Below are 56814 nucleotides of genomic sequence, written 5' to 3' on the forward strand. Positions count from 1 at the left end.
GCGCTGGCCGGCTTCGTCTCGGGCGTGCTGATCGCCAAGCTCAAGATCCCGCCCTTCATCGCGACGCTGGGCATGATGATGCTGCTCAAGGGCCTGTCGCTCGTGATCTCGGGCACCAAGCCGATCTACTTCAACGACACGCCGGACTTCCCGGCGATCTCGCAGGATTCGCTCATCGGCTACTTCATTCCGTCGCTGCCCATTCCGAATGCGGTGCTGATCCTGTTCGTGGTGGCGATCGCCGCGAGCATCCTGCTCAACAAGACCATCTTCGGGCGCTACACCTTCGCGCTCGGCAGCAACGAGGAGGCGGTGCGCCTGTCGGGCGTGAATACCGACTTCTGGAAGATCGTGGTCTACACGGTGAGTGGCGGCATCTGCGGCATCGCGGGGCTGCTGATCGCCTCGCGGCTGAACTCCGCACAGCCCGCGCTCGGGCAGGGCTACGAGCTCGATGCGATTGCGGCCGTGGTCATCGGCGGCACCTCGCTCAGCGGCGGCACCGGCACCATCGTCGGCACGATCATCGGCGCCTTCATCATGAGCGTGCTGACCAACGGCCTGCGCATTCTCTCGGTCGCGCAGGAATGGCAGACGGTGGTCACGGGCGTGATCATCATCCTGGCCGTGTACGCCGACATCCTGCGCCGCCGCAGCAGCAGCAAGCAGTGACCCACCCGGATTTCCACAACCACAGGAGACTTCGCATGATCCAGAGAAGAGCAGTCGCAACCACGCTCGGTGCAGCCCTCATCGGCCTGTCGGGATTCGCACAGGCACAGCAGGCGCAGGAGATCTACATCCCGCTCGTGTCCAAGGGCTTCCAGCACCAGTTCTGGCAGGCCGTGAAGTCGGGCGCGGAGCAGGCTGCCAAAGACCTGAAGGTGAAGGTCAGCTTCGAAGGCCCCGAGACCGAGGCCATGGTCGACAAGCAGATCGACATGCTCTCGGCCGCGCTCGCCAAGAAGCCGCAGGCCATCGGCTTCGCCGCGCTCGACAGCCAGGCCGCCATTCCGCTGCTGAAGAAGGCGCAGGCCGCGAAGATCCCGGTGGTGGCGTTCGACTCGGGCGTGGACAGCGACATTCCCGTGACCACCACCACCACCGACAACAAGGCGGCCGCCGCGCTCGCCGCCGACAAGATGGCCGAGCTGATCGGCAAGAGCGGCGAAGTCGCGCTGGTGGTGCACGACCAGACCAGCCGCACCGGCGTCGACCGGCGCGACGGCTTCGTGAACCGCATCAAGTCGACCTATCCGAACATCAAGATCGTGAGCGTGCAGTACGGTGGTGGCGACCAGCTGAAGTCGACCGAAATCACCAAGTCGATCCTGCAGGCTTCGCCCAACATCAAGGGCATCTTCGGCGCCAACGAAGGCTCCGCCATCGGCGTGGTCAATGGCGTGAAGGAAATGAAGCGTAACGGCAAGGTCGTGATCATCGGCTACGACTCGGGCAAGCAGCAGAAGAACGCGATTCTTGACGGCAGCATGGCCGGTGCCATCACGCAGAACCCCGTGGGCATGGGCTACAAGACGGTCGAGATGGCGGTGAAGGCCATCAAGGGCGAGAAGCTCCCGAAGGTGGTCGACACGGGCTTCTACTGGTACGACAAGACCAACATCGCCGACCCGAAGATCGCTTCGGTGCTGTACGACTGATCGCCTGCCCGCGAAGACCCCATGACCATCGTTCGCTCCATGCGCGTGCTCGACGTGCGCTTCCCGACCTCGCAGCATCTGGACGGCTCCGATGCGATGAACCCCGACCCGGACTACTCCGCGGCGTACGTCGTGCTCGAGACCGACCAGCCGGGGCTCGAAGGCCACGGCCTCACATTCACCATCGGCCGCGGCAACGAGATCTGCTGCGCGGCCATCGAGGCGATGCGCCATCTGGTCGTGGGGCTCGACCTGGCGTGGGTGGCCGAGGACATGGGGCGCTTCTGGCGCCACGTCACTTCCGACAGCCAGCTGCGATGGATCGGTCCCGACAAGGGCGCGATCCATCTGGCCACCGGCGCCGTGGTCAATGCGATATGGGACCTGTGGGCCAAGTCCGAAGGCAAGCCCGTGTGGCAGCTCGTGGCCGACATGAGCCCCGAGGAACTTGTGCGCTGCATCGACTTCCGCTACATCACCGACTGCATCGGGCCCGATGAAGCACTGGCGCTGCTGCGCGAGGCCGCCGTCGGCAAGGCCGAACGCATCGCCACGCTGAAGGCCGAGGGCTACCCCTGCTACACCACCTCGGCCGGCTGGCTCGGCTACTCCGACGAGAAGCTGCGGCAACTCGCGCAGGAGGCGGTCGATGCGGGCTTCAACCACATCAAGCTCAAGGTGGGGCGCGACCTGCAGGACGACATCCGCCGCCTGCGCGTGGCGCGCGAGGTGCTCGGGCCCGAGCGGCACCTGATGATCGACGCCAACCAGGTCTGGGAGGTCGGCCAGGCCATCGACTGGGTGCGGCAGCTGGCGTTTGCCAGGCCGTGGTTCATCGAGGAGCCCACCAGCCCCGACGACGTGGAAGGCCATCGCAAGATCCGCGAAGGCATCGCGCCGGTGAAGGTGGCCACGGGCGAGATGTGCCAGAACCGCATCATGTTCAAGCAGTTCATCATGCGCGGCGGCATCGACGTGGTGCAGATCGACGCGTGCCGGCTCGGTGGTGTGAACGAGATCCTCGCGGTGATGCTGATGGCCGCGAAGTACAAGCTGCCGGTGTGCCCGCATGCCGGCGGCGTGGGGCTGTGCGAATACGTGCAGCACCTGTCGATGATCGACTACCTCTGCATCTCGGGCACGCGCGAAGGCCGCGTGGTCGAGTACGTGGACCATTTGCACGAGCACTTCGTCGAGCCCTGCGAGATCCGCAACGCGGCATACATGCCGCCAAAGGGCGCGGGCTTCTCGATCACGATGAAGCCGCAGTCGCTCGAGCAATACCGTTTCCGCGGGTAAGCGGAAAAAAAGAAAGGCACCGCGCAATATGGACCTGAATCTGAAAGACAAGGTGGTGATCGTCACAGGTGGTGGCAGCGGCATCGGCGCGGCCATTTCGATGACGCTGGCGCAGGAGGGCGCGGTGCCGGTGATCTGCGGGAAGAATCCGCTCGACGCACCGTTCGAGGAGGCATTGCGCGCCTTGCAGCCACGCGCGCGCTTCTTCCAGTTCGAGCTGATGGAAGAGGCCGCCTGTGCCAAGGCCATTGCCGACACCGCCGCGGAGTTCGGCCGCATCGACGGCCTGGTCAACAACGCGGGCGTGAACGACAGCGTGGGGCTGGAGGCGGGGCGCGAAGCCTTCGTCGGTTCACTCGAACGCAACCTCGTCCACTGCTACGTGATGGCGCACTATTGCCTGCCGCACCTGAAGGCGAGCCGCGGCGCGATCGTCAACGTCTCATCGAAGACGGCGGTGACCGGGCAGGGCAACACGAGCGGCTACACGGCGGCCAAGGGCGCGCAGCTGTCGCTCACGCGCGAGTGGGCCGCTTCGCTGTTGGAAAACGGGGTTCGCGTGAACGCGGTGATTCCGGCCGAGGTGATGACGCCGCTGTATCAACGGTGGATTTCGGCATTCGACGAACCCGATCGAAAGCTCGCCGAGATCACCGACAAGATTCCGCTCGGCCGCCGCATGACGACGCCGCAGGAGATTGCAGACAACGTCGTGTTCCTGCTGTCGGAGCGGGCCTCGCATACCACCGGGCAGTGGGTGTTCGTGGATGGCGGGTATACGCACCTGGACCGGGCACTGACCTGATCTATTTCCTGATTTGACTGGAGCGACCGATGCGCCATTTCCTGGCTCTCGATTTGAAAGACGATCCTGCATTGATCGCCGAATACGAGGCTTATCACCGCGACATCTGGCCAGAGGTGCGAGCGCATCTGCATGCGCACGGCGTAACGGGAATGGAGATCTACCGGCTCGGCACGCGGATGGTGATGTCGATGGAAACGGACGATGCGCGCTACGACGCCCGGACCATGGCGCTTGCCACGCAGAACAATCCAAAGATCAGGGAATGGGAAGAATTGATGTGGAAATTCCAGGCGCCCACGCCCTGGACTCCCGAAGGAGAAAAGTGGACGGAGATGGCCAGGATCTTCTCGCTGTAATCAAAAGATTCAAGTTTGGATTCCTCCGAAATTAATAATCTTTCCCGTTGTTTACATTTGGTCGGCACAATGCCGCCATGCCAAATATTGCATCCATCCTTAAATCCGAAATCTCCCGCGTCGCCCGCAAGGAAGTCCGCGCGGAAATCGAAACCCTCAAGAAGGCATCCGTCCAACACCGGTCCGCCATTGCCGCGCTGCGCCGGCAGGTGATTGCGCTGGAAAAGGAATTGCGCAACGTTGCCAAGGGCACCGCCCGCAGTGCACGTGCAAGCGAGCCCGAAGAAGCGGGCGAAGGCGAGCCTAAGCGCAGGTTCAGCGCTGGCCGGTTGGCTGCGCATCGCACGAAGCTGGGTATTTCCGCCGCGTCTTATGGACAGCTGGTGGGTGTGTCCGGCCAGACCATCTACCACTGGGAACAGGGCAAGGCCCGCCCGAGGGCTGCGCAGCTGGAGAGCCTGGCTGCCGTGCGCGGGATGGGACGGCAGGAAGTGGCGCAGCGGCTGGAATCCAAATAGCTGCCGGGCCCCTTCTTCGGAGCTCGGCAGTTCGCGGTCACCGGCTAAGCTTCAGGGGCAGCAGGTGTAATCATTGCCGGGGGCTCAGAAAGTGCCCGGCAGCAGGATGCTCGAATCGACCTCGTCGATGTTCGTGCGGCCACAGAAGGCCATCGTGATGTCGAGCTCCTTGTGGATGATCTGCAGCGCGCGCATCACGCCTTCCTGCCCGTAGGCGCCAAGGCCGTACAGGAAGCTGCGGCCGACCATGGTGCCGCGGGCGCCCAGCGCGCGGGCCTTGAGCACGTCCTGTCCGCTGCGGATGCCGCCGTCCATCCACACCTCGATCTCGCTGCCCACGGCCTCGACGATGGCCGGCAGCGCGGCGATGGACGAAGGCGCGCCGTCGAGCTGGCGGCCGCCGTGGTTCGACACGATGAGGGCATCGGCGCCACTGCTCGCCGCGAGGCGCGCGTCTTCCACGTCCATGATGCCCTTGAGGACCAGCTTGCCGCCCCAGAGCTTCTTGATCCACTCGACGTCCGCCCAGCTCAGCGCCGGGTCGAACTGCTCGGCGGTCCACGACGACAGCGACGACAGGTCTTTCACGCCCTTGGCATGGCCCGCGATGTTGCCGAAGGTGCGGCGCTTGGTGCCCAGCATGCCCATGCACCAGCGCGGCTTGGTTGCGAGGTCGATCAGGTTCTTGATGGTGGGCTTGGGCGGCGCGGTCAGGCCGTTCTTGATGTCCTTGTGGCGCTGGCCGAGGATCTGCAGGTCGAGCGTGAGCTGCAGCGCCGACACGTTGGCGGCGCGGGCGCGTTCGATCAGGCGCTCGATGAAGTCGCGGTCCTTCATCACGTAGAGCTGGAACCAGAACGGATGCCGGCCGGTGTTCTCTGCGATGTCCTCGAGCGAGCAGATGCTCATCGTCGACAGCGTGAACGGAATGCCGAAGGCCTTGGCCGCGCGCGCGCCGAGGATCTCGCCGTCGGCGTGCTGCATGCCGGTGAGGCCGGTGGGCGCGATGGCCACGGGCATGGCCACCTCTTCGCCGATCATGGTGCTGCGGGTGGAGCGACCCTCCATGTTCACGGCCACGCGCTGGCGCAGCTTGATCCTCTGGAAGTCGCTCTCGTTGGCGCGGTAGGTGCCCTCGGTCCAGGCGCCGGAGTCGGCGTAGTCGTAGAACATCTTCGGCACGCGCCGCTTGGCGATCACCCGCAGGTCTTCGATGCTGGTGATCTTGGAAAGGTCGGACACGGGCTGTCTCCTGAACGGTTCTTGTGGGCGGGTGGACGGGGGCGAACCGGCCATTATCTTCAGTCGCCTCGACACGCCATCTGAAAAAAGCCGGCTCCGCAACTGAAAATAATTCAGTTCATTCGCGCAGCGCCTCGCGCAGCCATTCGACGAAGGTCGCGCATTCCCGGCGCTCCATCGCGCCGGGCCGCCAGCACAGGAAGTAGGCGTTGGGCGAGGGCACGCTGCGCGGCGACAGCCGCACGAGCCGCCCGCTGTCCAGCCATGCGCTGCCCAGCCGCAGGTGCATCAGCACCACGCCGAAGTCTTCGGCCGCTGCGTCGAGCGCCAGCCCCAGGTCGTTGAACTGGTGGCCCGTGGCCGGCTCGGGCAGGCCCACGCCGCAGGCCTTGAACCACGTGCGCCACGACTCCAGCGGCGTGCGCAGCAGTTGTGCGCGCGACACCTCGGCGTCGGTGGCAAAGCCGTCGAAGGGGCCGTGGCGCTTCAGGTAGGCGGGGCTGCACACCGGCGAGACCTCGTCGGCCAGCAGCTGGAAAAATTCGCGGTCGTGAAAGGGCCCGGTGCCGAAGCGCAGCTCGATGTCGGCCTCCTCGACCGTGGTGTTGCGCACCGGCGTGGTCACCTGCAGCATCAGTTCGATGTTCGGATACGCATCGCGAAACCGTGCGAGCCGCGGCAGCAGCATCTGGCGCGAGAAGGTCGGCGTGACCGCCACGCGCAGCCGCCGCACCTGCGACTCGGGCTCGCGGCCGGGCACCTGCTGCAGCGCTGCAATGGCCTCGCGCACGCGCGCCAGGTAGGCCATGCCGTCGGCGCTGAGGCCGAAGTCGCTGCCCACGAAGAACTTGAGGCCCAGCAGCAGTTCGAGCTGGCGGATGCGGTGGCTCACCGCGCTGGGCGTCACGCTGAGTTCTTCGGCGGCGAGGTTCACGCTGCGCAGGCGAGCGACGGCCTCGAAGGCCTGCAGGCCCTGGGTCGAGGGGAGACGCGGAGAAACCATCTTTTGTGGGCGAAGGGAGCGGGTTGGATGGTAGCGAACGCTTCCGGCTTCACGGCGATGGTCGCGAAGTGATCGAATCGCCCAGCGCCTGAAGCAGCCGGCGCAGGTCGCCGACTGCTTCGCGCGCCACCGCCGCATCGCCCATCTGCGCCTTGACGATGGCGCCATCGACACCCAGCGCCGCTGCCTGGGCGATGGCCATGCGCCGCGGCCCTCCAAGCGCTTCCGGCAGCAGGCCGGCGATCACCTCGACCATCTCGCGCTTGTGCCCGCGCGCGATGTCGCTGGCGCCCGCCACGCTCGTGCCCACCTCCACCACCGAGTTGATGAACGCGCAGCCGCGGAACACCGGGTCGGCGAACCACTCGGCCATGACGTCGGCCAGCATCTCCAGTGCCTGACCGTCGCCGATGCGCCGCTGCGCCCCGCGGCGGCCTAGCGCATCGACGAACCACGCCATCCACAGGCCGTGCCGGTGGTCGAGAAAGGCGCGCACCAGGTCGTCCTTCGACGGGAAGTGCCGGTAGAAGGTAACCTTGGTGACGCCCGAGGCGGCAATGACGCGGTCGATGCCGGTGGCGCGGATGCCGTCTGCGTAGAAGAGGTCGTGCGCGGTGAGCAGGATGCGCTCGCGCGCGGGCGGTGCGGAGATGTCCATGGCGCGATTGTAGGCATGTAGACAGGTCTGTCTACATGTGGCACATTGCGGCGCATTTCCTTCATCACAGTACTGAGAGACCTCCATGGAATCCCGCCCACCGCTGCCGCCCTTCACCCTCGAAACCGCGACGAAGAAAGTCCAGGCCGCCGAAGACGCCTGGAACTCGCGCGACCCCGTGCGCGTGAGTCTGGCCTACACGCCCGACACCGAGTGGCGCAACCGCGCTGAATTCGTCAACGGCCGCGAGCAGGTGGTGGAGTTCCTGTCGCGCAAGTGGGCGCGCGAACTGGACTATCGGCTGAAGAAGCAGCTGTGGGCCTTCACGGACAACCGTATCGCGGTGCGCTTCGAGTACGAATGGCACGACGCCGCGGGCCAGTGGTATCGCAGCCATGGCAACGAGAACTGGGAGTTCGCGGAGAACGGGCTGATGCAGCGGCGCTTTGCGAGCATCAACGATCAGACCATTGCGGAGTCGGAGCGCAAGTTCCACTGGGCACGTTGACCGTGCCTTGCTCCTTCCCCCTCCGGGGGAAGGTTGGGATGGGGGCAGGCCTTCGAACAGGCGCCATGCTTTCTCTGAGGCCGCTGCCCCCACCCCAACCCTCCCCCGGAAGGGGAGGGAGCAAGATCCCGGCACGCCTGTTGCTTGCCCGAGCCCTTTCAACAGGAGACCGCATGAACCGCAACGACGTCACAGAAAAAATCATCACCGTCAAGGTAAGCAAGGGCATCCAGTGGGCCGACGTGGCCAGGAAGGTCGGCCTCTCGAAAGAGTGGACAACCGCCGCCTGCCTCGGCCAGATGACACTCGACGAGAAGCAGGCCAAGGTCGTCGGCAAGATCTTCGGCCTCACGCCGGAAGAGCAGAAGTGGCTGCAGGTGGTGCCCTACAAGGGCTCGCTGCCCACGCCCGTGCCGACCGACCCGCTCATCTACCGCTGGTACGAGGTGGTGAGCGTGTACGGCACCACCATCAAGGAACTGATCCACGAGGAATTCGGCGACGGCATCATGAGCGCCATCGACTTCAGCATGGACATCCAGCGCCAGGCCGATCCCAAGGGCGACCGCGTCAACGTGGTGCTGTCGGGCAAGTTCCTGCCTTACAAGACCTACTGAACGTACACCGCAGGGTGCGGCCTCTGCGCGCCTGCCGGCCGCATCGTGCGGGCCGCGATGCCGTAGCCCTCGATGGCCCCGGCGATCGAGCGGGCCACCGCATCCACGGGCACCGCGATGCGCCGGTTGGTGCGCATGCGCTCCCGGGTGTACGTGGCGGCGATGCGCTCGGCCAGCGGGTCGCCAGGGCCGTTCACATCGGGGCTCACCACCGTCACATGCAGGCGGCCGGCATGCTCCTGCCGCAGACCCTCGGAGACCGCGTTCACCGCGTACTGCGTGCCGTGGTACACGGCCGAACTCGGCGACAGGCCCTGCATCGCCACGGGCGCGACGTTCACGATGTGGCCCCAGCCTTGCTCCTGCATCGTCGGCAGCACGGCCGCGATGCCGAGCAGCACGCCGCGCAGGTTCACGTCGATCATGAGCTCCCACTCCTCGATCTTGCGGTTCCACAGCGGCGACATCGGCATCACGCCCGCGGCGTTGACGAGCACGTCGATCTGCTCGTGCGTCTCGAGGGCGAACTCGGCGAAGGCTTCCATGTCGGGCCGGTGCGTCACGTCGAGCCGCTGGAAGCTCGCCGTGCCGCCCGTGGCCTCGATCTCGGCCACCAGCGCCGCAAGCCGGTCGGTACGGCGCGCGCCCAGCACCACCTTGGCGCCGCGCCGCGCGAGCAGCCGCGCGGTTGCTTCGCCGATGCCGCTGCTCGCGCCGGTGATGAGAACGACTTTTTCCTGGATTGCGCTCATGATGAAACTCCTCGTGCTGGTCGGTTGCCGTGGGGCGCACACAGAAGAGGGTGCACCGGGCATGAAGAGAAGTTTCGCGTCCGAGGGCCCCGAGGCGGTATCCGAATCGAACTCGGTTTTTGCCTGATCCTGCAAAACGTGGGGGCGCTCGGTCAGGCCGCGAGGATCTCGACCTTGGGCCAGCGTCGCGCGAACTGCTTCTGCTCCACGCGCTGCCGGTACGTCGCGGCATCCGCGCGCGCGGGGTTGTGCCGAACGCGCAGCCCGAACAGATCTTCCAGGCCGTGCGGCGCCAGCACGCGGATCGAGTCGTCGGCAGCCAGGGACACACCGACGCAGGTCGCGAACTCCGGCCATGTCGAAATGCCTTCCTCCAGCGAGGACAGCGGCGCCACGGCCTGTCCAAGGCTTTCCCGGAACCAGTGATGCACATGCGCCTGGTTGGTCACTTCCCAGCGATGCGCCGGCATCCGCATCGACAGCTGTTTCTGCAGGGCGGCCTCGCCGAGCCGCGGCGGCTCGTTGGCATCGAAGTACACGACGTCAATGTCTTCCAGGGCCGTGGGCTCGCTGAATCCGTGAAGCGAATCCCAGACCAGGCTGCGCACTGCCCCCGCACCGATGCACCACGCGCCGAGGTCCAGCTCGCGCACCGCCGCCAAGGCGGCCATGAGATAGGGGGCGCCGCGCACCAGTTCGATGAGGCGCTGCGCGTGGCCAGGTGAAGAGGTGCGATGCATGGGCCGGCGACTGTAGCTCACCGCGGCGTGCGCGCCAGTTGTTGGTGCATCTTGAGCCGAACCCAAAAAGCGAGGATGCTCGGCCGATGGACAACAACCCCGATCCCTCGAGGCGCCCGCAGATCTACCTCGCGGGACCGGACGTCTTTCGTCCGGACGCGAGAGGCCATTTCGTTCGGCTCGCCGCGGCCTGCGAAGCACTCGGCCTCTGCGCACTGCTGCCGGCCGACGGCAACGAGGAGCCTGCACCCGAAGCTCCGGAAATGCAGATCTACAAGGCCAACATGCAGCGCCTTCGCAGCGCCGATGGTGTCGTCGCCAACCTCGCCTGCTTCAGGGGGCTGGAGCCCGACTCCGGCACGGTGTTCGAGGTGGGCGCGGCGGTCGCGCTCGGGATTCCGGTGGTGGCCTACGGGGTGCCCGAGGGGAGCTATGCGGACCGCGCGCGGGCGGCATTGTCGTGCGAGAAGGATTCGGGCGGCGTGCTGCGCGAGCATGGCACCGGCATCGCCGTCGAAGACTTCGGCCAGCAATTGAACCTGATGCTGGCCTGCTCGATCCACATCGAGCCGACGCCGGAAGCGGCACTGCAAAGAATGGCTGCGTTGCTTGCCACCGCAGACCCGCAATAGGGGCACCGCGGGGACTTCTGGCTCATCTGTGAGGCGTCTGTCCGGCGGACGGCTACTTCCTGCAGTCGCCGCCGACGGACACGGTGCCGTCTTTGCACTCGGTGAGCATCGGCTCGCCCGGCGTGGGTGCCGGGGCCGAGCCTGAGCCGGACGCGGGACCGGGCCCGACGTCCTTCAGGTAAACGATCTTCTTGCTGCCGAGTTCGCAGCTGCCCACCACCTGCCCGTTTGCCGACGCATTGGCATCGACGACGGTGACGGTGAAGCGCGCCACGCCGGCCGCGGCGATCTTCGATTCGATGCGGGTGCGCAGGGCCTCGCAGTCCTCGGCCCCCTGAGCCGCAGCCGCGCCAGCCAGCAGGGCCAGCGCGGCGGGGAGCATCGTGAGCCAAGGCTTCATGGCTGCCACCCGCTCGATGCCCGTCAGCCCTGGGCCGACGCCAGCGCCGCGTTGAGCGTGGCGCTCGGGCGCATCACGGCTTCGAACTTGGCGGGGTCCGCCAGGTAGTAGCCGCCGATGTCCGCGGGCTTGCCCTGCACGGCGGCGAGTTCGTCGACGATCTTCTGCTCGTTGCTGGCGAGCGTGCCGGCCAGCTTCACGAACTGGGCCTGCAGTTCCTTGTCTTCCGTCTGTGCGGCCAGTTCCTGCGCCCAGTACATGGCCAGGTAGAACTGGCTGCCGCGGTTGTCGAGCTGGCCTGTCTTGGGCGACGGGTTCTTGTTGTTGTCCAGCAGCTTGCCGGTGGCGGTGTCCAGCGTCTTGGCCAGGATGGCGGCTTTCTTGTTGCCGGTCTTCAGGCCCAGGTCTTCCAGGCTCACGGCCAGCGCGAGGAATTCGCCCAGCGAGTCCCAGCGCAGGTGGTTTTCTTCCACCAGCTGCTGCACGTGCTTGGGGGCCGAGCCGCCCGCGCCGGTCTCGTACAGGCCGCCGCCCGCCATCAACGGCACGATCGACAGCATCTTGGCCGAGGTGCCCAGCTCCATGATAGGGAACAGGTCGGTCAGGTAGTCGCGCAGGATGTTGCCGGTGGCACTGATGGTGTCCAGGCCGCGCACGACGCGCTCCAGCGTGTAGCGCATGGCGCGCACCTGGCTCATGATCTGGATGTCCAGGCCCGAGGTGTTGTGCTCGTGCAGGTACATCTTGACCTTGGTGATCAGCTGCGCCTCGTGCGGGCGGTAGGCGTCCAGCCAGAACACCACCGGCATGCCCGAGTTGCGCGCACGGGTGACGGCCAGCTTCACCCAGTCGCGGATCGCGGCGTCCTTGACCTGGCACATGCGCCAGATGTCGCCTTGTTCCACGTCCTCGCTCATCAGCACTTCGCCCGTGTCCAGGTCGGTGATGTTGGCGACGCCGTCCTCCGGAATCTCGAAGGTCTTGTCGTGCGAGCCGTATTCCTCGGCCTTCTGGGCCATGAGGCCCACGTTGGGCACCGTGCCCATGGTCTTGGGATCGAAGGCGCCGTGCCACTTGCAGAAGTTGATGATCTCCTGGTAGATGCGGGCGAAGGTCGATTCGGGCATCACGGCCTTGACGTCCTTCAGGCGGCCGTCGGCACCCCACATCTTGCCGCCGTTGCGGATCATCGCGGGCATGGAGGCGTCCACGATGACGTCGTTGGGCGAGTGGAAGTTGGTGATGCCCTTGGCCGAGTCGACCATGGCCAGCTCGGGACGGTTCTCGTGGCAGGCGTGCAGGTCGCGCTTGATCTCGTCCTGCGTGCTCTGGGGCAGCGTGGCGATCTTGGTGTAGAGATCGACCATGCCGTTGTTGACGTTGATGCCGAGCTCGTCGAACAGCTTGCCGTGTTTCTCGAAGGCTTCCTTGTAGAAGATCTTCACGCAGTGGCCGAACACGATGGGGTGCGAGACCTTCATCATGGTGGCCTTGACGTGCAGCGAGAACATCACGCCGGTCTTGCGCGCGTCCTCGATTTCCTTTTCATAGAAGGCCAGCAGCGCCTTCTTGCTCATGAACATGGAGTCGATGACCTCGCGGTCCAGCAGCGCGATCTTGGGCTTGAGCACGATGGTCTTGCCGCTCTTGGCGATAAGTTCCATCTTCACGTTGCGCGCGCGGTCCAGGGTCATGGACTTCTCGCCGTGATAGAAGTCGCCGCCGTGCATGTGCGAGACGTGCGAGCGCGAGGCCTGGCTCCAGTCGGCCATGCTGTGCGGGTTCTTGCGCGCGTATTCCTTCACGGCATTGGGCGCGCGGCGGTCGGAATTGCCCTCGCGCAGCACCGGGTTCACGGCGCTGCCGGTGCACTTGTTGTAGCGCGCGCGGATGTCCTTGTCCTCGTCCGTGGTCGGGTTCTCGGGGTAGTCGGGGATCTTGTAGCCCTTGCCCTGCAGTTCCTTGATGGCCGCCTTGAGCTGCGACACCGAGGCGCTGATGTTGGGCAGCTTGATGATGTTGGCGTCGGCCCGGAGCGTGAGCTTGCCCAGTTCGGCGAGGTTGTCCGGCACTTTCTGGTCGTCGCTCAGCAGCTCGGGGAACTCACCCAGGATGCGGGCCGCCACGGAGATGTCGCTGGTGGCGACGTTGATGCCGGCCGGGTTGGTGAAGGCGCGGATGATGGGCAGAAACGCGTAGGTCGCCAGCAGGGGCGCCTCGTCGGTGAGGGTGTAGACGATGGTGGGTTGCTTCGAGCTCATGCGCTTGCTTCCGTAGATCCTGGGTTGTCGGGTTGGCTGGAACTTCCGGCGAAAGGCTTTTTCGACGGAATCCCCGATTGTCGCCGGACAGGGAAGGGTTCGGCCGGCGGGGGGGCGATGCCCCTTTTTGCGGGCGTTTTCAGTTGCCGGGGCAGAGTCTCAGCCGAGCGGCAGTTCGATGGTGGCCGCCAGCGGCACCGTGTCGATGCGCGCCGCGCTGGCCACGACGATCGCCTGCTCCTGCTGTGCCGCGAAGGCAGAAAGCGTGCTCCAAAGGCATCGCGTCGAGGGCATGTCGAGCCCGGCCGTCGGTTCGTCGAGCAGGACGAGTGCCCGGCCCGATGCGAGGCCGGCAGCCATCCACACCTTGCGCTTCGAGCCGGTCGAGAGCATGAACATCTTCTTGTCGAGGTGCGGGGCCAGCGCGAAGCCGTCGGCGATGGCCTGCCACTTCGCTTCGCTGAAGCCCGTGTCGCCCTCGGCGAGCGAGGCGGTGCATTCGCGCGCGGTGAGCTGGTCGAACCGGTCGGTCACGGGGTCGACGAAGAACACATGGCGGCGGTAGGCCTCGGGTGCGGCGTCGAGGCTTACCCCCGCCACCGCCAGCCGGCCGGCGGCGGGCAGCGCGCCCGCCATCACCTGCAGCAGTGCCGACTTGCCGGTGCCGGTGTCGCCATACAGCAGCGTGACGCCCGGGCCGATGGTCGCGTGCCAGTTCGACACCAATGCAGGCTGGTCGGGATAGGCAAAGCGCAGCGCATCGATCTGGAGGAGGGGAAGGGAAGGGTTCATGGTCGTGCCCGACTTTATCAAGCGACTCGTACGAAACCCGCCCAGCCCCCCGGGCCATGGCTACCATTCGGCTCCATGAAAAAGCTGCTGCTGCTCGCCCTGTCGTTCGCCGCCCCCGTGTTCGCCGCGCCCTCAGCGCAGGTGTTCGATGCCGTGAAGAAACCCGAATCGCTCGATGCGCAATGGCGTGCCCGCCTGTGCGCCCTGCTGCCGCAACCCTGCGACGTGCAGCAGCTCGGCCTGTACCGTCCGCGCGGCGCCGCGCCCGGCGACTACGTGGTGCTGTCGGCCGAGCCGATGGCCATGGCGCGCATCAAACGCAGCACGAACGCGACGGGCTGGCAGCTCGACCGTCTCCATGATTTCTCGGACTACGCGCAGTCCCTGAAAAAGGACAACAACGGCGCCGAGCGGCCCGACACGCGGCTGTCGCTGGCGCCCGCGCTCTATCCACTGGCCGATGGCAAGTGGGCCGTGGCCGTGCTGCAGACCGTGTCGGAGATGTATTCCGGCGGCGGCGCCTCCTTCGACACCGCCGACTTCGTGCCGCTCGAAGGCGGCAAGGCCGTGCACGACGGCATTCCGTTCTCGTGCTTCAAGATGATCCGCGCCTGCTTCAGCGAGAAGGAATACAAGACCTCGAAGCACTGCCACGACGAGAGCAATGGCAGCCTGCGCATCGCCTATGGCGAGCCTGCGAAGCCGGGCGCGCCCTACGAGTGGCAATACACATGGCTGCAGAGCGAATGGCCGCAGAACGAGCCGCAGAGCGCCGCGACCACCACGCGCATCCGCTTCACCGCGAAGACCACCGAGCGCGCGGATTTCTGCGGCGGCCCGCAATAAGGCCGTTCAGCGACTGGGCACGGTCGTCGCGCCCACATGCATCGTGCGGCCCGCGCCCAGCCCCGCGGCCACGAGCGCGATGCCCAGCCCGATGAACAGCCACGAAGAGGCGCGAAAGCTCCCCGTCCAGCCGTGCAGCAGCCCGGCCACCAGCGGACCGAAGGCGGCCACCATGTAGCCCACGCCCTGCGCCATGCCCGAGAGGTGCGCGGCCACGTGCGAGTCGGGCGAGCGCAGCACGATCATCGTGAGCGCCAGCGCGAAGGTGCCGCCTTGTGAAATGCCCAGCAGCACGGCCCAGGCCCATACCCCGCCCACGCCGCCGAGCGGCGCGAACAGCATCGCCAGCATCGCGCCCACCGTGAGCATCGACAGCGCCACGGCCAGGCCGCGCTGGTTGCGCAGCTTCACCGCCAGCGCGGGCACCACGAGGCAGGTCACCACCTGCGTCATGACCGACAGCGACACCACGTAGCCGGCTGTTTCGCTGCCGAGCCCGCGCTCGCGCAATATCGGCGCGAGCCAGCCCATCACGATGTAGGCGAGGGCGGACTGCAGGCCCATGAAGAAGGTGACCTGCCACGCCAGCCTGTCGCGCCACAGCCCGCGCACCGTGAAGCCCGATTCGCTCGCCACCGGCTTCAGCGGCAGCGCCTGCGGCGCCCAGATCAGCGTGACCAGCGCGGCCGGCAGCGCCCACATCGCGAGCGCCATGGTCCAGCCGCCGCCCAGCGCGTGCTCGATGGGCACCGTCAGGCCCGCGGCGCTGGCCGCGCCGCCGCACACGGCCATGGTGTAGAGGCCCATCATCAGCGCGGCCTGGTTCGCGAAGTCGCGCTTCACGAGGCCCGACAGCAGCACGTTCGACACCGCGATGCCGCTGCCCGCGATGGCCGAGGCCAGGAACAGCAGCGGGATGCTGCCGGTGCCGCGCAGCACCGTGCCGGCCAGGATCAGCACCATGCACGCGAGCAGCGTGCGCTCGGTGCCGAAGCGACGGCCGAGGCCGGGCGCGAGCGGCGCGAACACGCCGAGGCAAACGATCGGCAGTGTGGTCAGCAGGCTCGCGGCGGTGGCCGAGAGCCCGGTGGCCTTGATGATCTCCGGCAGCACCACCGAGAGGCTGGCGAACACCGGGCGCAGGTTGAAGGCGATCAGCACCACGCTGGCGGCGAGCAGGATGCGGCGCGCGAGGGTGGGTGCGGGCGTGGGGCGCGGGGCGGGCTGGCTGTCGACTTCGGCGTCGATCAGCAGGTCGTCGGCGGTGCTGCTGCGGGAAGCCAGCGTGAGCGAGCTCATCGCGTGCCCAGCGCCAGCGCGTTGATCATCGGCGCCATGAAGGCGCGCACCGCCGCGGCGGCCACGTCGGGGTCGCGGCTGGCAATGCCTTCGACGATCGTGCGGTGTGCGGCATCGTCGGGCTCGGGCAGGCTGGTGCCGCCCATCGAACTCGCGATCGTTTCCTTGATGTAGCCAGTGATGAAGCGGCAGGTTTCGGCCAGTGCGAGGTTGCCCGACACGTCAACGATGGCGAGGTGGAAGGCGAGGTCGCGCTCGATGAAGCCCGCGCCGTTGTCGCTGGTGTCGGGCACGCCGCGCCTGTCGAGCAGGGTGTGCAGGCGGCGCAGGTCGCGCGAGGTGTGGCGCACCGCGGCGAGCCGGGCGGCTTCCACCTCGAGCGCGCGGCGCACTTCGAACTGGTCACGCAGGCTGGCCAGGCGCAGCTTCTGCAGGCTGGACGAGGGGTCGAAGCCCGAACGAACATAGGTGCCGGAGCCTTGCCGCACTTCGAGCAGCCCGCGCGACACCAGCGTCTTGACCGCCTCGCGCACCGTGCCGCGGCTCACGCCCAGCAATTGCGCAAGCTGAGGCTCGATGGGGATGCGGGAGCCCACGGCCCAGCGGCCGGCGGAGATTTCGGCGCGGATGCTGTCGGCGGCGGTGTCCGCCAGAGAGGTTCGGGGGGCTTGGGCAAGCATCGGGAGGACCTGGGTCATTCAATGATTGGACGAATTTTGCCGCCAAACAAAGCCCGGACTGTACATGTGGTGGTTGGCCCGGCAGCATCTTTACCAAGCGCCGGCCCTCTCTTCGTGCCACGAAGCGCGCCGTCCATGGTTTTACCGGCGCGCGCTTTTCGTCACCACGCCGGCGCCGCGCACTTCGAGCCGGCGCTGGTCGACCACCTTGCCGCCAGCGTCCACCAGCTCGATCAGGTGACGCCCCGGCCAGGGAAACCACTGCACGCTGTTGCCGCGCGCGAAGGGCTTGCCGTCGATGCGCCACTGCACGCCGCGGCCTTCGGAGTCGAAGCGCACCCGCTGGCGCTGCGGCGGAATGTCGGGGTCGAGCGCGATGATGGTGCCGTCGGCCGGCGCGGTGATGCGCGCCGAGGCGGCGTCGGCCGCCATGCCGGTATCGAGCGCGAACAGCGGCTGCTCGGTGCCCTGCAGGAACCATTCGCTGCGTGCCGCTTCGAGCGGGTTGCCGTCGGCGCCGTTGCCGAAGCTCACGCGCGCCTCGACGAGCCCGGGTGGCGGCGCGGGCGCACGGCTCGGCTCGCGCGTGTGCAGGAAGCGCATCACCTCGGCCCACACCGGCGCGGCGCCGCTGGTGCCGCTCACGTCCCACATCGATTCGCCGCTGGCGTTGCCCACCCACACGCCCACCGTGTAGCGCTGCGACCAGCCCACGGCCCAGTTGTCGCGCATGTCCTTGCTGGTGCCGGTCTTCACGGCGGTCCAGAAGCGGGTGGAAAGAATGCTGTCGAGGCCGAAGGTGCGCGTGCGCGCGTTGGGGTCGGAGAGGATGTCGCCGACGATGAAGGCGGCGCGCGGGTCGAGCAGCGGCGGCTTCGATCTTTCGGCCGGGACGGGGGGCCGCACGGTCAGCGTCGTCGGGCCGTAGCGCCCGCCGTTGGCCAGCATGCGGTAGGCGTTGGTGAGCGACAGCAGCGACACCTCGGCGCTGCCGAGCGCGAGGCTGTAGCCGTAGTAGTCGCCGCTCTCTCGCAGCGGCAGCCCGGCGGCGCGCAGCTCGCGCGCGAAGGCTTCGGGCGACACCATCACCAGCGTGCGCACGGCCGGCACGTTGAGCGAGGCGGCCAGCGCGGTGCGCGCCGACACCGGGCCCTTGAAGCGGCGGTCGTAGTTCTGCGGAATGTAGAGGCCGCTGGCCGTGCTGATCTGCGCCGACGAGTCCTCGATCAGCGAGGCCGCGGTGATGCGCCGCTCGGCTATCGCCTGGCCGTAGAGCAGCGGTTTGAGCGTGGAGCCGGGCTGCCGCAGGGCGGTGACGCCATCGACCTCGGCTGCCTGGCTCAGCGGGCCGGAGGAGCCGACCCAGGCAAGCACCTCGCCGGTCGCGTTGTCGAGCACCACGAGCGCGCCGTCTTCCACGTGGCGCTCGCGCAGTTCGCGCAGGTGGCGCTGCAGCGTGTCCAGGGCAAAGCGCTGCAGCGGCGCGCGCAGGGTGGTGCGCACACCGGTTTCCTTGCTGTCTTTCTCCCTCCCCCTCTGGGGGAGGGCCGGGGTGGGGGCTGCCCCCGCATTCGCATCCCGAATCTCGCGCAGCGCGCGCCGCGCCGCATGCGGCGCGATCCCTTCGTTCGTCTCGAAGGCGCGCCGCTGCACCGCTGCGCTCGTGAACATGTCGAGCGCTTCGCAGTCGACCTTCTGCTGCGGCTCCATCGCGCGCAGCACCTCGCAGGCGCGCTGCGCCACCACGGCAGGCTTTGCATTCGGCGCGCGCACCAGCGCCGAGGCCACGGCGGCCTCGCGCGCATCGAGCCCGCTCGGCGCCTTGCCGAACAGCGTGCGCGAGAGCGCGTCGATGCCCACGATCTCGCCGCGGAACGGCACGGTGTTGAGGTAGGCCTCGAGGATCTGGTCCTTGCGCCAGTTGCGCTCCAGCTGCGCGGCCGCCACTGTCTGGCCGATCTTCTGCGTGAAGCTGCGTCCGCCAGAGGCGCGGCGCAGGTCGTCGTCGAGCAGGCCCGACAGCTGCATCGTGATGGTCGAGGCGCCGCGCGTTCGCGTGTTCCAGACGTTGCCCCAGGCCGCGGCCGAGACCGCGCGCCAATCGATGCCGCTGTGTTCGTAGAAGCGCTTGTCCTCGCTCAGCACCATGGCCGTGCGCAGCGCGGGCGACACGTCGGCCAGTGCGGTCCACTGGCCGCGCCGCACGGTGGGATCGGTGCGCACGCGCTGCAGCGGTTCGCCGTTGCGGTCGAGCACGGCGGTGTCGGACGAGCGGAAGTCGCGCTTCACTTCCTCGAAGCTCACAAGGGCCCAGGCCGGATGGGCGCAGGCCGCCGCCAGCAGGGCAGCGGCGAGGGCCTTGCGGATAGGAAGGAAGAGGGTCGCGGGCTGCATCGAAAAGGTCGGTGTCCGGAAGCGTGGGCGCCGACATTCTCTGCGATGCACCACGGGAACGGCGCCTACTCCGCGACGGGCGGCTTGCCGCCTTGCGGGCATGAAAACTTCGGCCCAAAGTTCAAGCCATGTTCCACATCCGGTAACGAACTTCACGCAAGCGCTTCACTGGAGAAATCCGATGCGTACCGGCGTGGCCTTCAATGCAAATACCGGCTCGCAGGAGGCGAACCCCGGTTTCACAAACACTCCAAGGAGAACTCACATGACAAAGATACTGGCGATCCTGCTGGCCGCATCGGCCATCCTGGCCGGCTGCGTGGTCGCACCGTACGACAACCCGCCGCCGCGCGGCCAACACTACGGCAACCGCGACCGGGACCGCGACGGCGTGCCGAACCGCTACGACCGCGATCGCGACAACGACGGCGTGCCCAACCGCTACGACCGCAATCCGAACAACCCGTACCGCAACTGAGCGGTGAGATAAGGAAAGGCCGCGAAGCATGACGCTTCGCGGCCTTTTTCATGAGCGCGCGCGGGTCGCTCAGCCCGGCCGTCGCGCCATCAGTGCCCAGATGCCCGCCGCGCTCAGCAGCGAGCCGCCCGCGAAGTTGAAGCGCCGCTGCGCGCGCGGCGACGACAGCAGCCTGCGCGCCGAGCCCGCGAACACCGCGTAGAGCGTGGCATTGGTCGCCGCCAGTGCAACGAAGGTGACGGCCAGCACCCACAACTGGTACGTGACATTGGCCGCTGGGCTGATGAACTGCGGCAGGAAGGCCACGAAGAACACGATGCCCTTCGGGTTCAGCGCCGTCACCAGGTAGGTGTTGGCGAACAGCCGCAGCCGCGAGGCGGGCGCGGCTGGCGCGGCGAGCTCGGCGGACGAGATGCCCGCGCGCAGCAGCTTGATGCCGAGGTACAGCAGGTACAGCCCGCCCACCCACTTGACCACCGTGAACCAGAAGGCCGAGGTGGCCAGCAGCGCACCCAGCCCCAGCAGCGACACCACCAGCGCCGTCGAGTCGCCGAGCGCCACGGCAGCGACCAGCGGCACGTTGGCGCGGCGGCCGTGCGACATCGAATAGCTGATGACAGTGAGGATGGTCGGCCCCGGAATGACCAGCATGACGGCAGAGGCCGCGACGAAGGCGAGCCAGAGTTCGATGGGCATGGGTTGTGTTCCTGTGTGTTTGTTGCTTGGATGGACGTTGTCGCTCGTCTTCGATCACGCGGGGCCGCTGCCGAAGCGCACGGCCGCGCGAGCCTTGGCGCGCTCGGCCTCGACGTCCCGGTCGCGCGGTTCGGCCGTGGTGACCAGCGATTCGATCAGCCGCGCCGCGGTGGCGGCCACTTCGTCGACCGCGCGTCCGAAGGCTTCTTCATTGGCCTTCGACGGCACGCTGAAGCCGCTGAGCTTGCGCACGAACTGCAGCGCGGCGGCGCGAATCTCCTGCTCGGTGGCGGGCGGTTCGAAGTTGTAGAGGGTCTTGATGCTGCGGCACATGGGTGCTCTCCGCTCGACGTGGGCAGGCGCTGTCGCGTCAGGCTCCGTCCGTGTAGAAGAACTCTTCCCGCACGATCTTCCCGTCCCTGACGGTGTAGAGCGCCATTTCTTCCATCGTGAAGCGGTGGCCGTTGGACTTCATGGTCACGTCGAAGCGGAAGCCGACGATGAATCGGTCGCCATGCGGCCACGGGCCGGCGACCTGCGCGGAATGCACCTCGTGGTTGGCGACCCACCAATCGCCCTTGGCCTTGATGGCCGCGAGGCCGGCCGCTTCGCGCGCCTGGCCGGGCGGCGCGCCGGCCTCGACGCTCACGGCCTCGGGTGCGTAGAGCACCTTGGCCTCCTCGTATTTACCTTCCTTGCACAGCGCCACGAGCTTGTTGGCGATCTCCAGGGTATCCATGCGTTTCTCCTGCACTGATCGAGGCGCGAGTGTAGGCCGGTGTGCCTTCCGAAGCTACATGCGTGTGTGTGTCTTCAGCGGGGCCGGCTCGCCTCAGGTGCTGCTCCACCCCCCACCCAGGGCCTTGTAGAGGTTGACCATGTTCACGGCTTCCTTGAGCTGCAGCTCGATCAGCTGCTGCTGCTCGGAATAGAGCTCGCGCTGCGCATCCTGGCTGGAGAAGTAGTCTTCCAGGCCGCTGCGAAAGCGCGTGCGCGAGATGCGCGCCACGTTTTCCAGCGCCTGCACGCGGGACTGCTGTGCCTGCAGCTGCGGGCGCAGGTGGTCGCTGGCGATCAGGGCATTGGCGGTTTCGCGGAAGGCCACTTGCGCGGCGGATTCGTACGAGGCCATCGCCGCCGCGAGCCGCTCTTCGCTGCCGGTGATGTTGGCCGAGCGGCGCCCCCAGTCGAACAACGGCAGCGACACGCCGAGCACGCCGGCCCAGCTCCTGCTGCCACTGCTCAGCAGCGTCGACAGCTGGCCGCTGACGCCACCCGCCAGGGCCGTCAGCGAGATAGTCGGCAGCATGGCCGCCTTGGCCGCGCCGACGCCCGAGTTCGCGGCTTCGACACGGGCATAGGCCGCAAGAAGATCGGGCCGGCGCTGCAGCAGGCTGGACGGCAGGTCCGCCGCCACGGATTCCGTCGACTGCTCGGGCCAGGGTCGCGCGGCGCCGATGTCCGGCGACACGGGCTGGCCCACCAGCACGTTGAGCCCCTGCAGGTCCTGGGCGACGCGCATGCGGTATTCCTCCTGCCGCACGCGGGCGTTCTGCAGCAGCGACTGCGCGCGGAAGACGTCCAGCTGCGCCGCACCGCCCGCGGCCTTGGCGCGGCCGATCATGTCGGCGTTGGAAGACAGCGCGGCCTCGTTGGCACTGGCCAGGGCGAGCTGGGCGCGGTCGGCGCGCAGCGTGAGATAGGCATTGGTCACTTCGCCCACCAGGCTCATGCGGGCCGCGGCGAAGTCCTTGTCGCCGGCCTCGGCCAGGGAGCCGCTTTGCTGGGCGGTGCTCTGCTGGCGGCCGAAGAAGTCGAGCTCGTACGACGTGACGCCGGCCTGCACGTCGAAGCTGTTCGAGATCCGTCCGTCGGACGGCACGTTCCCCACCGGGCTGAGCGAACCCTGCGTCGTGGTCTGGGCGCGCTGCGCATGGCTCGACAGCCCGATCTGCGGGAACAGCGAGGCGCGGCTTCCCGCGTAGGCCGCGCGGGCTTCGCGCGCATGGGCCGCATAGACGCGCAGGTCGCGGTTCTGCGTCAGGGCGGTGGCGATCAGGCCGCGCAGTTCGTCGTCCCGCACGAAGCTGCGCCAGTCCGCTGGCTCCGATGCCGGCCCGGCCTTGCCGGCGGGCCAGCTGGAAGGCAGGGCCAGGTCGGGCTGCTTGAGCGGCGGCGTGAGGTTGCAGCCGCTCACCACCAGCAGGAGGCCGGCCGCCAGGACGAGCAGCGACAGCCGCAGGAACAGGCGCACGAAGCCGGCGCCCGGCGCGCGGAACCCCGCGCTCGCGAGCAGCGCCGAAGCCGCCCCCCACGGGCGCACCTGCACCGCGACGTGGCTCGGCAGCACGTTGAACACATGGCTCACCAGCTGTTCGCGCTGTGTCTCGGTGCCGGCGAAGCGCAGCTCCGCGCCGGTGCGCCTGCGGCCGGCAACGAGCGCGGGCAGCCAGCCTACCGCCTCGACGTAGACCTCCAGGGGCTGGCCCACGTGCAAGCGTTTCAGCAGCGCGCCGCCTTCGAGCAGCGCACCGTCCACGGCGATATTGACGAAGCGCGAGTCTCCCTCGCCCATCGCCGTCCGGAGCCGGGTCGCGGCGCGCCAGGGGAAGCGCTCTTCCAGGTCGGGCCGCGGCAGGTCGACGCAGGCGATGAGCGCGCCAAGGCACAGGATGAGCGCGATGCCGGTCCACACCAGATTGAGCTGGTCGCCCGGCGTGAGCGCAGCGCCGCTCATGACGGCCGATGCACCGCCGCCCTGCAGTGCGACGAGCAGCCCGCCGAACACGGCGACCAGCTTCCAGTGCACCACCGTCTTCGAGCGGTCCAGGCCCTTGGCGGTCACCTTGAAAGGATGGCCGAAGGGCTTCAGCATCGCGGCGAGCAGCGTGCTGGTGACGGCCATCGCCGCCACGAGCTGGCTCACCTCGCTGAACACGGGCAGGCAGCGCCGCTGGCTGATCCAGTAGCTGTAGGCCCAGAACATCACGAGCGGCGGCAGCCCGTAGGCCGCGAAGGCCTGCGGTGTCGCGTGGAAGACCGAGACGCCGGCATACCAGTACAACGCCGGCGCCACCATGATCATCGCCATGAACGGCTTGCCCAGCCAGTGCAGGACCCCGTGCAGGAAATGCAGTCGCGCCGACAGGCTGTAGCCCTTGCCGCGCAAGGGCCCCTGGGGCAGCAGCGCGAGCTGCACCGTGCCGAGGCACCAGCGGCTGCGCTGGTTGATGTAGTCGACGATGCTCTCGGCCGACAGGCCGTGCGAAAGCCGCTCGCCCAGCCAGCGTGTGATGTGGCCATGCCGCAGCAGCAGGTAGGTGGTGTGGATGTCCTCGCAGACGCTGCCGACGGGGAAGCCGCCCGCGGCCGTGATCAGGTCGCGCCGCACGATGAACGACGTGCCCACGCAGAAGGCCGAGTCCGCGGCATCCTTCGCGGGCTGCAGCACGTCGAAGAACACGCGCTGCTCGTCGACCCAGCTGTTGGTGGCGCGCAGGTTGTGCTGGATGGGGTCGGCGTTGTAATAGAACTGCGGCGTCTGCACCAAGCCGACCTTGGGGTCGTCGAACAGGCCCAGCATGCGATAGGCGATCTGGCGCTGCGGCGCGAAGTCGGCGTCGAGCACCAGGATGAAAGGCGCGTTGGTCACCTCCGCCGACAGCCGCAGGCCGTTGTTGAGGTTGCCGGCCTTGGCATGGCTGTTGTCGGGCCGCCGCGCGTAGTGCACGCCCCGGCGCTCGCAGTAGTCGCGCAGCCAGTCGCGGCGGGTGTCGTCCAGCACCCAGACCTTCAGTTGCGGGTAGTCGATGGCCTGGGCGGCGATGATGGTTTTCTCGAGCACGGCCAGCTCTTCGTTGTACGTGCAGATGAACACGTCCAGTGCCGGCACCTGCTCGCCGCGCCCGCGCAGCGCGGCCTCGCCGCGATCGGCCAGCCCGTGGTTGTCGCGCCGCCGCAGCAGCATGTGGATGGACATCAGCGTGTAGACGATGGCCGTCAGCTCGAAGAACAGGAAGACCCAGGCAAACAAGGTCTCGAAGCCGAGGTCCGAGGGCGGCATGGTCGCCACCACGCGCCAGACGGCGTAGCGCATCAGCAGCAGGGCGGTGAGCGCTCCGAAAAACGCGCGGTGGCCGATGCGCTCGACGCGGCCCCACGTCATAAGGAGAAGCGCGAGCCCTGCCACGAGAGCATTGAGCTGGAACTCCGGCGTGGCGATCAGGTGGGACATGATGGAAGGGCTCCGGTTGCGGCGGTCTTGCCGGTGAATGGGTTGAAGCCGGTGGCGGCCAATGCGATCCACGCAGTGGCGCCCAGGTGCGGCCAGTGGTAGTAGAAAAAGTCGGCGCCCGCCGAGTCGGGCCCGATGGACAGCCCGGTGGAGATGCGGGAAGCGGGGGTGGCGTAGTACAGGCCGTTGTCGGCGCGCTGCGACGCCAGCAGCCGCCAAAGGGCTTCGGGCGCTGCGCCCTTGCGCGCCACCAGCGTGGCGGCAACCTGTGCGCTGCCCTCGGTCCAGATGCCGTCGGGGCTGCGCGAGAAGCCGTAGCCCTCGCCGAAGCGATGGTTCTTCTCCACCCACTCGAGCCCCCGCATCCAGCCGCAGGAACGATCGGTGGCCGCCAGCAGCGGCCAGAGCTGGGCGTCGAGCCCGGAGCCTTCGGTGGCGATGGTCGCGCCGTCTTCCTTGGTGCCGATGTTGAAACGCTGCTCGGACGGGTTCCACATGCGGGTCACGAAATCGAGCGCGGTGCGCGCCTGCTGGGACTCGGCCTCGCCCTGCCCGCCGGCGCGCGCCGCCCAGGAGGCAACGACCGCGATATCGATGTTGTGCTCGGTCGATTTCCAGGTCTGGGCGCGCTGCTTGTTGTCCCAGCCGTACCAGCCGCCGTTGTAGCCGTCGGGTGTGTTCCTGGCGCGCGTGCGCTGCTCGATCCAGCCGAGCAGTTTCCGCGCGCTCGCCAGGTAGGCTGGCGACGGTTCGGCCTGGTTCAGGTTCAACAACAGCAGCGCGGCCCATGCCACGTTGCCGGTCGCGGTGCTCACCTGGTAGGCGTCGGCGATCCACTGCTTTCTGCCCGCATCCCAGTAGCCCGGCAGCGCGGCCTTGTCCTCGGTCATCGGCCCGGCGCGATACGCGTTGCGCACGCGCCCGTCGGACACGTTCGGGTCGCGCTCGAGCGCACGGACGATCGCGTCGCCGATGCGCCTGGCCGAACCCGCGTCGCCGCATGCCAGCAGCGCGATGCCGGCCAGTGCGTTGTCGTAGGTGAAGGCCGCGCCCGCCAGCGCCGGTTCCAGCGGTGGCGTGCCCTGGCCGCCAGCGGCGAGCCGGTAGCTCGCAAGGAAGAGGGGGCCCGATGCCGCGCCCTTCTGGTCTTGCGCCACCGCGCGGCGCAAACCCTCACAGCTTTGCTGTGCGAGGCGCTGCTGCGTCGCACCGGGTTGCTGGGCGAGCGCCGCCGGCGAGGCCAGCGCCGCCAGCGCGGCGATGCAGGGTGCCAGGGTCAGGCCGCGTGGAAAAAACCGCATGGTTTTCTTTCGGTTCTGGGCGGTTCACGGCCTGCGCTCAGGACCTGAGGCTGGCCGAGACCACCTTGCCGGGCGCGCACAGGTCGCCCCCTCCGGCCGACTGCGTCTTCTGCGGCTCCTTGCTGTCGATGCGCGCCACGGCGTAGATGGAACCCTGCTCGGCAAAGGGAAACGGCACGCTGTAGGTGCTCTGCAGCGCGTCCGATGCCACCGGCAGCAATTGCTCCACGCGCGCCGGCACCGATGCGACCGCCTGGCCGACCTTCACGTCAAGCACCGAACCGATGCTGAGCCGCTTGGCCAGCCGGGCCGGAAACACCGCCACCACGCCCAGCCGGCTGCAATCGGTGACGCGCACCAGCGACTGCCCTGCCGTGACGTACGCGCCTTCGGGCGCCAGCACGGTGTGGACCTGCCCCGGCTGGGTGGCCTTGATCTCGTAGGAGGACAGCTTCTCCACCCGCTGGCGCTCTTCGTCCTCGAGCGCCGCCACCTGCTTGAGCTGCTGGATGAGGGCGGTGCCGTCCTGCCGGGCACGGTCGACACTGTTGCGCAGCACGCCGCGCCGGCTCTCCAGCGTCTGGAACAGGCTGTTGCCTCCTGTCCCCACGAAGGCGCCCTGTCCGGCGCTCGCCACCGTCTGGGCCTGCCCGGCGAAGGCCTGCGCCGCCACCGCGGCATTGGCACGCGCCGTGTTCAGCTGCGCCTCGGAGGCGTTCATCACCTGCTCGCTGATCGCCCCCTGTTCCAGCAGGGCCTGGTTGGTGCGGACCTTGTTCTCCTGCTCCTCCACCACGCTCTGCGCCACGTCGCGCTGGCGCTGGGAGATCTGCCAGGCCTCCCAGGCCTGGGCCAGCGAGGCCTCGCGATGGACATTGGCCTCATGGCCGACGAACTTCATTTCCTGGCTGTCGGCCTTGAACTGGTTGCCGAGCTGCGCGAGCTGGCTCTGCAGCGCGAGGTGCTGCGATCTCAGGGTGGTCAGTATTTCCTGGCTGACGGTCGGGTTGCGTACCGTGGCCACGACGGTGCCGGCTTCGACCGCATCGCGCGTGTGGACCGTCATCCGGGTGACCACGCCGTTGATCGGCGACGTGATCAGCCCCACGGGCGCCTGCAACACGGCCCGGGTGGCCTGCGAGGACAGCAGCGGCTGAATCAGCGTTTCGACCATCAGCCACAGCACGAACGCCAGCAGTCCGTAGCCCGCGAGCTTGGGCACGAAGGCGCCTTGCTGCCGGTGCCGGCCGGGCGAACCGGAAGGTCGGCGGGCCGAGGCGCGGGCATTGCGCCTTGGAGCGCGGGAAGGACGGAACGAACCGGTTTTCGAGACATGCATACCAACCTCTCGGAGCGACGGCGCACGCCGGAACGTCGGCGTACATCCATTGGATTGAAGAGACTGCGCGGCCCTCACGTGGCATGCTGCAGTGCAATATGAAGGTAGGGCAAAACCCGGATCAGGGCTGCTTCGAGGGGAAACAAAGTGTGCAAACTTCACATTTCAACCACAGCGAGAGTCAGGCCAAAGTCCTACAAAGGCGTCGGATTGCGTGCCGTTGACGATCAAAAGACGCATCGGCATGCCGGCCGAGGCGGCGCCGGGCCTTCTCAAGGGAGCGCCGGGATGCAGGCGCCGGAAGGCGCCGATCGACGGCCCTAGCCCTTCCGCCATGCGGGACGGCGGAGGGCGAATCGGCGGGTATTCAGTAACGATTCGGACCGCGAACGCACAACCTGGTCAGGCTGCGCCGTTCACCGGACTCCCCGCGCTGCGCTCGCCCACGGCCGGGGCGAAACAACCGGATGCGCCGCGGGGCGCGGATCCGGCCGGGTCGATGAGCGAAGAAGAAGCTGGAGAAGAAGCGCCGGGCGCCGCTACTTCGCCGCCTCCACCTTCACCCGCGCATTCGGCGTCTCGCCGAACATCTCGGGCGCGTACATCGCCTCGACGCGGCTCGGCGGCAGCGCGAAGTCGCCGACGTTGTTCAGGCGCACGGTGTATTCCATCTTCACCACGCCCTTGGGCAGGTACTCGTAGTAGCTGCGGAAGGCCTCGAAGCTGCGCTCCTCGAAGGCCGGCCAGCCGGAGCCGGACTTCTTTTCGCCCTGCGTGGCGATCTGCGAGTCACGGCCCAGGCCGCCGCCCAGAATGGTGGCGCCGCCCGGGATCGGGTCGCTGATCACGACCCAGGTCATGTCCGCGCTGGCGTTCACTTCCAGCGTCACGCGCAGCACGTCGCCGCGCGTGTACTTGCCTGCGGTGGCCTGTTCGACCGGCGTGATGGTTTTCTTGATCGCGTAGCCGGCGGCGAATGGCGCCTTCAGCTGCACGGCCGCGATCGACTGCAGCGTGAGCCACGGCTTGCCGGTGCCCTGTTGCGTGACCAGCAGCGTGTCGCGCACGGGAGCGCCCGACGGCGATGCTGCCCACGGCAGGAACATCGTGTTGTTCTTCAGGTTGCCCGGCGAAGCGGGTGCGCCGAAGAAGGTGGTCTGGTTCGGCGCGCCAGCCGCGTCGCTGGTCTTCACACGCTCGACCTTGCTCCAGTCGACCTGCGACTTCACCGCGCCGAGCGTGGCAGCGGTCACGCCGCCCACCGGCGTGCTCTCGAACACCTTGCTGAATTTCTCCAACGCGAGGCCACCCCACAAGTTGGCGGTGGTGGTGTGCCACGCGCCGTTCTGCTGGCGGCCGATGAAGCCGTTGGCCAGCTTGCCGATGTCGTCCTTCCAGCTCGGGTCGTCCATCACGCTGAGCAGCAGGCGGGCGGTGTTGACGTCGCCGTTGGTCATCAGCCACCACCAGTAGTCGTCCTGCTCGGTGCTGAAGATCAGCTTGGTGCCCTGGTAGGACAGGCGCGCTTTCAGCACGTTGTTGGCTTCATCGAGTCGCTGCTGGCGCTGCGGCACGTCGTTCACGCGCTTGAGGATGTTGAGCCAGTCGATCACCGCGCTGGTGGGCCACTGGTTCGGCGCGATGGTGATGCTGCCGAGCATTGCCCCACGGGCCTTGCCGTAGCGCGAGAGCGCTTCGAGCGCGGCGAGCTTGCGCACGTCGAGGTCCTTGCGCGGGCTCCAGAACTCGCGCGTGATGCGGCCTTCGACGAACGCGATCAGGCCCGACTCCATCGGCGCGCGCACGTCGTCGGCGAGCGCGAAGGCGGGGTTGAGCTGCGCGGCTTCGTTCGTCGCCGCGAGCAGGTACGAGGTGAGGATGTCGCTGCCGCGGTTCGCCTCGCCGTCGCGCGGCGGGAAGTAGTTGGCGAGGCCGTCGCTGTCCAGATACGTCGGCAGCTGGGCCAGCACGCCCTGCCACATCTTCGCGTCGCGCAGGCCGACCGACTTGCTGGTCTTCTGTTCGAGGCAGATGAAGGGATAGTTCGCGAACCAGTCCCGCACGCCCGGCAGGCCTTCGGCCAGCTTGGGTTGCAGCGACATCTTCAGGCCGCCGCGGCCGGGGAGGGCGTCGGCGGGCGGGGCCACGTCGAGGGTGAATGGCCCGTCGATCTGCACCAGCGTGGCCTGCTGCACCGTGAGCGGCACCGACGGAATGATGCGCTGGCGCACCTTGAGCGCGTCGCGCGCGCCGCCGATGGTGTCCTTGGCCTCGATCTCCCACAGGATGGCTTCGGCGCGCGTCTGCGCGAGCTGCGCGGGCGCGGTCACGGTCCATGCGACTTCACGCGCCTCACCGGCCGGGATGTCCACGGTCTGCGTCTCCAGCGTGAGCAGCGTGGCGCGCGGCGTGGCCTCGACCTTCATCGGCTTCTGCGTGGTGTTGCGCAGCGTGACCTGCGCGCGGAACTGGTCGTCCTCGCGCACCAGTGGCGGCAGGCCGCTGATGATCTGCAGATCTTGCGTGGCCTGGATGCTCATCTGCCCGGTGCCGAACAGGCTGGCGCCCGAATCGGCGACAGCCACGATCTTGAAGGTGGTGAGCGCGTCGTTCAGCGGCACCGTCACCACGGCCTGGCCGTTGGCGTCGAGCACCACCTTCGGGTTCCACACGAGCAGGGTGTCGAGCAGTTCGCGCGTCTGGCCCTTGCCGCCGCCGCCGCCCGCGGGCACGGCCTTGCGCCCGTAGTGGCGCCGGCCGACGATTTCCATCTGCGCGGTCGAGGTGCTCACGCCCCAGCTTCGCCGCTGCAGCATCGCGTTGAGCAGGTTCCAGCTGTCGTTGGGCATCAGTTCCAGCAGGGCCTGGTCGACCGCGGCCAGCGCCACTTCGGCGCCGGCGGCGGGCTTGCCGTCGGGCAGCTTGGCGCTGATGGTCACCTGCGCCTTGCTGCGGATCGGGTAGCTGGGCTTGTCGCTGGTGACGGTCACGTCGAGCTGGTGGGCGCGCGTGCCGACGCGGATCTCGGCCATGCCGAGGCGATAGGCGGGCTTGCTCAGGTCGACCATGGCGGTCGGCGCCACGTATTCCTTGCCTTCGTACCAGAAGGCCGTCCACCACTCGCGCGGCGACTTGAAGCCCCAGGTGAAGAAGCTGTACCACGGCACCTCGCGCAGGCGGCCGCGCAGCGCGAGCACGCTCACGTAGGCGTTCGGCCCCCACTCGGGCTTGACCTGCAGGGTGACGGTCGGGTCCTTGCCGTCGAGCTGCACCACGTGCGTCTCGATGATGCCTTCGCGTTCCACCGCGACCAGCGCGGTCGCGAAGCGGAACGGGCTGCGCACCTGGAACTTGGCGATCTCGCCGGGCTGGTAGCTCTTCTTCTCGGGCAGCACGTCGATGCGGTCGTTGTCCTCGCCGCCGAACCAGAGCTCGCCCTGCTTGGTCACGTAGACCGAGCTCACTGCCTTGGCATCGCGGCCTTCGCCGTCGGTGGCGCTCGCGATGAGTTCGACCTCGCCGGCTTCCTTCAGCTCGGATTCGCACAGCAGCAGGCCGCGTGCATCGCTCTTGCCGCTGCACACGGTGCCGATGTCTTTCGTCTCGGTCTTGTTGTCGTAGGTGTAGAAGCCGCCCACCATGCGCTTGCGGCTGGTGGTGGTGATGCGCGCCACGGCGCGCACGTTGAGCGTCACGCCGGCCTGGGGCTTGCCTGCGAGGTCGAGCGCGAGCGCCTGGAACTTGAGCTTCTGGCTGGTCGAAACCCAGCCTTCGGTCTTGATGCCGGCGATGACGGAGGCGGGCCACAGCGTCTGTGTGCTGCGGATGGTCTGCACCTCGCCGTTCGGGTCGGCGTACGTGGCTTCGAGCAGCAGCTCGCGCGCGGCCTTCACCTTCGGCACCTTGTCGATGGTGACCTTGCCGGCGCCGTCCTTGTTCAGCGTGAGCGGCAGCTTGTCGGCGATCACGCGGGTGTCGTTCACGCTGTTGAGGTCTTCCTCGCCCGAGCCTGCCTCGACGGCGACGGCCGCGGCGACCTCGGAGCTTTCGCCCTGCGCGGCGCGCGGCGGGTTGAAGCTGAAGGCGTCGTAGTCGGAGAAGCTCAGGCTCTTGCCGCGCACCATGGCCGACACGCGCACCGGCAGGTTGGCGGCGCCGCCGCCGGCCACGTAGTTGATCTGCACGTCGGTGGGCACGCTGGTGGCAGCCACCAGCGGCTTCTTGTCGGCAGGCGCGATGCGGCCTTCGAGCACGGGCAGGCGGAATTCCTCGACGCGGAACATGCCGGTGGAGAAGCTGCGGCCGTAGCCTTCGTCCTCGTCGCCCTCGCTGTTGTCCTTGTTGGCGTCCTTGCCGCCGCCGGTGCGCAGCATCACCTCGTACACGCCGAGCTTGGCTGCGGGCGGAATGGGGAATGTGTTCTCCGCGCTCAGGCCGCCGGTGGCGGTCTTGCGCCAGTTCAGCGGCTGCGTGAAGCGCTGGCCGCTGCCCACGTGAGTGATGACCAGCGTGTCGGGGCGGTTCTCGGGCAGGCCGAAGCCCTTGCTGGTCTGCGCGCGGATCAGGCTCTTCATCGACACCGTCTCGCCGGCGCGCAGCAGCGTGCGGTCGAAGATGGTGTGGGCGACGCGGTCGGCTTCGGCCTGCAGGCTGGTCGGCACGTTGAAGCGCCAGGGCTCGATGCCGCGCTGCCAGTCGCTCCAGGTGAAGGCGAGGTCTTCCACGCCCTTGTCGTCCTTGGCGCGGGCGCTGACGAACCAGGCCGCCGTGTCGTATTCGTTCGGGCCGTTGCACGACGGCGCCTGCGGCGAGATGCCGTTGAGCATGACGACGCCGTTGGCGTCGGTGGTGCCGGTGGCCACGGCCTTGCCGTCGCAGCCCGACACGCGCACATTGGCGCCGGCCACGACCTTGCCCTTGTCCAGCGTGGTGACCCAGGCCATCGAGTTCTCGCGGCCCAGCTTGAAATGCACCGCCAGGTTGGTGGCCAGCGCGGTGGTGCGCACGTACATCGTGCGGCCGGCGTTGTAGCGCTCGTCGAGCAGGGCTTCGCCGAGTTTCTGCGAAGCGATTTCGAGCACGTGGAAGCCCGGCGTCAGCGGGATGCCGACGACCTCGAAGGGGCGCGGATCGCCGCTGTCCGACTTGGGCATGTCCAGCGCCTTCGCGCCCTGCTGGCCCGCCAGCAGCGAGAGCATGCGGGTCTGCAGCGAGGTCTTGTCGTCCTTGTCGATGACTGGGGGCAGCGGGCCCTTCACGTCCTTGCGCGCCTGCTCGCGCGAGATGCTGTAGCTGTCGTAGCGGCGCACCTTGCGGAACCACGCGATGATTTCCGCGTCGGTCTTCGGGTTCATGTCGCTCACCTTGCCGGGCGTGAGGGCGTTCACCATCAGCTTCGGCTCCACGCGGCGCACGGTGACCGGCATCATGGCCGGGGTGCCGGGCTCGGCCAGGCGCTCGACCACGCCGAAGGGCGAGGCGGCGAACTTGGCCAGCGGCGGCATCGCGCCGGTCGCCACCTTCAGTGGAAAGCTGCCGGGCGAGGCCAGCGGGCGGCCCGAGGCGTCCTCGAACTTCGAGGGTAATTCAATGCTGAACTGCGCGCTCTCGGCCAGCGGCGGTTCGAAGCTCACGCTGTTGACCACGTCGTCGTCGCTCTGCGCGCCGCCGTCGTTGTCGAGCTTGGCCTTGATCGTCTTGTCGCCCTTGAGCTGGATCTGCGAGGCCAGCTTGCGCGTGACGGGCGCGTTGAACTGCAGCTGCATCGGGCGCAGCGGCAGGCAGCCGGCCTGCGCGTTCTCGCGCTCGCAGGTGAACGACACGGCGAAGGGCTCGCGCACCTGAAAGTCGAAGCGGCGCTCCACGTTGTTGGGCACTCCCGAGGGTGTGGCCACGCCCTTGCCGTAGACGATCTGCACCTTGGCGCCGGGCGTCAGCGTGCGGTTGCACTGCATCGTGACGAAGCGCAGCGGATCTTTCTCGGCGGCCTTGTCGCGGCCGAAGGCCTTGAGCAGGCCGGCGCGCTGGTCGCCGTCGAGCAGCTTGACCGGAATGCGCTCGCCCACTCCATCGGCCGCGCACCAGACGTTCTGGCGCACGCTGTCGAGTGTGGCCGCGCCGTTGAGCTCCAGCATGAACATCTGCTGCTCGTCGATGCGGCTGTAGCTGCCCGGCATGTAGTTGCGCACGAACGGGCCGCCGCTGTTGAACTGGTAGCGCTCGGGGCCGGTCAGCTCGCCCGAGGTTGGCTTGAAGGTGGGAATGCGGGTGACCGTGCAGCGCACGCCGGGCGGCAGGTCGTTCTCGAAGTCGTAGACCCATGCCTTGGCGTCGGTCCAGCGGCCGGTGCCTTTGGCGGCCTGCGCGTCGGTGCAGCTCACCGTGAGCGGGGCGGGGGCCTTGGGGTCGCCGAAATTGACGGCCGCCTGGTCGAACTTGGCAACGACTTGGCGCACTCGGGCAACTTCGCCCTGGGGCGTGAGGCTGGTTATCTGGAGGGCAAAGCCCGGGGCGGCCATGAGGACGCCGGCAAGGAGCAATGTTGTTGGAAGGAAACGGTTCACTTTTTTGTATCTCCACCTGAAGGCAGCGCGCAGCGTAGCCGATTTGCGCGACGGTTCGGCAGTGCCAACGGTCATAGGCCGTTGGCGCGCTGTTCGGGGCACGCTCACGTCGACGGGGTACCTTGCTCCGCGAATGTCCCCCGCTTCGCTCCTCCTTTATTTCGCTGCGCAAGGCACCCCATCGGCGTGATCGTTCAGAGCACTGGTTCCCGCAGCGAAATAAAGGAGGAGCGAAGCGGGGGACATTCGCGGAGGGGAGTACCCGGTGGCTTTCGCACACGCCCCGAACAAGTCTGCCGGTCTTCTTACAATCGACTCTGTCGTGCGTGCGCCGCGCGGACCGCCACCAAGACCTCGCCGCCGACCGATGAAACGCTACTGGGAAATAGACGCCTTGCGCGGGCTGATGCTCGTGCTGATGACCGTCACCCACCTGCCCACCCGCTTGACCGATCCGCTGGGCCAGCCTTTTGGCTTCGTCTCGGCCGCCGAGGGCTTCGTGCTGCTGTCGGCCTTCGTCGCCGGGCTGGTGTACAGCCGCATCGGCCACCTGCGGGGTGTCGACTCGATGCGCCAGGCCTTCTGGCGGCGCGTCGTGAAGGTCTACCTGTGCCAGGCGGCGATCCTGCTGTTCCTGTTCACCGTGATCGCGGCGGTGGGGCTGCACATCGACCAGCCGGCGGTGAAGAACCTGGTGTCCTACTACCTGGCGGAGCCGCGCGACGGCTTCCTGTTCGGGCTGCTGCTGATCTACGAGCCGGCGCTGCTCGACATCCTGCCGATGTATATCTTCTTCATGCTCATGAGCCCCTGGGTGCTGGCCTTTGCCATGCGCCACGGCTGGACCTGGGTGATGGTGGCGAGCGCGACCGTGTGGGCGGCGGCGCAGTTCGGGGTCAGCGAATGGATCTATGCGTTGGCTGTGCGCTACCTGGACGTGCCGGTGCCGTTCCACGAGATGGGCGCCTTCAATACCTATGCTTGGCAGTTCCTCTGGTTCGCGGGCCTGTGCATCGGCGCCACGCGCAACGGGCCGGAAGCCAGGCCGCTGCGCTTTCCTTGGTGGCTGCTGATGCTGGCGGCTGGTATCGCGCTCTACGGTTTGTACTGGCGCCACACCGGCATCAACGGCCAGGCGCCATTCGGCGGCGACGTGGAGCTGAACCTGCTGTTCGACAAGTGGCAGCTCGGCCCGCTGCGGCTGGTGAACCTCGTGGCGCTGTGCATCCTGGCGGTGCGCTTCGGGCCGTGGCTGATCCGCCGCATTCCGCGACTGCGCTGGCTGGAGGCGATGGGTTCCGCCTCGCTGCCGGTGTTCTGCGCGCACCTCGTGGCGGTGCTGCTGGTGCTGGCCTTCTACGGCGACAACCAGATGGCGCGGCCGTGGTGGGGCGACGGCCTGCTGCTGCTGGCGGTGTTCTCGGGGATGTACTTCGTGGCGCGCTTCACGCGCGGCGCGGACGTGCCGCCGCCGGCGGACGACGTGCCGTCGGAGCCCGCGCCCGCCTGAGCGGCAACGGTTTCAGGGCAGCGCGGCCGTCGGCGCTGGGGCCGGTAGATGCGGCGCAATGATCGACTGCCACAGCCGGTAGCCTTCGTCCGTCATGTGCAGCCGGTCGCCGCGAAACAGCTCCGCACGCGGCCGGCCGTCGGCGCCGAGCATCGGCGTGTAGACATCGATGAACTCGCTGTTGGGCAGCAGGTTCAGGTAGGCCGAGATCACGTGATTGGTCTCGCGGATCTGCGGCATCAGCTGCTCGCGCGAGGGGCTGGGCTTGACCGAGATGAAGCTGATGCGCGTGTCCGGCAGTTCGGCGCGCACCGCGTTGGCAAAGCGCGCGAAGCTGTCGAGCACCTGCAGCGGCGTGCGGCCTTCGGCCAGGTCGTTGTCGCCCGCATAGACCATCACCTGGCGCGGCTTGTAGCGCACCACGAGGTCGCGCGCGAACAGGCTGCAGTCGGCCAGCGTCGAGCCGCCGAAGCCGCGGTTGACCACGCCGCCGGGCACGCGCGAGAAGTCTTGTGAGAGGCGGGTCCACATGCGCACCGTGGAGCTGCCGACGAACACCACGCCGCCCGGCGCCGGAAAGCGTTCCTGGTCGGCGCGGGCGAAGGCCGCGAGTTCGTTGTGCCAGCGCTCCTTGGCGGCCAGGTAGTCGCGGGCGGACGCGGCCTCGGCGGCGGCCGTCTCCGATTCTTGCGGGAAGAAGGCGGACTGGGCATGCGAGGCGAGTGCCGCAGTCAGCAGCGCGACCGCGGCCAGCGCGGTTTTCATCGAGGGCATCGAGAGGGCAAGCAGGTCAGATGGTTTTTTCAATGAGAGCGCCGTGGAAGAGCACCGGGCCGGTCGGGCCGCCCTCGCTGGGCACGCCGCCCTTCGGTTCGAGACTGATCGCCAGGGCCGGCACGCGCACGTCGGATTCTGACGCAGCCAGCCGCAGCGCGGGCGCCTTGTCGAGCACGCCCAGCGAGCGCGGCGCGCCGCCCGGGGGCAGGGCCCAGAGCTGCAGCGACTTGTCGCTGCCTTCGTCGAAGCCGCCCACGCGCTGCAGCACCAGCTGCTTCTTCTTCGGATCGAAGGTGACGAGCATCGAGGGCGCGGCCTTGTCGTCGTTCAGCACGGCCACGTACTGCACCGCCGGGGCGTTCTGCAACTGGTCGCGCAGGTTCAGCCCGACGACCACGGCCAGCACCGTGGCCAGCGCGCCGGCGGCCGTGGCGCCGCGCCACAGTGCGAGGCTGCGCAGCCAGCCGCCTTGCGACTGCGGCTTGCCGGCGGCGGCATTGCGCTGGCGTTCGATGGCGAGCGCGGACTGCTCGGCGTCGATCGTGTTGCGGATGCGGGTCCACACGGCCGGGTCGGGCACGATCGGGGACTGCATTTCGGTCATGCCTGCGAGCCGGCTCTGCCAGACCAGCGCGGCGGCGCGCACCGGCGCCTGTTCGCGGGCCAGGGTTTCGAAACGGCGGCGGGCGCCGCCGCGCAGCGTGCCGAGCGCGTGGCTCGCGGCCAGCAGTTCGAGCAGCTCGGGGTGAGCGAGGAGATTCATGGGAGGGCCGCCTTGCTCTTCGTCTTCTTCTTCATCGCTCTCACGCAAAGCGCCCCATGCAGATGCGCAGTTTTTCCAGCCCGCGCCGGATCCATGTCTTGACCGTGCCGAGCGGCAGCTTGAGCTGCTCGGCCAGCTCGCCATGGCTCATCTCGCGCAGGTAGGCCAGGCTGACCACCTCGCGCTGGCGGCCCTCGAGCTGGCTCAGGCACTGGCGCAGCGCCCAGGCCTGCTCGCTGGCATCGGCGGTGTCGGCCGGGTTGGGCGCATCCGATTCGAACTGGTCGGCCATGAGCTCGTCGAATTCCTGGGTCAGGTGGGCGCGGCCGGCGGTGCGGCGGCGCAGCAGGTCGAGCGCCCGGCTGCGCACGATCAGCCCGAGCCACGCGAGCGGCGGACTGAGCGAGGCGCGATAGTCGCCGGCGACTCGCCAGACAGTCAAGAACGCTTCCTGGAGCACGTCCTCGGCCCATTCGCGCTGCCGCACGACGCGCATCGCGAGGCCCATCAGCTTGGGCGAGGTGCGGTCGTACAGCTGGCGCAGGGCGGCTTCGTCGCGACGGCCGATCCGGTCGATCAGTGCCATCAGTTCGGCGTCGGGGCTGGGTGCTGGCATTCGGGGATTGTCGGGCATCGATGCACATGCCCGGTATACGGGGCGCGGGGGTCGCCGGATTCATGCCGCAGACTCGTTTCGCGGCCTCCAGGAAACATTCGGCAACGTATACTGCGCCGCAAAATCAAGAGGGATGCGCGCAGGCGCGGGCGGGACGAAATGAAGCAAATTGCGATCGTGATCGCGCTCTGCGTGGGCGCGTGGTATTTCTTTGTCGGCAGCCGCAAGCTCGACGAATCGATGGTTCGCGACTTCTACCAGAAGGAAGCCCACGCCATCTACTCGCGCGACGCCGAGTTGCTGTGCAAGCAGCTCAGCCGCAAGGCCCGGATCGAGAGCAAGACCACCATGATGGGGAAAACGGTGGAGCGCTCCCACAACCGCGAAGAGGCCTGCCAGGCGAACCGCGAGGCCTTCGAGACCTTCAGCAGGGTGGGCGAGCGGATGGGCGGCATCCTCACCATCGAATACGACTACCACATCGACGCCATCGAGGTGGCGACCGACCGCAAGAGCGCGACCGTCACCGGCACCAATGTGCTGAAGATGGGCGAGTCGCTGCTGCAATACAAGACCAGCTTCACCCAGCGCCTGGAGCGCGAACTCGGCCAGATGCGCCTCGTGCATGCCGACGAGGTCACGGTGATGCGCCTGGGCGGTGCCGGCGCCATGAGCCAGAGCGACTTCTTCCGCAAGTAAGCGGATACGGGCACAAAAAGAAAGACAGGGGGAATTGCCATGATCGTCGTCAAGGATTCGCTGCCGCCGCCACCGCCGTTCTGGCGCCGCCTGAACAGCTTCTTCGCCTTCCCGTTCCAGATGCGGCCGCTGGCCTACGGCCTGCTGCTGTCGTTCTGCAGCCTGCTCTTCGACGCGATCTTCTTCCTGCCGGATGCGCTGGCGCTCTTCGTCATCGAGGTCGGCATCATGCTGGCGGCCAGCCGATACGGCTTCAAGGTCATTGCGCTGGGTGCGCGCGGCATCCGCGACTCGGCCGACTTCGGACGCGAATCGAGCGACGACTGGACCTACCTGCCGTGGAAGCTGTTCGCCATCACGCTGGTGCAGGCCTTCCTGATCGGCTGGCTCGCCTGGTACGCGCCGATCCTGGGCACGGTGGGGCTGTTCGTCATGTCCTTCACCTTCCCGGCGGCGGTGATCGTGCTGGTGCAGTCGGGCAGCTTCTTCCAGGCGATGAACCCCGGCCACGTGATGGACGCGATGCGAACCATCGGCTGGCCGTATGCGCTGCTGTGCTTCTTCCTGTTCCTGCTGAGCACGGGCGCGCAGGTGGCGCTGTCGCTGCTGCTGCCGATGTTCGACGGGCGCATCGCGCTGCCGGTCATCAACTTCGCGTTCATCTATTTCGGCTGGGTCATGGCGAGCCTGCTGGGCTACGTGATGTTCCAGCACCACGATGCCTTCGGTTTCGACGCGGTGCCGGGCAGCGAGCTGGGCGACGGCTCCCCGGTCGACCGCCGCACGCCTGAGCAGGTCGCGGCGCAGCGCATCGACGCCGAGGTGGCGCACCTGATCACCGAGGGCGATCTCGCCGCCGCGCTGGGCTCGGCCTACGAGGCCCAGCGCACGGCCGCGTCCGACGACCTCGCGGCGCAGCGCCGCTACCACCGCGTGCTGGCGCTGATGCCCGAGAAGAAGGACACCATGCTCGACCAGGCGCGGCGTTTCATTCCGCTGCTGATGCGGCGCGACCTGGCTTCGGAGGCGCTCAAGGTCTTCAAGGCCTGCAAGGAAAAAGACAAGGCCTTCGCGCTCGACGACGCGGCGATGGTGATCGCAATGGCGCGCGCCGAATGGCGCAACGGCGACGCACACGCCACGCTGGCGCTGCTCTCGGGCTTCGACAAGCGCTTTCGCGGCCACGAGGCGATTCCGCAGGCCTACGAGCTGGCGGCGCGCGCGCTGGTGCAGGGGCTGGGGCGCTCGGACATGGCGCAGCCCATCCTGGCGACGATGGAGTCGCGCTACCCCGACAGCGAGCAGACGCAGGAAGTGCGCTGGCTGCTGCGGCCGGCGGCGGCTGCCTAGTTCAGTTCTTCAAGCGCGCTGCAGTGCGCGCGTGACCATGTCGTTCGGCGCGAGGCGCAGCAGGTGCGGCAGCAGGCCGATCGCCTTGTCGCGTTCGCCCGCATGCAGCAACCCGTTCGCGCAGGCCGACAGCGTGTCGGCCAGTTCCGGATGGTCGGGCGCGGTCTTCAGCAGGATGCGGCAGAGCTTGTCGGTGTCCTCGAACTGGCGGATGCGGGCAAAGCGGCGCGCCAGCCGGGCCATGTCCTCGGGCTTCAACCGTGCGCCGGGCTTGGCCTGGTCGAGGTAGGTCTTGTAGCTGGCGTGCTGCAGCGCCAGCGTGCCCTCGTCGGTGGCGGGCAGGCGGAAGATGCGGCGGGCGGCCTGGTGGAAGTCGTCGCTCGCGGGCTGCAGCCGCGCGGTGTTGAACCAGGCGCGCAGCGTGTCGCTGTCGCCGGGGCGCAGCGCGGCGGCGGCGCGCCATTCGCCACACGCCTTGTCGAACTTCATTGCGGCGCCGAACTTCTGGGCAGCGGCCACATGCTCGCCGAAGCGGTCGGGCTCGGGTGCGGCGGCCGTCTCCGGCGCCTGCACGCGGCGCAGCAGCAGGGCGCCGGTCATCAAGGCCGCACCGGTCAGCAGGCCGCCCAGGTGGGCCATGTAGGCGATGCCCTGGCCGCCCAGCCAATGCTGCATCAGCTCGTTGACGATCCATGCCGGCAGCAGCAGCAAGGCCGGCGCGGTGACGTAGTTGAAATAGAAGAACAGCTGGTAGAAGAACCGGATGCGCTTGAGCCGGTACATCACCGCGTACATGCCCATCAGCGCCGAGATGGCGCCCGAGGCGCCCAGCCCATAGCCGTCCTTGCCGGCATACGCCCAGCCGGCCAGCGCCGAGGCGCCGACAGCACCCAGCAGATAGAAGCCCAGGTAGGTGCCGCGTCCGAGTGCCAGCTCGACCGAGAAGCCGAACAGGAACAGGAACAGCATGTTGCCCAGCAGGTGGCCGGTGCTGCCGTGCAGGAAGGCGGCGGTGATCCAGGTCCAGGGCTTGAACTCGGCGTCCTTGGTGTAGTCCTGCGACCAGCGCGCGGTGAAGGGCGCGGGCAGCATGGCCTCGTACTGCTGGCGGTCGCGCTTCCATTCACCGTACTGCGGGTTGGTGGGCGTGATGATCCCGTCGGCTTGCAGCTTCGTCAGGTACTTCCTGTCGTTCTGCAGGCTTTCAAGAAGCTGCGGATAGGCTTCCTCGTGCGGCAGCATCCGGCGAGCCAGCTTGCCGCGCTTCGGGTCTGTCTTTTCCAGCCATTCCACGAAGGGCGGTAACTCCAGCTCGGGCAGCACGCTGTTCACGTAGTAGTGGGCGGCGCGCTCGCGCGCGTTTTCCTCGCTGCGCTGCGGCCCCCACCACACGATCATGTTCACGAGGATCAGCAGCACCGTCATCCACGGTGGATTGCGCCAGCTCGGTTTGTTCTCGAGCGGTATGGCGTAGAACACGGTGCCGCTTCTGTCGCGATCAGCCGAGGCGGGCGCGGTGGCGCACTACCTGCGCCTTCACCTGCGCTGGCGCGGTGCCGCCCAGGATGTTGCGCGCGTTCAGCGAGCCGCGCAGGCTCAGCACGTCGTACACGTCCTTCTCGATGCTCGGGTTGAACTGCTGCAGCACAGACAGCGGCAGTTCCGCGAGGTCGACCTTGTGCGAGGTGGCGGCCTTCACGGCATGCGCCACGGTTTCGTGCGCGTCGCGGAAGGGCAGGCCCTTCTTCACGAGGTAGTCGGCCAGGTCGGTGGCGGTGGCGTAACCGCGCAGCGCGGCGGCTTCCATCGCCTCGGGCTTCACGGTGATGCCGCCGATCATCTCGGCGAAGATGCGCAGGGTGTCCTTGAGCGTGTCGACGGTGTCGAACAGCGGCTCCTTGTCTTCCTGGTTGTCCTTGTTGTAGGCCAGCGGCTGGCCCTTCATCAGCGTGATGAGCGCCATCAGGTGGCCGACCACGCGGCCGGTCTTGCCGCGTGCCAGCTCGGGCACGTCGGGGTTCTTCTTCTGCGGCATGATCGACGAGCCGGTGGTGAAGCGGTCGGCGATGTTGATGAAGCCGAAGTTCTGGCTCATCCACAAAATGAGCTCTTCGCTCATGCGGCTCACGTGCACCATGCACAGGCTGGCCGCGGCGGTGAACTCGATGGCGAAGTCGCGGTCGCTCACGGCGTCCAGGCTGTTCTGGCAGACGCCGTCCATGCCCAGCGTCTTGGCGACCAGCTCGCGGTCCAGCGGGTAGCTGGTGCCGGCCAGTGCGGCGGCGCCCAGCGGCAGGCGGTTGACGCGCCGGCGCACTTCGCCCATGCGTTCGGCGTCGCGGCTGAACATTTCCACGTACGCCAGCATGTGGTGGCCGAAGCTCACCGGCTGCGCCACCTGCAGGTGGGTGAAGCCCGGCAGGATCACGTCGACGTTCTTCTCGGCGATGTCCACCAGCGCCTTCTGCAGCTCGACCAGCAGGTCGCCGATCAGGTCGATTTCGCCGCGCAGCCACAGGCGCACGTCGGTGGCGACTTGGTCGTTGCGGCTGCGGCCGGTGTGCAGGCGCTTGCCGGCGTCGCCGACCAGCTGGGTCAGGCGGGCCTCGATGTTCAGGTGCACGTCTTCCAGGTCGAGCTTCCACTCGAAGGCGCCGGATTCGATCTCGGCGCGAATCTGCGCCATCCCGCGTTCGATTGCGGCGTGGTCCTGCACGCCGATGATGCCCTGCGCAGCCAGCATGCCGGCGTGGGCCAGCGAGCCTTGGATGTCGGCCTGCCACAGGCGCTTGTCGAAGAAGACGCTGGAGGTGTAGCGCTTGACGAGGTCGCTCATCGGTTCGGAGAACAGGGCCGACCAGGCTTCGGATTTCTTGTCGAGTTGGTTTTGGGTCATGGGAGCCGTCCAGGAGGCAATAATGGGTTGGTCACCCGATGTAACTGATGTCTGCGATGCGCAACCCGGCGATTTTATCGGCCAGCTCAACACCCACGCCCCCGCCATCGCCGGAAAGGACGCGCGCGCCCCTGCGCGGCAGTCCGTCCATCTTCGACGCCTGCCAGATCGGGGTGGTGCTGCGCACCGTGGTGTTCGTCGAGGTGGTGGTGGCGATTGCGACCCTGTTCGTGGCGTCCACGCCCGGCGAATGGCTGGTGCAGGCGGCCACGGTCACGGGCGGGGCCCTGCCTGCCACGCTGCTGTGGCTGGTGAGCGCCTGCGGGCTCAAGAAGCCGCTGCAGCGCCTGCCGAAGCAGTGGCAGTACACGGCGGGCGCCGTGCTGGGCGCGGTGTCGGCGCTGTATGGCTGCGGCCTGCTGCGCCTTACGGGCGTGCTCTCCACCGCGCCATGGTTGGCCAGCGCGCTGGCCGGCACCCTGTTCGCGGCGCTGGTGATGGCCGCGATGGTGCTGCGCGCACGGGGCCAGACGCCGGCGGCGACGACGGCCCGGCTCGAAGAGCTGCAGTCGCGCATCCGCCCCCACTTCCTGTTCAACACGCTCAACAGCGCCATCGCGCTGGTGCGCGAGGAGCCGGCCAAGGCCGAGACCATGCTCGAAGACCTGGCCGAACTGTTCCGCCAGGCGCTGGCCGACCCGGGCGAATCGGGCACGCTGGCCGACGAGATCGCGCTGGCCGAGCGCTATCTCGCCATCGAGCAGGTGCGCTTCGGCGATCGCCTGCGCATCCGCTGGGACCTGGATGCCGCCGCCAGCAACGCGCGCCTGCCGCCGCTGCTGCTGCAGCCGCTGGTCGAGAACGCCATCAAGCACGGCGTGGAGCCCAGCCCCGAGGGCGCCAAGCTGCGTATTCGCACCGAGCGGCGCGGCGGCATGGTGGTGATCGAGGTGGTCAACAGCCTGCCGCCGCTGCGCTGGGCCGACGAGCCGCTGCCGCGCGGCCACGGCATTGCACTGGCCAACGTGCGCGACCGCTTGCGGCTGCTGCACGACATGCAGATGCAGTTCAGCGCCGGCATGGACCAGAAGAACTACCGGGTTCGCATCGCCATTCCCGCCGAATCATGACTCTCAAGACCCTCATCGTCGACGACGAAGCCCTGGCGCGTTCGCGCATGCGCACGCTGCTGCGCGACTGCACCTCGCCTGCCGCCGATGTGGTGGCCGAGGCCGCGCAGGGCGCGGAGGCGCTGGAGCACCTGGCGGCGATGGAGCTCGACCTGGTGCTGCTCGACGTGCACATGCCCGGCGTCGACGGCATCGACGTGGCGCGCGCGCTGCGCAGCCGGCCCGATGCGCCGGCCGTGGTGTTCGTGACCGCGCATGCGAGCCATGCGGTGACGGCCTTCGATCTCGATGCGGTCGACTACCTGACCAAGCCCGTGCGCGCCGAGCGCCTGCAGCAGGCGCTGCAGAAGGCAGAGCGCTTCCTGAAGGAGCGCCGCGCACTGCAGGCCGAGGCCCAGGCCCAGGTACCCGAGACGGTGCTGATTCAGGACCGTGGCCGCGCCGAGCGTGTGCCGCTGTCGGAGGTGCTCTACCTCAAGTCCGAATACAAGTACCTCACCGTGCGCACCGCGACGCGCAGCCACATCCTCGACGGGTCGCTCAACGAGTTCGAGGAGCGCTATCCGAACCGCTTCCTGCGCGTGCACCGCAATGCGCTGGTGGCGCGCTGGGCCATCCGCGCATTGGAAAAGTACGACGATGGCGAGGACGCCGAAGGCTGGGCGCTGCGGCTCGACGCCATTCCCGAACCTGTGGCCGTGTCGCGCCGCCAGCTCGCCGCGGTGCGCGAAGTGCTGAAGGAAACGCGATGAACGACGAACAGAAGAACACGGCTTCCGAAGAAAAGCCCGCGCCCGCCGACGCCCCCGCGGAGCCGCCGGCTGCCGCGCCTGCATCCGAGGCCGCGTCCGACCCCCCGCCCGAACCTTCGCCGGAGGAACTGCTCGCGCAGCCCGCGCCGACCGGGCGCGAACGCCTGGTGCTGGACATGCCGATCGACGTGCGCAGCGCCTCCCTGGTGCTGCTCGCGGTGCTGGCCACGATCTTCACGCTGCAGTGGGCGAAGGCGGTGTTCATCCCGCTGATGCTGAGCCTGCTGCTGGCCTATGCGCTGTCGCCGCTGGTCGAGCGCCTGTATCGCTGGAAGCTGCCGCGCTGGATCGGCGCGGCGCTGATCCTCGTGAGCGTGTTCGGCGGAGTAGGCTGGACCGGCTACTCGCTCTCGGGCAGCGCCTCGCAGTTGCTCGATGCACTGCCGGTCGCCGCACAGAAGCTCGGGCAGGCGATGCGCAGGGACAGGAACGCCAGCGCCACGCCGCTCGAAAGCGTGCAGCAGGCCGCCGCCCAGCTCGAACGCGCCGCCGAGGAAAACTCGGCCCGCGTGGCGGCGCGCAAGGGCGTGGCGCGTGTCATCGTCGAACGGCCTAACTTCAACGTGCGCGACTACCTGCTGAGCGGCACCGTCGGGCTGCTCGGCGCCATGGGGCAGCTCACGCTGGTGGCCTTTCTCACCTACTTCGCGCTGTGCTCGGGCGACACCTTCCGGCGCAAGCTGATCAAGATCACCGGGCCGAGCCTGCAGAAGAAGAAGGTCACCGTGCACGTGCTCGACGACATCACGCGCAACATCGAGCGCTATCTGCTGGTGCAGATATTCACGAGCGCGCTGGTCGGCCTCGCCACCGGCCTCTCGTTCTGGGCCATCGGGCTCGAGAACGCGGCCGTCTGGGGCATCCTCGCTGCGGTCACCAACCTCATTCCCTACATCGGCTCGGTGATCGTGCTTTCGGCCGCCGGACTCGTGGCCTTCCTGCAGTTCAACACGCTGCAGATGGGTCTGCTGGTGGCTGGCACCTCGCTGGTCATCCACACGCTGGTCGGCAACCTGCTCATGCCCTGGCTCACGAGCCGCACCAGCCGAATGAACCCGGTGGCGGTGTTCGTCGGCGTGATCTTCTGGGGCTGGCTCTGGGGCATCTGGGGTCTGCTGCTGGGCATTCCGATCACGATGGTGATCAAGTCGATCTGCGACCGGGTCGAGGATCTGCAGCCGGTCGGGGAACTGCTGGGGGAGTAGGGCTGCGCACAGCGGCACAAGCCAGCCGCTCTCGGGCGCCGTCGTGTCGTTCGGCGCGGGGCTCAGCGCAGGGCGCGCTGCATCAGCACGGTGTCCACCCACTGCCCGAACTTGAAGCCGACGTCGCGCAGCAGGCCGACCCGATCGAAGCCCAGTTTTTCGTGCAGCCGCTGCGAGCCCATGTTCGCGCTGTTGCCCACGACCGCCACCATTTGCGTGAAGCCACTGTCAGTGCAGCGGCGGATCACTTCGTGCAGCAGCGCCTTGCCGATGCCGTGGCCGTGCATGCCGTGCGCGACGTAGATCGAGTCTTCCACCGTATGGCGGTAGGCGGAGCGGGCGCGGTAGGCCGTGGCGTAGGCATAGCCCGCCACTTCGCCCCCGATCGTCGCCACGAGGTAGGGGAGACCGCGAGCGGCTACGTCGGCACGGCGCGCCTGCATCAGCTCGACGGTGGGCACTTCTTCCTCGAAGGAGCAGAGGTCGTGCAGCACATAGTGGCTGTAGATGGCCTGCACGGCGGCCATGTGGTGCGGTTCGGCGTCGAGGACTTCGACGGTGGCGGAAGCGATGGGTTGCAATGGCATGCCCCGATCTTGACGATCCACATTCGATAAGTGAAGCTTCGCCGAGATATGCAAGGCATGAGAAATACTTTGGACAAGTCGCTGAACCTCGACCAGCTCAGGTCCTTCGGGCTGGTGATTGAAACGGGCAGCTTCTCGGCCGCCGCCGACCGGCTCGGACTCTCGCAGCCGGCCGTGAGCCTGCAGGTCCGCCAGCTGGAGCGCCGGCTGGCGGTGCGGCTCGTGGAGCGTGTCGGCAAGCGTGCGAAGGCCACGCCCGCGGGCATGGAGCTGCTGCGCCACATGCCGCACATCGACGCCGCGGTGGAGAACGCGATCGATGCGCTGGCCGACCATGCGAGCGGCATCGCGGGCCGCGTGCGGCTGGGCACGGGCGCGACGGCTTGCCTGCATTTCCTGCCGGCCGTGCTGCGCGGCCTGCGCGAACGGTTTCCGGAACTCGGCGTGGTGGTGAGCACCGGCAACACGGAAGACCAGGCGCGCAAGGTGGAAGAGAACAGCCTCGACCTCGCGCTGGTCACGCTGCCGGTGGCGGGACGGTCGCTGGCGGTGCTGCCGGTGCTCGACGACGAGTTCGTCGCGATCGGCCGGGTGGACTTCTCGCCACTGAAGGCGAGGGTGGCGCCGGGCGACCTGGGCGCTTTGCCGCTGGTGCTGTTCGAGCCCGCCGCCAACACGCGCAAGCTGGTCGACCGCTGGTTCGCTGCACAGGGCCTGCAGCCGCAGCCCGTGATGGAGCTGGGCAGCGTCGAGGCGATGAAGGAGATGGTGGCCGCGGGGCTGGGCCATGCCATCGTGCCCGGCATGTCGATGGCGGGCCGCGGTGCCCATCCCGAGCTGAAGACCAGCCGGCTGAATCCCCGCATGCACCGCACGCTGGCCGTGGTGATGCGGCGGGACAAGCCCGTCAGCAAGGCCTTGCGCGCGGTGCTCGATGCCATCGTGGCGGCCGGAAAGCCCGGCCGCCGCTAGTGTCCTGTCCCGCAAATAACTGGCATTAATTCTGCATGTTGATGCGGTATCTTGGAGTCGGAGATACCGCGATGAGAACAGGCAGGCCGAAGGCAGAGTTGGTGTTGAGTGATGACGAGCGAGCGCAGTTGCAGTCGTTCGCACGTAGCCGCTCGTTGCCCGCCGCGTTGTGTAATCGCGCGGGCCTTGTATTGGCCAGCGCAGCGGGCGAGCCGAACAACGCGATCGCCGCACGGCTGAAGATGACCAAGCAGACGGTGGGCAAGTGGCGGACACGGTTCATCGAGCGACGCATCGCAGGCCTGTACGACGACATGCGCCCGGGCAAGCCGCGCACGATCGACGACGAGCGCGTGGCGCACCTGATCAAGACCACGCTGCACACCAAGCCAGCCAACGGCTCGACGCACTGGAGCGTACGCACGGTGGCCGCCGAGACAGGCATATCCAAGACCAGTGTGCAGCGCTACTTCCAACTCTTTGGCCTGCAGCCGCACCGCAGCGAGAGCTTCAAGCTGTCCAACGACCCGTTCTTCATCGAGAAGCTGCGCGATGTGGTCGGCCTGTATCTGAGTCCACCGGACAACGCGCTGGTCATCTGCGTGGACGAGAAGAGCCAGTGCCAGGCGCTGGAGCGCACGCAACCCATGCTGCCCATGGGCTTCGGCTATGTCGAGGGCTTCACCCACGACTACAAGCGCCATGGCACAACCACGCTGTTCGCGGCGCTGAACGTGCTCAACGGTGCGGTGCTTGCGGCGTGCAAGCCGCGTCATCGGCATCAGGAGTTCCTGTCGTTCCTGCGTGAGATCGACAAGGCCGTGCCGCCTGAGCTGGACATTCACTGCATCGTCGACAACTACGCCACCCACAGCCATCCGAAGATCAAGGCGTGGTTGGCGACTCGTCCGCGCTGGCACATGCATTTCATTCCGACCTACAGCTCCTGGCTCAATCAGGTCGAACGCTTCTTCGCCCTCATCACCGACAAGACCATCCGTCGCGGCTCATTCTCCAGTGTCAAGCAGCTCGTGCAACGCATTGATCGCTTCGTCACCGCCTACAACACCGAATGCCAGCCCTTCAAGTGGACCGCTACCGCCGATTCGATCCTTGAGAAGCTGCATCGACTTTGTTCACGTATCAGCGGGACAGGACACTAGCTGGGTTCCGTTACTCGGGAATGGCGGCCAGCGCCGCGCCGCCGCGCGCCCGGCCCAGCGTGCCGACGATCAGCGCGGCAATCAGCACCAGCACGCCGCTGAGCACCATCGCGCTGGAGATGCCGAAGCTGTCGACCGTCACGCCGCCGATCAGCGCGCCCGAGGCAATCGCCACCTGGAAGCCGCTCACCAGCAGGGCCTGGCCGGCTTCGGGTGCGTCGGGCACCGCTTCCATCATCCAGCCGGTGAGCGCCACCGGAATGAGGCCGAAGGCCACGCCCCAGATCACGACCACCACCGTGCCCGGCACGAAGCCGGAGCCGATCACGGTCGTCAGCAGCAGCGCCGTCGCAAGCATCAGCGCCGCCAGCAGGGTGGTGCCGCGCACGCTGCGCGCCACCAGGCTGCCGCCGACGAAAGTGCCGACGAAGCCCACCGCTCCGTAGACCAGCAGCAGCGTCGAAACCGAGTTGGGCGCCAGGCCGAACACCTGCTGCAGCAGCGGCTTCAGGTAGGTGTAGGCCGCGAAGTGGCCGGCGATGAAGAACAGCACCGCGAGCAGGCCGACCTGCGCCATGCGGCGCGTGAGCGGCGTCAGCAGGTCGCGCGCGCCGATGGCGCGCACCGGCGCAATCGCGGGCAGCAGCCACATCTGCACCAGCAGCACGAGCGCGGCGAGCGCACCGGTCACGGCGAACGAGGCGCGCCAGCCGAACAGCGTGCCGAGGAACGAGCCGGCCGGCACCCCGAGCACGGTGGCGGCCGACACGCCGGCGAGCACGTAAGACATGGCCCGCGCCTGCGAGGCATGCGGCACCAGCTGCGTGGCGGCGGCGGGCGCGAAGGTCCAGAAGCCGCCCACGCACAGGCCGAGCAGCAGGCGCGCGACCAGCATGGTGGCGAAGTTGGGAGCGAAGGCGGCGAGCAGGTTCGAGGCGATCAGCAGCGTGGTGAGCGCGATCAGCACGGTGCGGCGGTCGAGCTTGCCCGAGGCGACGATCAGCGCCGGGCCGGCAAAAGCGGCCAGCACGCCGGGCATCGTGACCATCAGCCCGGCCGTGCCGTCGGACACGTCGAGCCCGCGCGCGATGTCGGTCAGCAGGCCGATGGGCATGAACTCGGTCGAGACCATGGCGAAGGTGCCGACGGCGATGGAGCCGACGGCAAGCCATGCGGAGCGGGAAGCCGAGGCCGGTGCAGGTGCTTCCGCTGCCGCTGCCGCGCTCGCGAGCTCGTCGATGCAGGGGTTGCTGCTGGGTGAATTCATCATGGAATGCGGTCCTTGGAAGCATCGGCAATGAGCACGCCAATGCTGGTGAAGAGGCATTCGAGTGTGCGAGCGGTCGCGTGCGCGACAAAGGGGCCGGGGAGCAGTAGTCAGTTTCCCGAGGGCGAACAATCGGCCCTTTTGGCGGCTGTCGCCGTTCGGATGCTGACCGGCGCGGCTAGGCGAGCGCTCGCCGCAGCTGCAATATCCGGCCGTCCGCGATGAACGAATCGCTGATCAGCACACGAAAGACCGCACCCTGGGGGAAGCGCGGCCCCGCAATGGCCGGCGAGAGGAACTCGAGCTCCAGCGCTGCAGGCTTGCCGCGCTCCAGCGCATCGCCCGGAGGCACCACCCAGCGCGCCGAGAAGCCCTCCTTGTCGATCACCAGCGCGCAGCGGTATTCACCCGGCGCAAGCGGAATGTCCTGCGAGGGCAGGGCCGGCTTGCGGAAGGTGAGTTCGGCGAGCGCATGCGGCGCGAAGGCGCCCAGCATGTCGAAGCTGGGCGGCGTCACGGCCACGGGCGGCGGCGCCCGTCGCGGCCGCTTGCCGATGAGCCACGCGATGACGTTGCCGATGATCGGCACCCACAGCACCATCAGCAGCGTACCGATGTCGCGTGTGGTCGTGCCGGGCGTCGCATAGTGCCGCACGAGCCCCCCGCCGACTGCCACGCACAGCAGGATGATGACGATGAGCTTGCGGCGGAACTGGATGGTGGTCATGAAGGTGTGGGTGAGCGTGCGGGTGAATCTGGCCCGCGGACCTTAACCCCGATTCGCCACGCGCAGCACCGCATCCGCCGGCAACGCCTGCCAGTCGACCCACTCGCCGGCCGCCGCATGGTGCGTGGGCGTCGCCGCGGCCTCGGGCGTGCCCCACTGCAGCATGAGGCTGCGCTCGCCGAGGCGAAGTGCGATCTCGAAGCCCGGCCAGTGCGCGGGCACGCGCGGCGTCAGCGAAAGCTTGCGGCCCTTCACGTCGAGGCCCAGCAGCGTTTCGACGGCGGCGCGGTGCAGCCACGCGGCCGAGCCGGTATACCAGCTCCAGCCGCCGCGGCCGACGTACGGCGCGGCGCCGTAGATGTCGCCGGCCATCACATAGGGCTCCAGTTCGTAGGCGGGCCCGCGCTGCGGATGCTGCGTGCGGTGCGCCGGGCTCAGGCCCTCGAAGCTGCGCCACGCCGCTTCGTTGTCGCCATGCAGCGCCTGCGCCATCAGTGCCCACACCGCGGCATGCGAATACTGCCCGCCGTTTTCGCGCACGCCCGGCGGATACGCCTGGATGTAGCCCGGGTTGTTGGTCGAGTTGGCGAACGGCGGCGTAAGCAGGCGCAGCAGGCCGGCCGGCTCGTCGTGCAGGTGCTTCTCGACGGCGGCCATCGCCGGGCCCGTGTGGGCCTCGTCCGATGCGCCCGAGAGCACCGACCAGGCCTGCGCGATCAGGTCGATGCGGCACTCGTCGTTGGCCGACGAGCCGAGCGGCGCACCGTTGTCGAAGAAGGCGCGGCGGAACCAGCCGCCGTCCCAGCCCGCGCCGTGCAGCGCGGCGATCCAGCCGCGCCGTGCTTCGGTCCAGCGGGCCGCGCGCTCGTGTTCGCCGCGCGCCTCGGCGATGGGCGCGTAGTGCTCGACCACGCTGCAAAGGAACCACGCGAGCCAGACCGATTCGCCGCGGCCTTCGTGGCCGACGCGGTTCATGCCGTCGTTCCAGTCGCCCGTGCCCATCAGCGGCAGGCCGTGCACGCCGGTCTTCAGGCTGCGGTCGATGGCGCGCGCGCCGTGGTCGAACACCGTGGCCGTGCGCCCGCTGTTCTGCGGCGCGTAGTAGGCGTCTTCGGCGCCCTCGGGAATGGCGGGGCCTTCGATGAAGCCGACCACCTCGTCGAGCAGCGATGAATCCCCCGTCACCTCGACGTAGTGCGCCGTCGCAAAAGGCAGCCACAGCAGGTCGTCGGAGAAATGCGTGCGCACGCCCGCGCCGCCGGGCATGTGCCACCAGTGCTGCACGTCGCCCTCGGGGAACTGGCGCGCGGCATTGACGAGGATCTGCTCGCGCAGCCGCGCCGGATCGGTGAGCGCGAAGGACATGGCGTCCTGCAATTGGTCGCGAAAGCCGAAGGCGCCGCCGGCCTGGTAGAAGCCGGCCTTCGACCAGAGCCGGCAGGCCAGCGTCTGGTAGACGAGCCAGCGGTTGACCATGGCATCGAACAGCGGATCGGGCGTGCGCACCGTGAGGCGGCCCAGCAGCTCGTTCCAGAAGCCTCGCACCTGGGCCAGCGCCTCGGGCACGTCGCGCTGCCGCCAGCGGCTGGCGAGCGCCAGCGCCGCATCGGCGTCGCCGGCATGGCCCAGCACGAAAGTGAAGGTGGCGGTCTGGCCCGCGTCGACGACCAACTCGCCGCCGATGGCCGCGCAGGCATCGAGCCCGCTGCCCGCGCGCCGTGCGAGCGTGTCGGGCACTTCCACGATGCCATGTCCGTCGAAGAACTCGTTGCGGTCGCAGGTCCACTGCGTGGAACCCGGCAATCCGGCCAGCAGCAGGAAGGCCGTGGTGCCGCCGAAGCCGGTGCTCGATTCGCGCTGCTGGCCGAACACCGCGGGCTGGTCTTCCGGCTTCCAGCAGTGCACGGTGCGCCGTTCGCCGCGCGCGGCGCCGAGCTGCCACTCGACCATGCCGAGCGCGCGCAGGCGCCGCTGGCTGGAGCCCTCGTTGTGCACGCGCACGTGCACCAGCTTGGCGGCGTCGTCGCGGTCCGCGAAGAAGGTGGTCGCCAGCGCCAGGTTCCGCTGCATGCATTCGAAGACCGTGTAGCCCTGGCCGTGCCGCACGCGGTGGCGAACGCCGTTGGGGCCGCTCGCGCCCTGGCCGGCAGGCGTGAGCGGCAGCAGCTCGCGCGTGGCAAGGTCCTGCAGCAGGTAGTGCTCGAAGGCCGGGTCCTGCACCGGGTCATTCGACCACGGCGTGACCTGGTGCATGCGGCTGTTGCCGGCCCAGGTGAAGCCGGTGCCCCACTCGGACACCTGAAAGCCGAAGTTGGCGTTCGCGATCACGTTGATCCAGGGGCGCGGCGTGCGGTTGCCGAGGCCGACCTCGAAGCGGAACTCGCCGCTCTGCGCGTCGAAGCCGGTGGCGGGCGCAGGCATCGGGGTGGCCTGCGGCGGCGGCGCCGCGGCGGAGTGCGCCAGCAGGGGCGTGCGCTGCGGCCCCGGCGCGCTGCTGCCGTCGGCAATGGCGGGGTTGCGCGCTTCATGCAGCGCCGCCACCTGCAGTTCGAGCGAGCGCCCGTCGGCCGTGAACACCACGCGCGCGATGGTGGAGAACGCGGCCTTTTCCGAAGGCGCCACCTCGTGGTCGCGCAGCAGGTAGAAGCCGGCCGTGTCGTTGCGCGGAAAGCTGTTCTGCGTCTGCTGCTGCACACGCGTGCGCAGCATCTCGATCTCGCGCTGCAGCGGCATCAGGTAGGAGTTGGGCTCGCTGTTGAGCACCACCAGGTCGCAGGCCACGCCGCCGAAGCCCCACCACGGCTGCGCGCGCAGCAAAGTGTTGATCAGCCCCATGCCGTTCATCGAATGGATGTAGACCAGCACGATGGGCTTGTCGCCCGAGATGCCGAAGCGCCAGATCTGCCGCAGGTCGATGAGCCCGCGGTCCTTCATCACGCGGGGCGTGGTGTAGGTGAGGATGGTCGTCAGGTCCTGCAGCGCGAGGTTCTGCGCGGGCGCGATGCTCAGGTCGCGCAGCCGCACCTGCGCCAGCGTGGCGGCCATGCGCGTGGCGCGCTCGACGTGCATCGGCTGCATATAGCGGTCGATGCTGGGCATCAGCGCCTCGATGCTTTCGTCGGCGGCGGTCGCGAAGCTCAGGCGCGCGGTGGTGCCCGGCGCGATCGACAGGCGCACGCGCAGGCAGGCGATGGGGTCGAGGCCGTTCACCGGCGTGCCGTTGACGTTCAGCGGCTGCGCATCGAGCGCGGGGCTCGCCAGCGAGCGATTGCGGCCGATGAAGGCGCGGCGGTCGGTCATGCAGTCGATCGAGAGCACGTGCGCATCGACCGAGGCGACGAAGTGCGCGGCGGCCACCACCGGGTCGCCGTGCAGGCGGGGCGTGCGCGACAGCAGCAGCGCGCGCCACGCGGGCTCCCAGCGCGATTCGACGAACAGGTTGGCGAAGGCCGGATGCGCCTCGTCGGCCTTGGGGTTCGACAGCACCGGCTCGAAGTAGGAAATGAGTTCGAGCGTGCGCGTCTCGTCGCCGGAGTTGTGCAGAGCGATGTTGCGCAGCTCGGTGTCGTCCTCGGGGCTGATGAGCACCGTGGTGCGCACCTGCAGGCCGGGGCCGGCCGCGTCGAACTGCACCTGGTCCGCGAGGAAGCGGGTGCGGTAGGTCCAGTCGGCGCCGGGCGCGGGCAGGGCGGTGAGCGAGGTGAGCTCGCGCTGCCCGCCTTCATCTTCATCGCGCAGGTAGAAGAAGGTGCCGTGGTCGTCGCGCAGCGGGTCGTCGCGCCAGCGGGTCACGTTGAACGAATGCCAGCGGCTCACGCCCGCGCCGTTGGCGCGCAGCGCCACCGTGTAGCGCCCGTTCGAGAGCAGGTGCGTGGGCTGGAAGCCGGCCGCCATCGGATCGACCACGCGCGGCTGGAACAGCGGCGCCAGTTCGGTCTGGCTGGGTTCGGGTGGCGTGCGCGGGTCGGCGCTGCCGATGATCTGCCGCGGCGTGCGCTCGTGCAGCAGCGACTCGTGGGCCTGCACCAGCGCCGCACTGCCGAACCAGCGGCGCGGTGCTTCGGCGCACAGCACGTGGCACAGCGCGACCAGCGACATGCCCTGGTGATGCGCCATGAAGTTGCGCACCACGGTGAAGTCCTGGCCTTCGGCCTGGCGCGAGGCGGTGAAGTCCAGCGCGTCGTGAAAGCCGAACTCGCCGCGGGCACCGAGCGATTCGAGCAGTTCGAGATTGACCACCGCCGCGGCCGGCGCGAGCACCGCGGCCATTGCGCTCGCATAGGGCGCGACCACGCGGTCGGCGGGCGGCGTGCGGCGCAGCGCGAGGCGCGGCACGCCGAAGGGCGAGTACTGGTAGGCCAGCGAGTGGTCCTGCGCGAAGTAGGCCGACTCCGAGACGCCCCACGGCAGGTCCTGCGCGCGGCCGAAGGCCTGCTGCTCGGCGATGGCGGCGGTGTTGGCCACCTGCAGCAGGCCGTCCTCGGGCTCCGGCATCACGAGCGCCGGCATCAGGTACTCGAACATCGAGCCCGACCACGACTTGAGGCTCGTCTGGCGACCCACCAGCAGGAACGGCCGGCCCAGGGCCATCCAGTGGCGCCGCGGCACGTCGCCCTTGGCGATGGCAAGAAAGCTCAGCAGGCGCGCCTCGGAGGCCAGCAGGTCGTAGTAGCTCGCGTCGAGCACGTTCTCCTCGACGCGCAGGCCGATATGGAACAGGTGGCGCTTCGGGTCGTAGAGGCCGCTGAAATCCATTCCGGCGTGCAGCGCGTCGCAGCGTTGCGCGAGAGCTTCCAGCGCTGGCGCCTCGTGGCCCTGGCAGCCTTCCGCGATGAAAGCGCGGCAGGCCTGCGCCACGGCCACGAGGTGGCCCGCGAAGTTGCCGCTGTCCACGCTGGACACGTAGTCAGGCGGCAGCGGCCTCAGCGTCTGCGTGTCGTACCAATTGAACAGGTGGCCCTGGTGCTTCTGCATGCGGTCGACGGTGTCGAGCGTGGCGCCGAGGCGTGCGAGCAATGCGGCGGTGTCGATCCAGCGGAATTCGCGCGCGCAGCAGGCCGCGAGCAGGTAGATGCCGATGTTGGTCGGCGAGGTGCGGTGGGCGATGGTCGGCTGCGGCTCGAGCTGCAGGTTGTCGGGCGGCAGGTGGTTGTCGTCGGGGCCGACCACGTGCTCGAAGAAGCGCCAGGTGTCGAGCGCGAGTTTCTCGAGGTAGGCGCGTTGCGCCGGTTGCAGCGGGTCCGGCACCTCGGCATCGACGCGGCTGCTCCACCACGCCGCGACAGGCGCCAGCGCCCAGACGGCGAACAGCAGCGGGCCGATGACCGGGTACGCGCTCCAGTGCGCCGCCACCGCGAGCGCCAGGCAGAGCAGGCTGCTGACGGCCGCGCCGCGCAGGAAGGGCTGCAGCTGCTGGCTCGACTGGGCCTGCGCCTGCGCGGCGGTGGTCCACTGCAGCAGATGCTTGCGGCTCACGAGCAGCCGCCACGTCGCAAGAAACGCCGCATCGAGCAGCAGGCGCGTTTGTGCCGCGAGCTGCACGAATTGCCAGGCCGCGCCCGCCAACGCCCGCAGCAGTTCGACCGCGCCCACATCGAAGAAGTGGCGCAGCTCGATGGCACGCCGTGTCGGCACCAGCCCCGCCAGCGCGCCAAGCAAGGGCCCGAGCACGAGCGCCGAGGCGACCGCCGCCAGCGCCCACTCGAGCGGCATGGCCTGCGTGAAGATCACGAGCACCAGCAGCGCGAAAGACGCGGGCACCACCAGCGAGCGGCGCAAGTTATCGCTCATCTTCCAGAGGCCCAGCGCGTCGATGCCGAAGCGCCTGGCGCGCCACATCAGCGGCAGCAGCTGCCAGTCGCCGCGCACCCAGCGGTGCACGCGCGAGGCGGCCACGCCGGCGTGATGCGGGTGGTCTTCGATCAGCACCACGTCGCTCACCACGGCGCAGCGCGCGACCGTGCCTTCGAGCAGGTCGTGGCTCAGCACCGCGCCGCAGGGAAGGCGGTCGTTCAGCGTGGCGTGCACCGCGCGCACGTTCAGCAGGCCCTTGCCGGTGAAGGAGCCGCTGCCGAACACATCCTGGTAGATGTCGGACGCGCCGCTGCCGTACGGGTCGAGCCCGCACTGGCCGGCGAACATCCAGTGGAAAAACGAACGCTCGTCGCGCATCGGGAACGGCGTCACGATGCGCGGCTGAAGGATGCCGAAGCCCGCAATCACGCGCCGGCCCTGCGCATCGACCTCGGGCGCGTTGAGCGGGT

46 protein-coding genes (2 of these 46 cut by a window edge) are annotated in these 56814 nt (G+C 68.2%); 19 read left to right on the forward strand and 27 right to left on the reverse strand.

Annotated elements, in window-relative coordinates:
- From ASC92_RS02285 to ASC92_RS02310, 6 genes are all read left to right on the forward strand, one after another.
- Positions 1 to 672: the 3' portion of an ABC transporter permease gene (locus ASC92_RS02285; RefSeq protein ID WP_056509904.1), read on the forward strand. It extends 366 nt beyond the left edge of the window; only the last 672 of its 1038 coding nucleotides appear in the window; its start codon lies off the left edge, out of view; it ends in the stop codon at positions 670 to 672.
- A gap of 35 nt (positions 673 to 707) precedes the next feature.
- Complete coding sequence (locus ASC92_RS02290) at positions 708 to 1661, forward strand: ABC transporter substrate-binding protein (protein ID WP_056509906.1); 954 nt, start codon at positions 708 to 710, stop codon at positions 1659 to 1661.
- Between the two features lie 21 nt (positions 1662 to 1682).
- On the forward strand, positions 1683 to 2960 hold the full coding sequence (locus ASC92_RS02295) for an L-fuconate dehydratase (RefSeq protein WP_056509908.1): 1278 nt from the start codon (positions 1683 to 1685) through the stop codon (positions 2958 to 2960).
- A gap of 28 nt (positions 2961 to 2988) precedes the next feature.
- Positions 2989 to 3765, forward strand: a complete 777-nt coding sequence (locus tag ASC92_RS02300) for an SDR family oxidoreductase (RefSeq protein ID WP_056509910.1) — start codon at positions 2989 to 2991, stop codon at positions 3763 to 3765.
- Positions 3766 to 3794: 29 nt separating this feature from the next.
- Positions 3795 to 4124, forward strand: coding sequence for an L-rhamnose mutarotase (locus ASC92_RS02305; RefSeq protein WP_056509912.1), 330 nt, complete (start codon positions 3795 to 3797; stop codon positions 4122 to 4124).
- 77 nt (positions 4125 to 4201) lie between these two features.
- On the forward strand, positions 4202 to 4642 hold the full coding sequence (locus ASC92_RS02310; protein WP_056509914.1) for a helix-turn-helix domain-containing protein: 441 nt from the start codon (positions 4202 to 4204) through the stop codon (positions 4640 to 4642).
- An 84-nt stretch (positions 4643 to 4726) separates the two neighbouring features.
- On the opposite strand, the gene ASC92_RS02315 is transcribed toward ASC92_RS02310, so the two are convergent.
- The 3 genes from ASC92_RS02315 to ASC92_RS02325 form a co-directional block, all read right to left on the reverse strand.
- A complete protein-coding gene (locus tag ASC92_RS02315) occupies positions 4727 to 5884 on the reverse strand; it encodes an alpha-hydroxy acid oxidase (RefSeq protein ID WP_056509916.1) in 1158 nt (385 codons plus the stop codon).
- A gap of 118 nt (positions 5885 to 6002) precedes the next feature.
- Positions 6003 to 6887 carry a LysR substrate-binding domain-containing protein gene (locus ASC92_RS02320; RefSeq protein ID WP_056509918.1) on the reverse strand — a complete coding sequence of 295 codons (885 nt, stop codon included), beginning with the start codon at positions 6885 to 6887 and terminating at the stop codon, positions 6003 to 6005.
- Between the two features lie 49 nt (positions 6888 to 6936).
- A complete protein-coding gene (locus ASC92_RS02325) occupies positions 6937 to 7545 on the reverse strand; it encodes a TetR/AcrR family transcriptional regulator (RefSeq protein ID WP_056509920.1) in 609 nt (202 codons plus the stop codon).
- Positions 7546 to 7630: 85 nt separating this feature from the next.
- Between ASC92_RS02325 and ASC92_RS02330 the strand changes: the two genes are divergently transcribed.
- Positions 7631 to 8053: a DUF1348 family protein gene (locus tag ASC92_RS02330; protein ID WP_056509922.1), complete on the forward strand. Its 423-nt coding sequence runs from the start codon at positions 7631 to 7633 to the stop codon at positions 8051 to 8053.
- A 173-nt stretch (positions 8054 to 8226) separates the two neighbouring features.
- Positions 8227 to 8670, forward strand: a complete 444-nt coding sequence (gene cynS, locus ASC92_RS02335) for a cyanase (protein ID WP_056509924.1) — start codon at positions 8227 to 8229, stop codon at positions 8668 to 8670.
- On the opposite strand, the gene ASC92_RS02340 is transcribed toward cynS, so the two are convergent.
- Both ASC92_RS02340 and ASC92_RS02345 read right to left on the reverse strand, forming a co-directional pair.
- Positions 8664 to 9422 carry an SDR family oxidoreductase gene (locus ASC92_RS02340; protein WP_056509926.1) on the reverse strand — a complete coding sequence of 253 codons (759 nt, stop codon included), beginning with the start codon at positions 9420 to 9422 and terminating at the stop codon, positions 8664 to 8666. The genes cynS and ASC92_RS02340 overlap by 7 nt on opposite strands.
- A gap of 152 nt (positions 9423 to 9574) precedes the next feature.
- The gene (locus tag ASC92_RS02345) at positions 9575 to 10162 is read right to left on the reverse strand and encodes a nucleotidyltransferase family protein (RefSeq protein ID WP_200935931.1); all 588 of its coding nucleotides are present in this window, start codon (positions 10160 to 10162) and stop codon (positions 9575 to 9577) included.
- Positions 10163 to 10248: 86 nt separating this feature from the next.
- On the opposite strand from ASC92_RS02345, the gene ASC92_RS02350 reads away from it, so the two are divergent.
- Positions 10249 to 10794, forward strand: coding sequence for a nucleoside 2-deoxyribosyltransferase (locus ASC92_RS02350; RefSeq protein ID WP_056509928.1), 546 nt, complete (start codon positions 10249 to 10251; stop codon positions 10792 to 10794).
- A gap of 52 nt (positions 10795 to 10846) precedes the next feature.
- Here ASC92_RS02350 and ASC92_RS02355 read toward each other — a convergent pair whose 3' ends face one another.
- The 3 genes from ASC92_RS02355 to ASC92_RS02365 form a co-directional block, all read right to left on the reverse strand.
- Positions 10847 to 11194: a DUF1161 domain-containing protein gene (locus tag ASC92_RS02355; RefSeq protein WP_056509929.1), complete on the reverse strand. Its 348-nt coding sequence runs from the start codon at positions 11192 to 11194 to the stop codon at positions 10847 to 10849.
- Positions 11195 to 11217: 23 nt separating this feature from the next.
- Entirely contained in the window at positions 11218 to 13455 is a 2238-nt protein-coding gene (locus ASC92_RS02360; protein WP_056509932.1) for an NADP-dependent isocitrate dehydrogenase, read from the reverse strand.
- 159 nt (positions 13456 to 13614) lie between these two features.
- On the reverse strand, positions 13615 to 14247 hold the full coding sequence (locus tag ASC92_RS02365; protein WP_056509934.1) for an ATP-binding cassette domain-containing protein: 633 nt from the start codon (positions 14245 to 14247) through the stop codon (positions 13615 to 13617).
- Between the two features lie 75 nt (positions 14248 to 14322).
- On the opposite strand from ASC92_RS02365, the gene ASC92_RS02370 reads away from it, so the two are divergent.
- Complete coding sequence (locus ASC92_RS02370; protein WP_056509937.1) at positions 14323 to 15093, forward strand: hypothetical protein; 771 nt, start codon at positions 14323 to 14325, stop codon at positions 15091 to 15093.
- Positions 15094 to 15099: 6 nt separating this feature from the next.
- On the opposite strand, the gene ASC92_RS02375 is transcribed toward ASC92_RS02370, so the two are convergent.
- The 3 genes from ASC92_RS02375 to pbpC all read right to left on the reverse strand — a co-directional run bounded on the left by ASC92_RS02375 (position 15100) and on the right by pbpC (position 19466).
- Entirely contained in the window at positions 15100 to 16392 is a 1293-nt protein-coding gene (locus tag ASC92_RS02375; protein ID WP_056509939.1) for a CynX/NimT family MFS transporter, read from the reverse strand.
- Positions 16389 to 17090 (reverse strand): FadR/GntR family transcriptional regulator, encoded by a 702-nt coding sequence (locus ASC92_RS02380; protein ID WP_321164574.1) that lies wholly within the window; start codon positions 17088 to 17090, stop codon positions 16389 to 16391. Before ASC92_RS02380 ends, ASC92_RS02375 begins: the two co-directional genes overlap by 4 nt.
- 123 nt (positions 17091 to 17213) lie before the next feature.
- Entirely contained in the window at positions 17214 to 19466 is a 2253-nt protein-coding gene (gene pbpC / locus ASC92_RS02385; RefSeq protein ID WP_056509943.1) for a penicillin-binding protein 1C, read from the reverse strand.
- A 265-nt stretch (positions 19467 to 19731) separates the two neighbouring features.
- Here pbpC and ASC92_RS02390 point away from each other — a divergent pair, with 265 nt between their 5' ends.
- Positions 19732 to 19944 carry a thrombospondin type 3 repeat-containing protein gene (locus ASC92_RS02390; protein ID WP_056509945.1) on the forward strand — a complete coding sequence of 71 codons (213 nt, stop codon included), beginning with the start codon at positions 19732 to 19734 and terminating at the stop codon, positions 19942 to 19944.
- A 69-nt stretch (positions 19945 to 20013) separates the two neighbouring features.
- Here the strand turns inward: ASC92_RS02390 and ASC92_RS02395 are convergent, their stop codons facing one another.
- The 7 genes from ASC92_RS02395 to ASC92_RS02425 all read right to left on the reverse strand — a co-directional run bounded on the left by ASC92_RS02395 (position 20014) and on the right by ASC92_RS02425 (position 34032).
- Positions 20014 to 20640, reverse strand: coding sequence for a LysE family translocator (locus ASC92_RS02395; RefSeq protein ID WP_056509947.1), 627 nt, complete (start codon positions 20638 to 20640; stop codon positions 20014 to 20016).
- Between the two features lie 54 nt (positions 20641 to 20694).
- On the reverse strand, positions 20695 to 20973 hold the full coding sequence (locus ASC92_RS02400) for a DUF2277 domain-containing protein (RefSeq protein ID WP_056509948.1): 279 nt from the start codon (positions 20971 to 20973) through the stop codon (positions 20695 to 20697).
- A gap of 37 nt (positions 20974 to 21010) precedes the next feature.
- Positions 21011 to 21379 carry a nuclear transport factor 2 family protein gene (locus tag ASC92_RS02405; protein WP_056509950.1) on the reverse strand — a complete coding sequence of 123 codons (369 nt, stop codon included), beginning with the start codon at positions 21377 to 21379 and terminating at the stop codon, positions 21011 to 21013.
- Between the two features lie 93 nt (positions 21380 to 21472).
- Complete coding sequence (locus tag ASC92_RS02410) at positions 21473 to 24874, reverse strand: efflux transporter outer membrane subunit (protein WP_056509953.1); 3402 nt, start codon at positions 24872 to 24874, stop codon at positions 21473 to 21475.
- On the reverse strand, positions 24862 to 26175 hold the full coding sequence (locus tag ASC92_RS02415; protein WP_056509956.1) for a hypothetical protein: 1314 nt from the start codon (positions 26173 to 26175) through the stop codon (positions 24862 to 24864). Before ASC92_RS02415 ends, ASC92_RS02410 begins: the two co-directional genes overlap by 13 nt.
- Positions 26176 to 26212: 37 nt before the next feature.
- Positions 26213 to 27397, reverse strand: coding sequence for an HlyD family efflux transporter periplasmic adaptor subunit (locus tag ASC92_RS02420; RefSeq protein WP_235505646.1), 1185 nt, complete (start codon positions 27395 to 27397; stop codon positions 26213 to 26215).
- Positions 27398 to 28053: 656 nt separating this feature from the next.
- Positions 28054 to 34032 (reverse strand): alpha-2-macroglobulin family protein, encoded by a 5979-nt coding sequence (locus tag ASC92_RS02425; protein WP_157608965.1) that lies wholly within the window; start codon positions 34030 to 34032, stop codon positions 28054 to 28056.
- Positions 34033 to 34444: 412 nt separating this feature from the next.
- Between ASC92_RS02425 and opgC the strand changes: the two genes are divergently transcribed.
- The gene (opgC, locus tag ASC92_RS02430; protein WP_056509962.1) at positions 34445 to 35587 is read left to right on the forward strand and encodes an OpgC domain-containing protein; all 1143 of its coding nucleotides are present in this window, start codon (positions 34445 to 34447) and stop codon (positions 35585 to 35587) included.
- Positions 35588 to 35599: 12 nt separating this feature from the next.
- Here opgC and ASC92_RS02435 read toward each other — a convergent pair whose 3' ends face one another.
- The 3 genes from ASC92_RS02435 to ASC92_RS02445 are packed head-to-tail and all read right to left on the reverse strand — an operon-like array spanning position 35600 to position 37743.
- Positions 35600 to 36352: an SGNH/GDSL hydrolase family protein gene (locus ASC92_RS02435; protein ID WP_056511790.1), complete on the reverse strand. Its 753-nt coding sequence runs from the start codon at positions 36350 to 36352 to the stop codon at positions 35600 to 35602.
- 25 nt (positions 36353 to 36377) lie between these two features.
- Positions 36378 to 37127: an anti-sigma factor domain-containing protein gene (locus tag ASC92_RS02440; RefSeq protein WP_056511793.1), complete on the reverse strand. Its 750-nt coding sequence runs from the start codon at positions 37125 to 37127 to the stop codon at positions 36378 to 36380.
- A gap of 40 nt (positions 37128 to 37167) precedes the next feature.
- On the reverse strand, positions 37168 to 37743 hold the full coding sequence (locus ASC92_RS02445) for an RNA polymerase sigma factor (protein ID WP_414820386.1): 576 nt from the start codon (positions 37741 to 37743) through the stop codon (positions 37168 to 37170).
- A gap of 159 nt (positions 37744 to 37902) precedes the next feature.
- Here ASC92_RS02445 and ASC92_RS02450 point away from each other — a divergent pair, with 159 nt between their 5' ends.
- Together ASC92_RS02450 and ASC92_RS02455 are read left to right on the forward strand one after the other, a co-directional pair.
- Positions 37903 to 38442, forward strand: a complete 540-nt coding sequence (locus tag ASC92_RS02450; protein WP_056509967.1) for a hypothetical protein — start codon at positions 37903 to 37905, stop codon at positions 38440 to 38442.
- A gap of 39 nt (positions 38443 to 38481) precedes the next feature.
- Entirely contained in the window at positions 38482 to 39792 is a 1311-nt protein-coding gene (locus tag ASC92_RS02455; RefSeq protein ID WP_056509969.1) for a hypothetical protein, read from the forward strand.
- A gap of 9 nt (positions 39793 to 39801) precedes the next feature.
- Here the strand turns inward: ASC92_RS02455 and ASC92_RS02460 are convergent, their stop codons facing one another.
- Together ASC92_RS02460 and argH are read right to left on the reverse strand one after the other, a co-directional pair.
- Positions 39802 to 41271, reverse strand: a complete 1470-nt coding sequence (locus ASC92_RS02460; protein ID WP_056509970.1) for a rhomboid family protein — start codon at positions 41269 to 41271, stop codon at positions 39802 to 39804.
- 19 nt (positions 41272 to 41290) lie between these two features.
- The gene (gene argH, locus ASC92_RS02465; RefSeq protein WP_056509973.1) at positions 41291 to 42688 is read right to left on the reverse strand and encodes an argininosuccinate lyase; all 1398 of its coding nucleotides are present in this window, start codon (positions 42686 to 42688) and stop codon (positions 41291 to 41293) included.
- A gap of 56 nt (positions 42689 to 42744) precedes the next feature.
- On the opposite strand from argH, the gene ASC92_RS02470 reads away from it, so the two are divergent.
- Genes ASC92_RS02470 through ASC92_RS02480 form a run of 3 tightly spaced genes read left to right on the forward strand, consistent with a single transcriptional unit; the run spans position 42745 to position 45835 of the window.
- A complete protein-coding gene (locus ASC92_RS02470) occupies positions 42745 to 43818 on the forward strand; it encodes a sensor histidine kinase (RefSeq protein ID WP_056511796.1) in 1074 nt (357 codons plus the stop codon).
- Positions 43815 to 44570, forward strand: coding sequence for a LytR/AlgR family response regulator transcription factor (locus ASC92_RS02475; RefSeq protein ID WP_056509975.1), 756 nt, complete (start codon positions 43815 to 43817; stop codon positions 44568 to 44570). Before ASC92_RS02470 ends, ASC92_RS02475 begins: the two co-directional genes overlap by 4 nt.
- Complete coding sequence (locus ASC92_RS02480) at positions 44567 to 45835, forward strand: AI-2E family transporter (RefSeq protein ID WP_056509978.1); 1269 nt, start codon at positions 44567 to 44569, stop codon at positions 45833 to 45835. Before ASC92_RS02475 ends, ASC92_RS02480 begins: the two co-directional genes overlap by 4 nt.
- 62 nt (positions 45836 to 45897) lie before the next feature.
- On the opposite strand, the gene ASC92_RS02485 is transcribed toward ASC92_RS02480, so the two are convergent.
- The gene (locus ASC92_RS02485) at positions 45898 to 46422 is read right to left on the reverse strand and encodes a GNAT family N-acetyltransferase (protein WP_056509979.1); all 525 of its coding nucleotides are present in this window, start codon (positions 46420 to 46422) and stop codon (positions 45898 to 45900) included.
- 48 nt (positions 46423 to 46470) lie between these two features.
- On the opposite strand from ASC92_RS02485, the gene ASC92_RS02490 reads away from it, so the two are divergent.
- Together ASC92_RS02490 and ASC92_RS02495 are read left to right on the forward strand one after the other, a co-directional pair.
- Positions 46471 to 47394, forward strand: a complete 924-nt coding sequence (locus ASC92_RS02490; protein ID WP_056509981.1) for a LysR family transcriptional regulator — start codon at positions 46471 to 46473, stop codon at positions 47392 to 47394.
- 71 nt (positions 47395 to 47465) lie between these two features.
- On the forward strand, positions 47466 to 48557 hold the full coding sequence (locus tag ASC92_RS02495; protein ID WP_056509983.1) for an IS630 family transposase: 1092 nt from the start codon (positions 47466 to 47468) through the stop codon (positions 48555 to 48557).
- 10 nt (positions 48558 to 48567) lie between these two features.
- On the opposite strand, the gene ASC92_RS02500 is transcribed toward ASC92_RS02495, so the two are convergent.
- The 3 genes from ASC92_RS02500 to ASC92_RS02510 all read right to left on the reverse strand — a co-directional run.
- Entirely contained in the window at positions 48568 to 49827 is a 1260-nt protein-coding gene (locus ASC92_RS02500) for an MFS transporter (RefSeq protein WP_056509985.1), read from the reverse strand.
- 175 nt (positions 49828 to 50002) lie between these two features.
- On the reverse strand, positions 50003 to 50551 hold the full coding sequence (locus ASC92_RS02505) for a hypothetical protein (RefSeq protein ID WP_056509986.1): 549 nt from the start codon (positions 50549 to 50551) through the stop codon (positions 50003 to 50005).
- Between the two features lie 42 nt (positions 50552 to 50593).
- Positions 50594 to 56814, reverse strand: the 3' portion of a protein-coding gene (locus ASC92_RS02510) for a GH36-type glycosyl hydrolase domain-containing protein (RefSeq protein WP_056509988.1). The gene runs 1987 nt beyond the window's last position; only the last 6221 of its 8208 coding nucleotides appear in the window; its start codon lies beyond the right edge, outside the window — the gene reads right to left on this strand; its stop codon occupies positions 50594 to 50596.

This window comes from Variovorax sp. Root411, from assembly GCF_001425205.1.
Classification (GTDB): Bacteria; Pseudomonadota; Gammaproteobacteria; order Burkholderiales; family Burkholderiaceae_C; genus Variovorax.

Bases quoted from the DNA above. Each gene is read 5' to 3' on its own strand.
- ASC92_RS02435 (WP_056511790.1), bottom strand. From the start codon at position 36,352: ATGAAAACCGCGCTGGCCGCGGTCGCGCTGCTGACTGCGGCACTCGCC.
- ASC92_RS02380 (WP_321164574.1), bottom strand. From the start codon at position 17,090: ATGACCCAGGTCCTCCCGATGCTTGCCCAAGCCCCCCGAACCTCTCTG.
- cynS (WP_056509924.1), top strand. From the start codon at position 8,227: ATGAACCGCAACGACGTCACAGAAAAAATCATCACCGTCAAGGTAAGC.
- ASC92_RS02320 (WP_056509918.1), bottom strand. From the start codon at position 6,887: ATGGTTTCTCCGCGTCTCCCCTCGACCCAGGGCCTGCAGGCCTTCGAG.
- ASC92_RS02375 (WP_056509939.1), bottom strand. From the start codon at position 16,392: ATGAGCTCGCTCACGCTGGCTTCCCGCAGCAGCACCGCCGACGACCTG.
- ASC92_RS02470 (WP_056511796.1), top strand. From the start codon at position 42,745: ATGCGCAACCCGGCGATTTTATCGGCCAGCTCAACACCCACGCCCCCG.
- ASC92_RS02340 (WP_056509926.1), bottom strand. From the start codon at position 9,422: ATGAGCGCAATCCAGGAAAAAGTCGTTCTCATCACCGGCGCGAGCAGC.
- ASC92_RS02305 (WP_056509912.1), top strand. From the start codon at position 3,795: ATGCGCCATTTCCTGGCTCTCGATTTGAAAGACGATCCTGCATTGATC.
- opgC (WP_056509962.1), top strand. From the start codon at position 34,445: ATGAAACGCTACTGGGAAATAGACGCCTTGCGCGGGCTGATGCTCGTG.
- ASC92_RS02440 (WP_056511793.1), bottom strand. From the start codon at position 37,127: ATGAATCTCCTCGCTCACCCCGAGCTGCTCGAACTGCTGGCCGCGAGC.
- ASC92_RS02290 (WP_056509906.1), top strand. From the start codon at position 708: ATGATCCAGAGAAGAGCAGTCGCAACCACGCTCGGTGCAGCCCTCATC.
- ASC92_RS02425 (WP_157608965.1), bottom strand. From the start codon at position 34,032: ATGGCCGCCCCGGGCTTTGCCCTCCAGATAACCAGCCTCACGCCCCAG.
- ASC92_RS02310 (WP_056509914.1), top strand. From the start codon at position 4,202: ATGCCAAATATTGCATCCATCCTTAAATCCGAAATCTCCCGCGTCGCC.
- pbpC (WP_056509943.1), bottom strand. From the start codon at position 19,466: ATGCAGCCCGCGACCCTCTTCCTTCCTATCCGCAAGGCCCTCGCCGCT.
- ASC92_RS02330 (WP_056509922.1), top strand. From the start codon at position 7,631: ATGGAATCCCGCCCACCGCTGCCGCCCTTCACCCTCGAAACCGCGACG.
- ASC92_RS02485 (WP_056509979.1), bottom strand. From the start codon at position 46,422: ATGCCATTGCAACCCATCGCTTCCGCCACCGTCGAAGTCCTCGACGCC.
- ASC92_RS02445 (WP_414820386.1), bottom strand. From the start codon at position 37,743: ATGCCAGCACCCAGCCCCGACGCCGAACTGATGGCACTGATCGACCGG.
- ASC92_RS02355 (WP_056509929.1), bottom strand. From the start codon at position 11,194: ATGAAGCCTTGGCTCACGATGCTCCCCGCCGCGCTGGCCCTGCTGGCT.
- ASC92_RS02450 (WP_056509967.1), top strand. From the start codon at position 37,903: ATGAAGCAAATTGCGATCGTGATCGCGCTCTGCGTGGGCGCGTGGTAT.
- ASC92_RS02455 (WP_056509969.1), top strand. From the start codon at position 38,482: ATGATCGTCGTCAAGGATTCGCTGCCGCCGCCACCGCCGTTCTGGCGC.
- ASC92_RS02365 (WP_056509934.1), bottom strand. From the start codon at position 14,247: ATGAACCCTTCCCTTCCCCTCCTCCAGATCGATGCGCTGCGCTTTGCC.
- ASC92_RS02500 (WP_056509985.1), bottom strand. From the start codon at position 49,827: ATGATGAATTCACCCAGCAGCAACCCCTGCATCGACGAGCTCGCGAGC.
- ASC92_RS02490 (WP_056509981.1), top strand. From the start codon at position 46,471: ATGCAAGGCATGAGAAATACTTTGGACAAGTCGCTGAACCTCGACCAG.
- ASC92_RS02400 (WP_056509948.1), bottom strand. From the start codon at position 20,973: ATGTGCCGCAGCATCAAGACCCTCTACAACTTCGAACCGCCCGCCACC.
- ASC92_RS02415 (WP_056509956.1), bottom strand. From the start codon at position 26,175: ATGCGGTTTTTTCCACGCGGCCTGACCCTGGCACCCTGCATCGCCGCG.
- ASC92_RS02295 (WP_056509908.1), top strand. From the start codon at position 1,683: ATGACCATCGTTCGCTCCATGCGCGTGCTCGACGTGCGCTTCCCGACC.
- ASC92_RS02395 (WP_056509947.1), bottom strand. From the start codon at position 20,640: ATGCCCATCGAACTCTGGCTCGCCTTCGTCGCGGCCTCTGCCGTCATG.
- ASC92_RS02410 (WP_056509953.1), bottom strand. From the start codon at position 24,874: ATGTCCCACCTGATCGCCACGCCGGAGTTCCAGCTCAATGCTCTCGTG.
- argH (WP_056509973.1), bottom strand. From the start codon at position 42,688: ATGACCCAAAACCAACTCGACAAGAAATCCGAAGCCTGGTCGGCCCTG.
- ASC92_RS02360 (WP_056509932.1), bottom strand. From the start codon at position 13,455: ATGAGCTCGAAGCAACCCACCATCGTCTACACCCTCACCGACGAGGCG.
- ASC92_RS02325 (WP_056509920.1), bottom strand. From the start codon at position 7,545: ATGGACATCTCCGCACCGCCCGCGCGCGAGCGCATCCTGCTCACCGCG.
- ASC92_RS02405 (WP_056509950.1), bottom strand. From the start codon at position 21,379: ATGGATACCCTGGAGATCGCCAACAAGCTCGTGGCGCTGTGCAAGGAA.
- ASC92_RS02390 (WP_056509945.1), top strand. From the start codon at position 19,732: ATGACAAAGATACTGGCGATCCTGCTGGCCGCATCGGCCATCCTGGCC.
- ASC92_RS02350 (WP_056509928.1), top strand. From the start codon at position 10,249: ATGGACAACAACCCCGATCCCTCGAGGCGCCCGCAGATCTACCTCGCG.
- ASC92_RS02345 (WP_200935931.1), bottom strand. From the start codon at position 10,162: ATGCATCGCACCTCTTCACCTGGCCACGCGCAGCGCCTCATCGAACTG.
- ASC92_RS02475 (WP_056509975.1), top strand. From the start codon at position 43,815: ATGACTCTCAAGACCCTCATCGTCGACGACGAAGCCCTGGCGCGTTCG.
- ASC92_RS02495 (WP_056509983.1), top strand. From the start codon at position 47,466: ATGAGAACAGGCAGGCCGAAGGCAGAGTTGGTGTTGAGTGATGACGAG.
- ASC92_RS02370 (WP_056509937.1), top strand. From the start codon at position 14,323: ATGAAAAAGCTGCTGCTGCTCGCCCTGTCGTTCGCCGCCCCCGTGTTC.
- ASC92_RS02300 (WP_056509910.1), top strand. From the start codon at position 2,989: ATGGACCTGAATCTGAAAGACAAGGTGGTGATCGTCACAGGTGGTGGC.
- ASC92_RS02480 (WP_056509978.1), top strand. From the start codon at position 44,567: ATGAACGACGAACAGAAGAACACGGCTTCCGAAGAAAAGCCCGCGCCC.
- ASC92_RS02505 (WP_056509986.1), bottom strand. From the start codon at position 50,551: ATGACCACCATCCAGTTCCGCCGCAAGCTCATCGTCATCATCCTGCTG.